This is a genomic window from Dehalococcoidia bacterium (genome assembly GCA_025054935.1).
Lineage (GTDB): Bacteria > Chloroflexota > Dehalococcoidia > SpSt-223 > SpSt-223 > JANWZD01.
This window is the reverse complement of the sequence record JANWZD010000001.1, coordinates 343,288-399,786: the sequence shown is the minus strand read 5'-3', so window position 1 is coordinate 399,786 and position 56,499 is coordinate 343,288. Positions and strand designations below refer to the sequence as shown.

Genomic DNA, 56,499 nt, shown 5'->3' with positions numbered 1-56,499 from the left:
CCCCGACCCGCTCCGTTCGGCGCACTCCGGTCGCGATCGGCTCTTCGATCCCGGCATTGACCGAGCGCCACAGCCGCACGACCGCATTCGGATCAGCGGGGCAGGCAATGCGCTTGCTCCCCTTCTCAAAGAGATAGACACCGACATTCGCTCGCGACGCTTGGGTGACCGGCGCGTTGCCGTGGGGCCAAACGATCTGGATGCGGCTTTCGAGGCCAGCGAACGGCGGCAGGACCCGGAATTCCGCGCCCGGGTCGGCGCTGAAGAGCAGCCGTTCGCCCTGCCGCCGCGCGCTCACCGGCGCGCCGCTGCGCTGGACGACTGCTGCGGGGTCGAGAGGGGCCCCGGTGAAGCGGGAGACCGCGATCTCGAGGTCGGTCGGCGCGGTAACCCGCCCTCGGAGATGGTCGTTCCATGCGAGAAAGACTTGGGTCGTCGACGCTGACTTGGCGGTGAGCCGCTGATCGCCGACTTGCCTGCCGCCGTAGAAGGCGAGGTTCGCCGAGGTATAGCGGTAGCGCAGTCCCGCGCCCTCAGCCTCGAGGAGAAGGTCGCCAGGCTTCCGCTCCCCGCGCAGGAGATAGGCGGCAAGCGCCATGGTCGCGGTGACGATCGGCTTCGGCGTGCCGTCGGTGCGGAAGAAGCCGAAGTGGTCCTCTCTCGGGTTGCCGACCGGCGGGAGGTCATCCAGCATCCATTTCAGTCCCCCAGCATGGCCGGCGTGCCAGAGAGAGAGCCAAGTCGCTGTCTCCAGCACCGCCGAGTCGTGCGGGTCCACCTCCGCGGTGCTCCATCCAAACTCGGTCAGCGCGATGGGACGTCCTGGAAAGGAGCGCCGCATGCTCTCTAGGACGAGGAGGTTTGCCCGAACGCTTTTCAGGGTCGTTGCGGGGTAGCGGTGCATCGAGAGGAGAGTGAGGGGCTCGTTTGCGGGAAGCTTGGCCAGGATCGGGTCGTTATAGCCGACCGTCACGAGGCGGGTCGGGTCGGCTGACCGGATCGCCGCGATCTGCGGCGCGAGCCACGCGGCAAGGGTGGCGGAATAGGCGGCGAGAAACGGCTTCCACTTCCCCGACTCAGGAGAGTCGAGGTAGTCGCCGGTGGAGCGCTCTTCGCCTTTCGCCGTCCACGTCGCGGCGTCGGCGAGGAATTCGAGGTACAGCTTGTAGTTATTGGCCTGCCAGTAGACCTGCTCGCGCGTGAACCGCGCCGGCGAAAGCGCTTTGCCGGCTCCTTCGCGCCACGAGTCGGCCTCGGCCAGTGGCATCCGCTCCCCGTAGTGGGCAATTAATGCTCCGGTCAGGAGCGGCGGCGTGACCCCGGCAGGGTAGCGAGCGAGCACAAGGTTGGCGTACTTGGGCTCGTTTTTCAGGTCGTAGGCGAGGATCTCCGGTCGATTTCGATACCGTTCCGCGATCTTCTGGGCAACGCTCGCCACTTTGGTCAGGTCGTCCTCGTTGTAGTCATACAGCGTGACGATAACGGCAAGCCGGTGCTTTGCCGCGAGGTCGAGAAAGGTGTCGAGCTTCTTGAAGTTGCCTGCCTCGATTTCCCGCGGCAGCGGCGCCTGAATGAACATCCGGACGGTGTTCAGCCCGATCCGCGCCGCGCGGCCGAGATCGGCGTCGATCCGGGCAGGGTCCCAATTGCGGTCTTCCCACATCTTCCAGGCGCGGTCGAGCGGGCCTTCGTAGTTGAAGCCGAGCATGAAAAACGGCTTGCCGTCTGGGCCGACAAGTCGGCCGTCGGGGGTTGCGCTGTAGCGCGCCGCCGCGTGTGCCGAAGGGGGAGAGCCGGGGTCGAAGAGAAGGCTTCCAAGAAGCACGAGGAATGCCGCAGCACTCCGAGCGAGTGCGGGAACGCGTAGAGAGCGAGGCGCCATACTGGTACCCTAGCAACCAAGCGGGCGCGATGCAAGGAGTAAGTGCGGGAGGGCGGAGGCCTGCCGCCGGGACTCCGCCGATTGCGGGAGACAGGTGCGCCGAGGTCACCGCTGGGAGAGCAGCTCCCAGCGGCCGTCGTGATACAGCACATACACGCTGCGGCGGTCGACGAGGAGGACCGAGCCGCGCTCGAAAGGCTGAAGCGTCAATTGGACGGCGCGCGGCTCTGCTGTCGCCCCGCCGAGCAGGTCACGGGCGGCGGCGTTCTGGCGGTAGGCTTGGAGAAGCGGAGGCGCCGGCTCGCCGGGACGAAGCGCTGCTGTTGTCCGCCCTTCTTCTCCTTCGACGAAGGTGGCCCATCGTTCTGGGGCGAGGATGAAGACCCGGCGGGTGTCAGCGCGGCGGAGCATCACGCCGTTCTCGAAGGCGCCCTCATGGCCCGCAACAGTGGCAGCTGCTCCCGTGGGACAGCCGAGCGCTCCCCGAAGCGAGACAGTGGGGGGAGCGGCCTGCTCAAGCTGGCTTTCGATGGGGGGACACCCCGGCGTCGGGGTGACGAGGGGAGCGCGGACCACGTTGCGGCTTGCAGCGTCTGCGGGCTGCGCCGTTGCTGTCGGGCTTCCTCCTGGCGTGACGACCCCGCTGACGATAGCCCGACCGGTCGGTGAGGCAGCGGGAGAGGCAACGGCCGTCGCCGTCGCTGGCGGCGTGGTCGGAAGAGCAGCGGTCGGAGTGGGAGGAGGCGGCGAGGGGATGACAGGAGGAGTGCTCGGCGCCGCTCGCCCCTCGGCTGCTCTCGGGGATTCTGCCGGCGGCGACGGCGTGCGCGTCGGCGGTGGAGGCGCGGACGGCGAGGGCACCATCGGGGCTGGCGAGGCAGTGGGAGTTGCGGTCAACGGCGGCGAGGTCGGCTGCGCGCTCCCGCCGGCGGCCGTATCGGTCGGTGTCGCCGGCAGGAGAGGCTCAAGTGAACTGCTAGGCGGAGCGACCGCTGCAGGGACTGCCTGGCTCTCGCTGAGCCAAGCGCGCCCTGCCCCCACGACAAGGAGCACGACTGCAAGCGCCCCCACAAAGCCAAGGGCGACAGCCCCCCAGACGGGTCTCCCTGCTGTCTTGCGCCCCACCGTTTTCGCCAGTATGCGCCGCCGCAGCTGCGGCGGAGGCGGTACCTCCGGGAGCGAGCGGACCGCAGAGCCGATCCGCTGGTAGAGCGCAAGGGTCCGACAGCAGTCGGCACATTCGGCGAGATGGCGCTCAAACGCGCGCGCGTCGGCCATCGAGAGCATGCCGTCGCGGTAGGCCGAGGCGCGCGCGCGGTCGCACGCCATCTAGACCTCCGACCCTCGGGGCGGCGCGACCGCCTCCCGCTCGAGGGCGGTCCAGACACGGCGGAACTCCTCTCGCGCTCGAAAGAGCAGCGACTTCACCGCAGACCGCGATACGCCGATCACGGCTCCGATCTCCTCACACGACAGGTCGTGATACTCGCGCAGCAGAAGACAGGCCCGGTACTTCGGGGGAAGACGATCGAGCGCCCGCTGCACGAGCGCGCTCTCTTCGCTGCGCAGGGTCTCCCGCTCCGGGTCATCGCTCGCCACCTGCTTCGGATGAAATGCGGCCAGGAAAGTCTCCAGCGGCTGCCATTTGAGAAGTCTGCGCCGCCGGAGCTCGTCGAGGCAGGTGTTGGTCGCAATCCGGTAGAGCCAAGCACTCAGATTGACCTCGCCCGACAGTTTCGGAAGCGCCTGATACGCCTTGAGGAACGCTTCCTGGGTGAGGTCGCTCGCGTCTTCCGGATTGCCCATCATCCGCAAGATATAGTTGTAGATTGGCGTCTGGAACCGTTCGAAGATCGCTTCGAACGATTCCTCGATATGCGCCGCCGGTTCCTCCGGCATCGTCGACCTCGCGCGGCGGCAGTCCGGCGTTTGGTCTGGGGCGCCGAAGCCGCTCCTCGCCGGGCGTCGCCATGCAGGTCTGCTGACCTCTGGGACGGCGCAGCGAGCCGTCCCACCAGTATAACGAGCGGCGATCGCCCGAGTTGCGTCGATATCTTGCTTGCTTAGGAATGGTACGATGCGAATATGAGTGATGGAGGGGCTGACCGGTTCGATGAACTCGTCGCTGCCGTGCAGTCGGGCACGCCTCAAGCCGACCCTACCCGCGCTTCGCTTGGCGCCGCTGTTGTGGCAGTGACGGGCCAGCCGGTGATCGCGACCCCGATCCTCGGCTGCGACATCGTGCCCGCTGCGCTGGAGGCGGCGCTGCGGGAGGCCGGGGGGAACGCTGTCGTCGCTCCCCTAGCAGCGCCCCAGCCCTCTCTCGCGGCCCAGCTCGCGACGACGCGGCGGCTGATCGCCGAGATCGAGGTCGAGCTCGAGCGCCTGCGCACCGAGGCAGAGGAGCTCGAACATCAGCTTGCAGCGCAGGGGAGCGGCGCTGAGCAGCGCGATCCTGCCGCCGAGCGCGACCTCGTGATCGAGAAGGAGACTGCCGACCACGGCTTCAGCGCCATCTTTCGTCGCGACGATCCGGCGCGTCCTTCACGCCTCTATCGCGGCTATGTTGAGATCATCGTGCCGTCGCCCGCGAGCCCCTACGCCATTCGCGACTTAGAGCGCGCGCTCACCGCCCTTCCAGACGCCTCCATCCGCCTTATCTGGGGCACTTCCTTGCACGGCACGACGATCGGGGTCGATCTCCGCCAGCCGGTGGCGCTTGCAGCGTGGCTCAAGACGCACCCCTTTGTCGAGTCGGTGCGCGAGCTTGCGGATCGGGGCGGGGTCGGGCGGGTGCGCGCGCGCCTCCGCGAGCCGTGAGACGCGCGCTGCTCGCGCTGCTCGCTCTTCTCCTCCTCGTCGGCTGCGCGCCGGCGCCGGCCGCTGCGCCGCGCCTCGAGGCTGAGGAGATTGCTGCGCGCGCCGTCTGGGCGCCGGGTGAACTGGAAGAGCATTACCGGAAGCATCCGGATGGGTACCGTTCTGTCGAGGAGTATGATCGGGGAGCACGGGAGACGATCCGGGTCGGCAAGCGGTTTGAGTATCGGGATACTCAGAGCGGCGCTCCCCGGCTCGGCTTTTATGATCCGCAGACAAACCGGTTTACCGGTCTCACTGCCGATGGCCGTCGTATCACCACCCATTTTCGTCCCGACCGCGGAGAGCGCTATGTTCGCGGTCTTCCGGGGTCAACATACCGATGACTGCTGAGCGCGACCAGGTTGCGGCGCTGCTCGACCGCCTGTTCGCCGAGCGGGGGCTGGCCGGCGCAGTGCGGTTCGGCACCCAGCAGGAAGGGCTCTTGTTGCCGGGGATCGGAGGCGGCCCGCCCATTGAAGCGCTTTCAGGATTTGCGCTGGCGCCCGATGGGACAGTGTATCGGTTCTGGCTCGACTGGGATAGCGGCGCTGGCCGCCATCTTCTCCGCCCGCTCGAGCCGATGGCGTCACTCGGCGTGCTGGCGGACGACCCGGAGTATCTCGCTGCGCGCCGCCGGCTGGGGCTTCCATGATGGAAATCGAGACCATCCTCAATGACCGGCAGCTAGCGCAGAACGCGTTCGAGTGGGTTGAGCTCGCTCTGGAGCGCCGCCAAGCGGCGTCGGGCGAGGGGCCGCTGTTCCTCCCGCCGCTCGCGCCGGGCATCATCGTGACTGGGCTCGAGGTATGTGACGACTATGCGTGCCGCTGCGGTTGGACCATCACGATACGCGGGCGCGATCCTCTCCGCCGCGCTCGCCTTGCTGCCCTTGCGGCACGGCCTCCCGACGATCGGTTCGGCGCCTTCAGAATTCTCGCCGTGCGCGATGGCGACACGTTCTGGACTGTTCGCATTGCCGGCACCGGTGACCTCGGCCTTGACGCGGTGGTCCAGGTGCTGCTCGCTCCGACCTCCCTCTAGGACGAGCGGTCCTCAAAGAACCCGATCGCGGACGCAACTCCCGCGCCGATCGCGAAGGCAAGAAGAGCAACTCCCCCGCTAAGGAGCCAGAACTGCGCCGAGCCGGAGGGCGTGTTGAGGGCGGCGATGAAGCAGCCAGCTGCCGCTCCGAGAAAGGCGAGCGCGATCCCGAGGAAGAGTGACGGCAGGTGCATTCTCAGGGCAGATGCCGGTGAGGATACACTATTGCTTGGCGAGACCGAGCGCACGCGCATCGGCATTCTGAGGAAACGATGAGCATTGCGAGCCTACTTACCGATATCGTCGCGGATCCGAAACTGTCGAACTACACGCGCCTGCAAGCGCTCTCGAATCTTCCTGAGGAGCAGCAGCGGGAGTTTGCGGCGACGTGGCCGACCCTTCCCGTTGAGCGCCGGCGATCGATAGCGGCGTGGCTCGAGGAGCTGGCAGAGGAGAACGTCGAGCTGAACTTTGAGCCGATCTTCGTCGTGCTGCTCGATGATCCGGACCCTGAGGTGCGGCAGAGGGCAATTGATGGGCTGTGGGAAAGCCACGACTGGTCGTTGGTGCCGCGGTTCATCGCCCTCCTCCGCCACGACCCCGATCCGGATGTCCGCGCTGCTGCGGCGAGCGCTTTAGCAAAGTACGAACTGGCGGTCGAACTGGACGAACGCAAGAGCCGCTTCGGCCCGGAGATAGACCGTGCCCTCTTGGAATGTCTTGCCAACTCGACCGAAGCCCCCCATGTTCGCCGCCGCGCTTTGGAGGCGATCAGCACGCGCTCGCTGCCCGAAGTTCCGCTCGCCATTATTGAGGCGCGCTCCAGCGATATCCCTGAACTGCGGCTTGGCGCGATCTATGCGATGGGCCGCACCTGTGATGAGCGATGGCTTGATGACCTGCTCGAAGCGCTGGAGAGCAGCGAGCCGGAGGTGCGGTTTGAGGCGCTTGGGGCGCTCGGCGAACTCGAGGCGGAAGCAGCGGTGCCGAACATCGCTCCGCTGCTTGAAGATGAAGACACAGAGGTCCGGCTCGCGGCCATCGACGCTCTCGGCAAGATCGGCGGCGAGGAGGCGAAAGCGATCCTGCGCCGCTATGCGGACCGGCCTTCGCCGCTGCAGGAGGCGGCGATCGAGGCGCTCGCCGAGGCGGAATTTCGAGACAACCCGCTGGGCTGAAGGGCGCGGGAGGGCGTGCCTCGGGATCGCGCTTCTTGCGCGACCTGTCTGACAAGAGGCGCCGCTAGTTGATGATGACGGGCGCTTCTTCGGTCGCGTTCGCGACCGAGATCGCCGCCGCGACCTGACCGGCGACTTCGCGGAAGCTTGCGGCCGTTGCGCTCTCCGGCTCGGCGATGGTGACGGGCTTGCCCTGGTCGCCGCCAATCCGGATCGCTGGGTCGATGGCGATCGCGCCGAGGAATTTCAAGCCCTGCGCCGCAGCAGCCGCAGCGCCGCCGCCGTGGCCGAAGATATCTGTCCGCTCGCCGCAGTGCGGGCAATGGAAATAGCTCATGTTTTCGATGATGCCGAGAACGGGGACATTCAGCCGGCGAAACATCGCGAGCGAGCGGCCGGCATCGAGCAGAGCGACATCTTGGGGCGTTGTGACGATCACGGCGCGCGCGGAGGGGAGAAGCTGGGCAACCGTCAAGGCGGCATCGCCCGTGCCGGGCGGCAGGTCGATCACGAGATAGTCCAACTCGCCCCATTCAACATCGCGCAGAAATTGCTGGATTGCGGAGTGGACCATCGGCCCGCGCCAGATTGCGGGAGTGTCGGGGGTCATGAAGAACGCGATCGACATCACCCGCACGTTGTAGCGGACCGGGGGCAGGATCTTCTCGTTCGGCCCTTTCACTGGCTGGCGGGCGATCCCCATCATCAGGGGGACATTCGGGCCGTGGATATCGGCATCGAGGAGCCCGACGCGCGCTCCTGCCTGCGCCAGCGCGATAGCAAGGTTGACTGCGACAGTGCTCTTCCCGACGCCCCCCTTGCCGGACGCGACCGCGATGACGTTTCGAACGCCGGGGAGGAGCGGCTCTTCGGCGCGAGAGAAGCGGCGCGAGACGTCGGCAGAGAAGTCGATCGTGACGGAGTTCACCCCGGGCAGGGCGGCCACTGCCGCCCGCGCCTCGCGTTCGATGCGCTCGCGGAGGGGGCAGGCGGGGGTGGTGAGGACGACAGTAAAACGAACGTCCCCGCCGTCGATGCGGATGTTCCGCACCATATTGAGAGTGACGAGATCTTTGTGCAGCTCCGGCTCTTGGACAGTGCTCAGCGCGCGGAGCACGTCCGCTTCGCGGAGGGGGTTCTGGGACGTGCCGGACATGGGTCTCCTTATCCCTGCGCAAGACAGGGGTCGGGATGCTCGGATTCGAACCGAGGGCCTCCGCGTCCCAAACGCGGCGCTCTGACCAGGCTGAGCTACATCCCGTTTGGAAAGGAGTATAGGGGCCGACGGCCGAGGCGGGCAAAAGAGACCGTCGCTCCGGTCGGCCGACCGGGCGACGGTGGAGGCAGGAATTGCAGAAAGGCGCGGCCGATTAGCCGGGATTGTCCCGGATCGACTTGTAGATCCGCTCGATGAACTGGTCACGCTTGGCGCGCACCTCGCGCTCGCGCTCCGGCGGTGTCCGGTAGCGTTCGATCTGCTCGGTGGTCAGAATGCCTTTCTGGTCGAGCAGCTCCTCAATGACGCGGAGCCGATCCTTGACCACCCAAAGGGCGGCGCCGAGCTCGAGCGTTATGTTGAACAGATTGTCGATCACCGGCGACTCGAAGTAGACGGGGTTGTCGCGGTCGTCTACTTCGACCCTGAGGTCGGTAATCCCTCCTGCGGTCGGCGGTGGAGGTGGCGCGGTGACCGGACCCTGCACCACCGGCTGCGTTGGCGGCGGGTAGGTCGCCTGCGAGGGGGGGATGAAAGTCGGCTCGCCCGGCGCCGAGGGGGCACTCGGCGGCGACACCGGCACAAACATCGGCGGGGGCGTCGGCGCCGCCGACGCTGCCGGCTGCGAGACCGGCGCAGATGTTGGCTGGCCGCTTGGCTGGGCAGGAGCCGCCGGCGCGCTTGCGCCGTTCGCACCGACGATCGTGATGCCGAGTTCGCGGGCCCGGTCTTTCGCGGCAGGGGTCACGATCTGCCCGCTTCCGAACGTGACGGTTCGCTGCCCGGCTGCTGCTGCCGCCTCGATGTCTTTTGCGCTGATCAGCTTTGCCATCGTTCCTCTCCGCGCAGACGCGGTTTATTTTCCGGCCTGCAACTCACCGGCCGACCGTCCGCTCCCGAGCTCGCCGCTCGCGCCGGAGGGGAACATCCCGCCGTCAGTGAGGATTGGACCGATCTCGCGGCCGGGGCGAGAGATGACGTGGACGGAAACGACCTCGCCAACGCGCGCTGCAGAGGCAGCGCCGGCATCAGTCGCGGCCTTCACCGCTCCCACATCTCCGGCGACGATGACGGTGACTAATCCATTGCCAATCTGTTGCTTGCCGATCAACTCGACGTTTGCCGCTTTCAGCATGGCGTCCGCTGCTTCAATCGCAGCGACAAGCCCGCGCGTTTCGATCATGCCGATAGCGCCACCGCGGTTTGCCGACGTTGTCATTGTGTAGCCTTCCTCCCTCCGCACAGCGGGCCGGACCACTTCAACACGGTCCGGCTCCCGCTCTCGTTGCTGTTGTTGTGGGCGTTCTTCCTCCAGCGTCACGATGCCGACAGCGGCGAACGCGACCCCATGCCGCGTTCGTTGCCCCGGCATACGCTCCGGGGCAGCCTCGGGCGCTTCTTCTCCCGGCGCCGCCGGAGTGTCCGACAGGGGAACCGTCAGCGAATCTGGTTCCTCGGCGCGCTGGGCGGCGCGGACGGCTTCCCGCTCCCCGTGGGGCGAGCTGCCTTCCTCCGCTTTCCGGCGCCGGCGTGGTGTCCGCTCCTCCTCTGCCACGTCGCCTTCCTTTCCTCTCCTCCTGCGGGCTGGCGTTCCAGCGCTTCGGCGGGCCGGGCGACCGTGAGCCGGCTCGCTGCGCGCTGGCTAGCGAGCGCCGATAACTGGAACCGATTCTGCTCCCGCGACATGGGCGTGGAATACCGGCGGAGATGGCGGCTCCAACCCAGTCTCTTCTTTGCACCGCGCCAAGATCTCCTCGAGCGGCGGCCCGAAGTCGAAGGTCGGCAGCGGGCCGCGGGTTGCCCGCATCTCGGCGCGGAGCAGTTCTGTCGCGTCGTAGTCGATCTTCCACCCTTCGTCGTACAGAACGACGCCGTACTCCTCCTGCGCTTTCTGCTCCGAGACGAGCCCGCGGATGACATCGAGGCGAACCGCTTCGGGGTCGCGCTCGAGCGGGTCGCCCCAGCCTCCGCCGCCCCAGGTGATGAAATGCAGCTCATCACCCGGTTCGACGGCGATGTGGTCGGCTTTTGCCGGCAAGGGGATCTGCCGGCCGTCGGGCTTGACGAGGATTTTGCGGCCGCGCGCGCCGGGCTTGCCGCCGAGGACCCCCCATGGGTAAGTCAGCCAGCGGTCGTCGTGGATCGAGATCTCGCCGGCGGCGAGCCAGCGGTACACCTGGTCGATCCCGTTGCCGCCACGATGCTTGCCCGCGCCGCCCGAGTCTTGGACCAGTTCGTACTTCTCGATGACGACCGGGAAGTACGTCTCGAGGTATTCGTTCGGAACGTTGGTGAACTCCGGCCAGAGGCTGTGGCCGTCGAGACCGTCGCCGATCGGGCGGCCGGGAACGCCGCCGAAGCCGATCTGGTAGAGCTGCACCCACTCGCCGTTCTGGTCATACCCGCTGTACATCAGGTGCGGGCTCGTGCTGAACCCGGCTGCAGTCATAAACTCGGGGGCGCTCTTGCCGAGCGCGCCGCCGAAGACATCGAAGACCCGCCCGAGCGCGTGGGTGCGGCCGGAGAGTGCGGCGGGATAGCGCGGCTTCAGCAGCGACCCTTCGGGAATGCGCACTTCAATCAAGTCGTAGTAGCCGTCATTGAAGAGGATCTGCGGGTCGTGCACCATGATCAGGTAGACGCCCACAAACATCTTCAACATTTCGACGTTCAGGTAGAAGTTGATCGCGGCAGGCGACTGGGGATCGGTTCCCGTCCAGTCGAAGATCGCCTTGTCGCCTTCGCGCCAGACAGTGCACTTGATCTTGTAGGGGCCATGCCCCTGCCCGTCGTCGCAGACGTAGTCCTCGAAGCTTTGCGGGGTCTCCGGGATCGTTCGGCGGATCAGTTCGCGCACGGCGCGGTAGTTGCGCTCCAGCAAGGCATCGAGAACCCGGAGGTAGACATCGGGGCCGAAGCGCGCGCACAGTTCGCGGATGCGCCGTTCGGCCATGCGGCAGGCTGCGACGATGCCCATCAAGTCGGAGCGGTTCCACTCCGGCAGGCGCACTTGATCGAGGATCATCTGCAGCCGCTCTTCATCCAGCACGCCGCGCTTGTACAGCTTGAACGGCTTGATGATCACTCCTTCGGAGTGGATTGTCCGGGCGTTGATCGGCATGCTGCTCGGCACTGCACCGCCGACGTCGGTGAGGTGGCCAAACATGCTCGCCCAGCCGACCAGCTGTCCCTCGTAGTAGATCGGCAGCAGGACCAGCCAGTCGTTCAGGTGGCTGATCGCGCCCGCGCACGAATACGGGTCGTTCAGCAGAAAGATATCTCCCTCTTCGATCGTGCCCTTGTATTCGCGCAGGAAGCCGGCGATGAATGAGCCGAACTGGCCGGCAACCATCTTCCCCTCAGGGTTAGCGATCAGCGGGAACTCGTCGTGCTGCTCGCGGATGCCGGGCGACATCGCGGTGCGGAAGAGCACCGCGTCCATCTCGTAGCGGATGTTCCGCAGGGCGTTCTCGATCAAGTCGATCGTCACTGGATCGAGAGGAGGAGGCGATTCGGCGGCTGCCGCCGCCGGGGCGGGCGACTCCGGGGGAGGGGCGCTCGGCTGCGCCAGCGGCACCGTTGGCGCAAGCATCGCCTCAACAAGGTTCTGTCCTTGGGGGACAACCGTTGCCCAGCCGTTCGGCTCCTGCTCCACAATGCGGCCGGGGGCGGTCGGGACGGCAGCCCCGCCGTTGGGAGAAGGCGCTTGGGGCTGGGGAGCGGCGGCAGGCGCTGGCCGGTTCGTGAAAATCCCCGAACGATCTTCCGCGGAGCCGGCCTGGTGGGCAGGGGAGATCTGCGGCTGAGCGACAGGAGCGTCAGGTGGGGTGCGGAAGAGGGTGGAGGGATAGTTCTCCGGCTTGCGCTCTGGGATCGGCGCGGACTTAATCGGGATCTGACGCACGCGTACTGTCGAGCGCGGCGCGCGCGCCGCCGGCTGGGGGGCCGGCGCAGGCGTCATCGGCTCGGGCGCCGTTCGCTGGGGGGTCATCTGCGCCGGCTCGGGGGGCGCCTTCATCGTCTCGATGACGATGCCGTGGGAACGCGCGTAGGTGCGAGCGGGCAGGGTGACGGTTGTTCCCTCGCGGACGTAGATGTGCCGGTAGCCCGATGCTGCCGCGCGGATCACAGCGCTCGTGTCGAGCACTTCGCCCTGATATTGAACTGCCGTGACCGACCCGTTGCCGCCGTTTGTAGCCATCTCCGCCCTCGGAATGCTGATGCACGCTTGAATACTCGCCGTTCCGCACGGGAACGGCGCTGAGCTGCTTTTGGTGAGGGGTCGCCAGGCTTAGACGCCCGGCCTCCCGCGGATTGCGCCAATCGATTGTATCACCGCATCGCGCGCAGTTTGAACCTGCGACTCGGTGCCGGAGACGATGATACGGCCGGCGGGCCCGATCGAGCTGATCGAGACCAGCTTGATATCGGCGGCCTTCTCTGCCTCATTCGCCGCGATGCAGGCATAGCCTGCCGGCGCAATCTCCATGACCAGCATCGCCTCGCCCGGCACGATCATCGAGCCCCGCCGCATCTGGTTGACCAGCTGCGCTTGGTAGGGGTCGACGTTGCTGATCACTTGGGAGGAGACGATCTGCGCCGCCAAGCGGTCTTCTTCGGTCAGGCCGAGGTCCTGAAGCATCGCCGCCGCCGCCGATCGGATTGCCTCTTGGCTGCGGGCGTGCAGCTCGAGGATGCCGAACTGCCGCTCCACGAGCTGCATCCCCGGCCGCACATCCGCTGATTTGAGGGCGATGTCGGCGATCCGGTAGATCGCGTTGCCGGGGGCGACTTCGACGTACAGTTCGGCCTGCCCCGCCGTTGGCATGTCGCCGTTCATCATCGTCCCCATGAACGCCGCATACTGCGGCTGCATGCGGTCGATGAACGCGAAGGTGCGAAGCTGGAAACCGGACCGTTCTTGCATCGGTTAGTCGATGCCGTCGCGGCCAACCGACGTGAGCAGGCTGGCAAGCTCAGGATGGGGACGCGGGATGACGTGAACCGAGACCACTTCGCCGACCCGCTCGGCCGCCATTGCGCCCGCGTCGGTGGCGGCCTTGACGGCGCCGACATCGCCGCGCACGATGACCGTAATCAAGCCTGCGCCGACCTGCGCACGACCGACTAGTTCGACATTCGCTGCTTTGACCATAGCGTCAGCAGCCTCGATCGCCGCCACTAGCCCGCGTGTCTCGATCAGTCCAAGGGAACCGCCCATGCCTTCCTCCTGTTCTCTTTCTCCTCCGTGCTGAGGACGGATGTATCAGTTGCGTGAACTCGATGGCGCTATGGTATCGCGTTGCTGCCAGCGCACCTCACGGCTGCTGCCGGCATCCCGGAGCGCGCTCTCCCTCTTGATCGATGATGTCACCCCCTCGCGTTGGCCTCGCTCCCCACGAGCTGAGCGCCCAGTTTAGCGTTTATCGATCAGGAGGCGTCGCCCGCCGCGTCCCTCATCGGTCTCGACACTATCGACGATCCCGACGATTGACGCATCGGTCGGCGCATCGCGTGTCTGCTCGGTTGCGCGCGCCGATGCGCCGGTCACCACGAGCACCACCTCGCCTGCCCCCGCGCCGACGGTGTCGGTGGCGACGAACACCTCTCCGGTCAGGCGCCCGTCGGTGTCCCGCCGCTGGACGAGGAGCAGTTTTGCGCCGCGAAAGCCAGGATCCTTCGCCGTCGCGACAACGGTTCCCAACACCTCACAGACTATCATGTCCCACCTGCTGGACGAATGAGCAGGTTACCAAACGTATCGACCTCAGCGCTATAGCCGGGCAAGATGAGCGTGGTGGAGTCCATCTCCGTGACGATAGCGGGCCCGGGGATCCGATTGCCGGCGAGGAGACGCTCACGATCGTACACCACGGCAGTGTGGAACTGCCCTTGGTAGTAGATCTGCTGCTCTCCTGTTCGGGCTGCCGACGGGTCCGGACCGCCCATTGCAAGCCGCGGCACCTCAGGGGGGCGCGAGCGGCTCTGGCCGATCGCCCGAAGATTGACCATCTCTTTCACCGTCGCAAGCCGGAAGCTGTACAGCCGGTCGTGCGCCTCGTCGAAACGGCGGCCGACCACCTCGAGCCCCTCCCGCGCTAGCGCGTCAAGGTCGACATCGATCGGCAACTCAAACCCTTGCCGGTGATAGCGGATGTCCATCTGATAACGGATCTGCTGCTGCTCTGGCGGGACCCCTTGCTCGCTCAGCCACGCCCGTGCGCTGTTCCCCAGTTCCACAAGCTGGCGCAGCACCTCTTCCGCTGTCGTCTGGTCGAAGGTCCGGATGTAGGTTCGGGCAAATTCGTTGCGGAAGTCGGTCACCAAGTCGCCGAGGGCGCAGAGGAGCCCAGGTCCCTTGGGGATGATAACCGGCCAGGAGCCAAGCACTTTCGCGATGGCATTCGCGTGCAGAGGGCCGGCGCCGCCGAACGCCACGAGGGCGAAGTCGCGCGGGTCGTAGCCGCGCTGGACGGAGACCAGCCGGAGCGCGCCAAGCATATTCTCATTGACGACGTTGAAGATCCCCTCGGCGGCGCGGTACAAGTCCAGCCCCAGCGCGTCCGCGATCTTCTGGACCGCCCGTCGCGCCGCGTTGATGTCGAGGATGATCTCGCCGCCGATCAGTTTCGGCGTCAGGTAGCCGAGGACGAGGTTGGCGTCGGTCACTGTAGGCTCGGTTCCACCCTTGAGGTAGCAAGCCGGCCCTGGGTCGGCGCCGGCGCTCTGCGGTCCGACGCGCAGAGCGCGCGTCAGCTCCGGAACGTGAGCGATCGAGCCCCCTCCTGCGCCGACGGTGCGCACCTCCATGGCAGGGATCCGCACGGTGAACTGCCCGACCACCGTCTGACGGCCAATGTCGGGCTCGCCGTTGATGCACAGCGCTACGTCGGTCGACGTTCCTCCGACATCGATGGTCAGGATGTTGTGGTAGCCCGCCATCCGGCAAACGAACAGCGCGCCCGCGACGCCGCCGACCGGTCCCGAGACCAGCGCGTTCACTGGCCGCTCCTTCGCTGCCTCGAGGGTCATCAGCCCGCCATCGGAGCGGAGCAGGCTGACCCGGGCCGGCACACCCCGCTGCCGCAATCGCGTCTGCAGCGAGTCGAGGTAGCGGCCGACTTGGGGAGCGACATACGCGTTGAGCGATGCCGTCAGCGTCCGCTCGTACTCGCGAAACTCCGGCAGGATCTCAGACGACAGCGTGACCGGGAGGTCAGGGGCAAGGTCGCGAATGATGTCGCGGATGCGAAGCTCGTGCGCAGGATTGGCGTAGGAGTTGATGAGCGAGACGGTGATCGCTTCGATCTTTGAACGCTTGAGCAGCCGTTGGAGGTCTTCCCATAGCTGCGTTTCGTTGAGCGGCCGGATCACTTCGCCTTTGGCGCTCATCCGCTCATCAGCCTCGATGGTGTTTTCCACCAAGGCGGGCGGATCTTGCGGGATCATGGTGATCCAGCCCGCAAGCGGCCCGGGGGTGCGGGAGCGGGCAATCCGCAGGATATGACGGAACCCTTTCGTCGTGATCAGGCCGACCGTCGCCCCCGTCCCCGTCAGAACGGTATTCAGTCCGACGGTCGTGCCGTGGCGGATCTCCGCAATCTGGCTCGGGCTGATCCCGGCAATACGACAGACTTTTTCGATCCCCTCCAGCACGCCCAGCGACTGGTCGGCGGGAGTGGAGGAGGTCTTCGCCCGATACAACCTTCCGCTCGCGTCGTCTGTCAGCACGAGATCGGTAAACGTGCCGCCTACGTCGACACCCAGTCGATATGGCATCTTCCCGTCCAGTAGCTTGCTTCCCTCGCTCGAACCGAGCTTGCGTCGCTCTCTCGCGCGCGCAACACTCATCGACGGCGGTAGTTTCTATCAGCTTTTTGGAATGTGTGTCAATGTTGGTCATGAGGGTGAGAAGCGCGGCGCGAGAACGTGCTCGTCACTCGCGGGCGCCAGACGCGCCGCCGCGATCAGCTGCTCGCTGTCCTCGCTGCTTCTTTCGCCCTCACCAGCCCGCCGCGGCGGCCTCCTTGCGCCTGGGGCGTGCTGTCGGCGCCGATGGGACCGCGGAGCGGCTGTGCTGCAGGAGCGGCTGGGTGAGCAGGGTCGGCGGCACGCTCCCGCCGTTCTGCTACGCTTTCTGCAGGCAGGCGCCGCCGTGGTCTGACCGCCTCGCGCAGCAAGGAAGCGCCGCGAGAAGACGGCCGCATCCCGGCGGTCGGTGCCTGCTCGCAAAGACCCACGCACGACGTGGTGGAGTGGTGTCTGGAGGATCCAACGGTGGCCCTGCCCCTTCGCGCCCCTTCGGTGCTTGCCCCCGCACTGCGCCGTCCGTTCGGCCTTTTCCTCAATCTGAACGGGACAATCGCGCCGATTGCTCCTCATCCCGACGCGGCGGTTGTGCTTGAGCCAGCACGGCGAGTGCTGGACCAGCTCGTGAAGGAGCTGGACCTCATCGTCGTCGTCACGGGATCCCCGGTGGCGCAGGCGCGGCGGATGGTGGGGGTGCCGGGGATTATCTACGTCGGCAATCATGGGAGCGAGGGTCTTGGGGAAGAAGAGAGCGGGGCGTCGCCGGCAGATTCTCGTCTCTGGCGGGCGGCGGAAGAGGCGGCGCGTCGTCTTGCCGACCCCGAGGTGTTTCTCGAAGCCAAAGGGCAGGCGGTCGCCATTCACTTTCGGGGCGTGCGCAATCGACGGGCGACCCGGAAGCTCCTCTTGGCCGCGCTGCATGCCGGTGCGCAGCGCCGTCAGTATCGGCTGATCGAAGGGCGCTGCCTGATTGAGCTCCGGCCGGCAGAAAGCCGCGATAAGGGAGATGCGGTTGCGGCCCTCCTGACCGAGCGTGGGATCAAAGGCGGCCTCTACATCGGGGATGATGCCAGCGATGTGCCCGCCTTTCGTGCCGTGCAGCGCCTCTGCGCTGCCGGAGGGTTCGGCATCGCTGTCGGAGTGGCGAGCGACGAAGCGCCGACGGCGGTTGCCGATGCCGCTGATTTTCTCGTGGAGGATGTCGAGGGGGTCGTCCGCATCTTAGAGTGGCTCTGCGGCAAGATAGCCCGGGTCTCTCGCGGTCGTTGACACCTCGCGCAGGCGCTGCTACAACGATTTCCGTCCGTTCGGCCCTGCTGAGACTGGCTGATCGGTTCTCGCTCGCTGCGCGCTCCCTCCCTAGGGATCGGCGGGAGTTGCTACTGAGGAGGAAGAGATGCCCCACCTGATTGTCGTTGGCGCAGGAACAGCCGGTTTGCCCGCCGCAATCGAGGCGGCCGACCGCGGCGCGACGGTGACCCTGCTTGAGAAGAGCGACCGCGTGGGCGGCACGCTCTGGTGGTCAAGCGCGATCATGAGCGGCGCCGGGACGCGCATGCAGAAGGCGAAGGGCTACGAAGACAGTCCGCAGCAGCATTTTGACGACTGTTTTGCCATCGGCCGCGGCCAGAACGACCCGGTTCTCCTCCGGCTCGCCACGGAGGTCGCTGCCGAAACGATCGACTGGCTGGAGGCGATCGGCGTTCCTTTCACCGCCGACTCTCCTCGCTTCGCTCCCGAGCACGAACTTTACACGCGGCCGCGGAGCCACTATCTGCAGCCGATCCCAGGCACGCCGGCAGCAGGGCGCGGCGCGATCCCTCCCCTCGAGCGCGAACTGCAGCGCCGGATCGAGGCGGGAAAGGTAACCCTCCTCCTGCGTACCGCAGCTGTCGGCCTGATCCAAGATGACGGGGGCGCTGTCGTCGGAGTTCGGGCCGCGGGACCTGAAGGCGAGACGGTGATCCGGGGCGACGCGGTTATCCTCGCGACCGGCGGCTACGGTGGGAACATCGAACTCGTCCGCAAGCTTCATCCCCAGTTTGATCATGTGATCACGCTCTGTCCGCACGAAGCGGACGGTTCGGGCCTGCGCCTTGCGCAGGAAGTGGGCGGCGCGACCGCGTTCATGGACGCCCTTATTCCTCTGCCGGGCGGAGTGCCCAACCCGAACAGTCCGGGCGACTGTCTCTATTGGGTGATGCTGCCGAACCAGCGCCCGCCGGCAGAAGCTGGCGATATTTACGTCAATAAACTGGGGAAGCGCTACATCCGTGAGGATGAAAAGCACCCGGATGCGCGCGAACGGGCGATGATGCAGCAGCCCGAGACTGCCATGATCGCCGTCTTCGACGAGCCGATGCGGCAAGGGCTGACCCCGCGCGTCGCGGAATATACGCGGCGCGAACTCGAGGGAGGACGCGGCAATCCCAACGTCATCATCTCGGCGCCGACCATCGAGGCCTTGGCAGAGAAGCTAGGAATCGACCCTCCCACGCTCCGTGCCACGGTCGAGCGGTATAACGGCTTTGTCGAGCGCGGCGTCGACGAGGACTTCGGGCGAGAGGCGATGCCGAAGAAGATCGACACCCCGCCGTTCCATGCGGTCGTCACCTACGGGGTTATTCTCGGGACGATGGGCGGGGTGAAGGTGAACGGACAGCTGCAAGTCGTCCGCGCCGACGGCTCTCCCATCAGCGGTCTGTACGCTGCCGGCGAAATCCTCGGCAAAGGGCAGATCATGGGAGACGGTATCTGCAGCGGTTTGGCCGCGGGGCCGGCCTTCTCCTTCGGGCGAGTGGCGGCGCGCAACGCTCTCGCGGCGGTTGCCGGCGCGCCAGCCTAAAGCCGGGGAGGCGCCCAGCTTCCTCAAGGCGGTGCAAGCCAGCCCACCGCATGCGCTGCGGCCCTAAGCGAGAGTTAGGTGTTCTCTGCCTCATCGAAGCGCCGCGACAGCACCATCACGTGATTACGCATTAGCTGTTCGGCGTCTTCGCCGCGGCCTTCGCGCAGCGCCTTCAGGATCGCGATGTGGTCCTCGAGGGTCTCCCGCTGCCGCTGAGGGGTGTCGGAGCGGGTCAAAAATCGATAGCGCAGGGTCTGGTCGAACACCCGGTCGAGCAAGGTAATGAGATGCCGGTTGCCTGAGGCGCGATAGACGATCCGATGGAAATCGCCGACGGCACGCTCAGGCCACTCTGCGCCGGGAGAAAGATCGATCGCGTCGATTGTGCGTTGCAGCGCTTGGGCGGTCTCCTCGGTGAAATGGTGGGCGGCCTCTCGGGCGGCTAAGCCTTCGAGAACGGCCCGGATCGCGAACAGTTCGCGGCCCGATTGATAGTCGACCGGCGCGACGCGGAAGGCGTGGCGCGCCTCCTGCTGGAGATACCCTTCTGCGAGCAGTCGCTGGAGCGCTTCCCGTACCGGTGTCCGACTGACGCCGATGACGCTGGCGAGGCGGTCGGGTTGGATGCGCTCGCCTGCGGCAAGGTCGCCGGAGAGCACAGCGCGCCGCAGCCGGCGATAGATCTCCTCGGCGAGCGTCGAGCGATCGATCGCGGCGACCCGGCCAAGGATGTCGTTTTGCTGCGCTTCGCCTGCCATGGCGTGCCTCTCCTCCCTCAGATCGCGTACCGCTTCAGCAAGTTGCGGGCGATCACGAGGCTTTGAATTTCGTTGGTCCCTTCGCCAATGATCATCAGCGGCGCGTCGCGAAAATAGCGCTCGATATCGAGGTCTTTCGCGTAGCCCGTGCCGCCGTGAATGCGCATCGAGTCCATGGCGACCTGCAGGCAGATCTCGCTGGCAAACAGCTTTGCCATCCCTGCCTCGAGGTCGACACGCTGCCCACGGTCCTTCAGCGCCGCGGCCTGATACGTCAAGAGCCGCGCCGCCTCGATCTTGGTCGCCATGTCGGCCAGTTTCAACTGGATCGCTTGATGCTCCGCGATCGGCTTCCCGAAGCTCTCCCGGCGCTGGGCATACTTGATTGCGGCTTCGAACGCGGCCTGCGCGACGCCGACCGCGCGCGCCGCGACGTTGATCCGTCCTCCCTCGAGGGCGCTCATCACTTGGTGAAAGCCCCGGCCCTCGACCCCCCCGATCAACCGGTCCGCCGGGATCTCGTAGTCCTCAAAGAGCAGCTCGCACGTGTCGATTGAGCGGTAGCCGAGTTTGTCCAGCTTCTGGACCACCTTGAAGCCGGGATGATCCTTGAGCGCGATGAAGGCGCTCATGCCCTTATACGGTGGCTGGGCGGTGGGGTCCGTCTTGGCGATGAGGGCGAAGGCGGACCCGTAGTAGGCGTTAGTGATCCACATTTTGCTGCCGTTGACGATGTAGCGGTCTCCCTCGCGCCGAGCGACGGTTCGCATCGCCCCTTGGACATCCGAGCCGCCTCCGGGCTCGGTCAAGGCGAGCCCGCCCCGCAGTTCGCCGGCAGCGAGTTTCGGCAGGTATTCGCGCTTCTGCTCTTCGGTCCCGCCGTGGACGATCATGTGGACAAGGATGTGATGGGTGCCGATAACCCCGCTCAAGCTCATCCAGCCGCGGCACAGCTCTTCCATGATGAGCGCGAAGGTCGTGTAGTCGAGGCCGAGACCGCCGTACTCCTCGGGCACAAGCACGCCGAACAGCCCCATCTCGCGCATTCGCTCGACGAGTTCATGCGGGTAGATATCGGCGTTATCCAGCTTGTTCGCAACGGGCTTGACCTCGTTTTCAACGAACTCGCGAATGACGGCGACGATATGGCGCTGGGCGTCAGTGAGTTCCAAGAGCATCGCGCTCCTCCGGTCGTTCTGTTCCAAGGGTGAGCGCAGGGTCGGCGTCGAGCGAAAAGTCCGCCCGCACCCCCGCGCGCGAAGCGAAGTAGCCGGCCGCGGCGATCATCGCCCCGTTGTCGGTGCACCAGCGTACCGGCGGCCAGCGCACCGGCACCGGCGACCGCGCTCCAAGCTGACGCCGCAACTCGAGGTTGGCCGCCACGCCGCCACAGACGAGCAGCTCTGCAACGTCATGCTCGGCTGCGGCGCGGAGCGCGTTGGTTGTCAGCACCTCGGCTACTGCCGCCTGAAAGCTCGCCGCGAGGTCAGCGACGGGCGCTTCGCCCGCCGGGTAGCGCGCAATCAGCCGCCGCATCGCGGTCTTCAGCCCGCTGAAGCTGACATCATACCTGCCGGGGACTGACGAGCGGGGAAAGGGGATCGCGTCAGGACTCCCAGCCGCTGCTGCCCGCTGGATCGCCGGCCCGCCAGGATAGCCCAAGCCGAGCAATCGCGCTACCTTGTCGAACGCTTCGCCCGCAGCATCGTCGCGCGTCCGGCCGATGCGCTGAAACTGCCAGTGGCCGCTCATAAGAACGAGGTCCGAGTGCGCGCCCGAAACGATCAGACAGAGAAGCGGGAAGCGCGGTTCAGGCGTCGGCACCTCGTCGTACAACCAGCCGGCATAGATATGGCCCGCCAAATGATTGACAGGGATAAGCGGCAGCTTCTGCGCCAGCGCTAGCGCTTTGGCGACATTGACTCCAACCAGCAGCGAGCCCGCTAGCCCCGGTCCGGCGGTTACCGCGATCGCACTGAGATCGCTCCAGTCCACAGCAGCCTGCCGCATCACTTCCTCGATCACAGGGATCAGCAGCTGAATGTGCTGTCGTGATGCAACTTCGGGGACAACGCCGCCAAACTGCGCATGTACGGCTGCTTGACTTGCCACAATCTCGGCAATAACACGACGGCCGTCTTCAACAATAGCGGCCGCCGTTTCATCGCATGAAGTCTCGATTCCGAGTATCAACACAGTTTTAGCCTAGCATGAATCGTCCAGCTTGACCAATCGACTGTTAGAAGGAGAGGGAGACCCGATCGTTCCTTGAGAGAGTGCGCGTTCACGCTGCCGTTCGACCTGCAATCGGGGAACAGCATCGCGTGACCTCGGCGCTTATGACGAACAGCGGGCCGAGCGCTCTGAAGGCTTCCCTGCGTGCTGGGGGAAGCGGAGCTCCCGCCGGGCAGCAACGCGATCAGGGGGGAGAGGTGCTCTCCTCCCTGCTTCGAGAACCGGCCGAGGGCAGGTCGAGGCGATCAGGTGAGAGGCCAGCCCCGCCATTCGATATCGGCGCAGTGCGCAAACCGGCGCTCCATCACGCGCAGAGCGTCAGGATTGTTATCGATCAGGAAAAAGCGCCGGCCAAGGGCGAGACACGCTGCGCCAACGGTGCCGCTGCCTGCAAATGGGTCAAGAACAAGCGCCCCCGGCGCCGAGGAGGCAGCGATCATGCGCCGAACGATCGCGAGCGGCTTCTGCGTGGGGTAGCCCGTGCGCTCTTTCCCGCTTGTCGGCACGATGGTGTGCCACCAGGTATCTGTCAGGCGCTTCCCGAGCGCCGCTTTCTCCGGTCCGACCAGGCTGGGCGCAAGGTAGGGGATCCGGTCGACCGCATCGGCGTCGAAGAAGTAGCGTTCCGGGTCGCGCACGTAGACGAGGATCGTATCGTGCTTCGCTGGCCAGCGGCGCCGCGAGCGGCCTCCGTAGTCGTACGCCCAGATGATTTCATTCAGAAAACAGTTTCGTCCAAAGATGGTGTCAAGCAGCACCTTGCAGTAGTGCGCCTCGCGCGGGTCGAGATGGAGGTAGAGCGTTCCGTGCGGAGCGAGAACCCGGTGGATCTCGCGGAGGCGCGGCTCGAGAAAGGCAAGGTAGTCGTCGAAGCAGTCAGCGAAACTGGCGCTTCCAATGCGAACTGCGGCATAGCGCCGGCCGGCGAACCCGACCCGTTCCCCGTCGGGGGAGTGGTGAACGCGGAGACGGGTGTGACGGCGCCGGCTGCCGGTGTTGAACGGCGGGTCGGTCACAACGAGGTCGACCGAGCCCGCAGCGAACTCGCGAAGGACCGGCAAATTGTCGCCAAAGACGATGGTGTTCATCCCTGACCGAGAGCAGGTTCCGGGGGATTTCGCGCACGAGCGGCGCCGCGCGGTCATCATTGCTCTGCCGCTTTAGTGGGCGGCAGGCGTCGCGCTGCCGAGCGAATGCTGCCACACGCTCGGCATTTCCTCAAGCAGGAACCCGACCGCCATCAGGAAGGGGTTGGCCGAGGAGCTCCAAGCAAGAGGACAGCGCCGGGCAGCTTGGCGCTGGGGTGCAAAGCGAAGCGGTGCCGCCCGGGCGGCCCAAGACCGCCGGCGAGAGCGCCGCTGCCAGGGGAGGGACGGCTAGCGGCGCGCTCGTCCGGACGGCGTCACGCTGCTGAGAGGACGCTGCGGCCGCTGGCGCCGCGGGGGGGCCAGCACGCCAGCAAAAGTCTGCCGCTGCGATGGTGGGGACGGCGCGACCAGAGGGCATCCCGCTGCGAGCGGCCTCTCTCCCTACGCTGCTTCGCTCGGCCACCGCTCGGCATGCTCGCGTCGGCGCAGCGCACGCGACGTCAGCCGCTCGCGCACATGCCAGCCGAGCCCAATCCCGATACTCGCCGCCGAGTACAGGTAGTACAGGAGGTGAAGGGGGACAGCGCGCAGGGCGAAGATGACGCCCCGCCGCGCAGCGAAGAACTGGTAGAGCCTGCGGCTGCGGAAGACGGTCGCAGCGAGCAAGGCAATCCCGATGATGGCGGCGGGCCACCAAAGCGGTCCCAGCACCAGGCCGGCAGTGCCTGCAGTGGCGCAGAGGGCGTTTATCCGCTCGGCGGGCCGAAGATTGAGGTCTGCCGGGAGACGGCGCGTGCGGAGGATGAGCGCCGTCCACGGCGCCCCGCGGTCGAAGATCTCCGTTCGCAGCAGGCCGAAGAAGGTCCACCGCTTCAGGTGACGGACGCGCAGAGCGGGATCGAGCCGAATCCGGCCGCCCTGGGCACAGAGCCGGACGCCAAACTCGATGTCTTCAACCGAGGGACGGCGATAGCGCGCGGCGTCGAACCCCCCAAGGGCGAGGAAGACCGCGCGGCGGACCCCGCCGCAGCCAGTCCAGAAGGTGGCGGCTTCACGCTTCGCCTGTTGGTGAACCCAATGATGGAACAGATTTTTGTACTGAGAGAGAAAGCGCGGGTCGGCAGGGGCGTCGTCGTAGGAACCGATGACGGCGTCGACGGTCGGGTCTGCGAGCGTTGCCACCACGCGCTGAACGGCGTCAGGATGGACCTCGCAGTCGGCGTCGGTGAAGAAGAGGATCTCGCCCTGCGCTGCACGCGCGCCCCTATTCCGCGCAGCTGCTGGTCCATACGGGCCGCCCTCGAGGCGCACCAAGCGCGCGCCGAATTCGTCTGCCAGCGGCGCGATCGGCTCGGTCGAGGAGTCATCGACGAGGAGAAGCTCGATGCGGGGGTAGGTCGACGCTCGAAGCGCCGTCAGGCAGCGGCGGAGGGTCGCCGCGCCGTTGTGAACCGGGATAATCACGCTCACGAGAGGGGAGGTCAAACGCGCTCCTGAAGCGGCCGGAGGCAACGATAGCATCGGCGCCGCTCAGCGTCAACGCACCTGCAGCGCAGGAGGACGCGCTCTGCCAGGGGGCTCCTTGTGCTCCCTCGCGTGCGCTTCGGAACAATGGACGGCTTCACCGCAGGACGGCGCAGTCGACACCCTGCGCCGATGTCCCCACCGCTGAAGGGGAGGCAACTGGGCCATTCGTTTTGTCGCCTGTATACTGATGGCAGAGTTCGGTGGTCGCTACAATCCGCCCGCCACCTCAGCAGCATTCATCACCCTCGGGGGAAGCATGAACACGATCGAGCTGGTGCGCATCCCAGCGATGACGGTGCCGGACAAGGAGTGTCTTGTCTTTGAAGATCGCCGCTTTACCTATCGCCAATTGCTGGACCGCATTCTGCGGCTTGCGGCGGCGCTGCACGCGCGCGGAATTCGGCGCGGGGACAAGGTCGCGATCCTCCACACCAACAGCAACGAATATGTCGAGGCGTATTACGCCGTGGCGATGCTGGGCGCGATTTTCGTCCCGCTCAACTATCGTGCCCGCGCTGATGAGCTGGTTCATCTCGTAAACGACTCCGAGTCCTCGACCCTCTTCGTCGGCGACCGCTATGTTGAGCAAGTTCGGTCGCTGGCATCGCAATTCCCAAATGTCACGCGCTACATCGCGGTTGAGAGCCCCCAAGAGGGAATGGAGTTCTTCGGCGACCTTCTTGCCAGTGCTTCTCCCGACGATGCCCCGGAGATTGAGGTCGATGACTCCGATTGCACGATCTTGATGTACACCTCGGGCACAACCGCGTTGCCGAAGGGGGTTATTCTCACCTACGGCGGGTTCAGCGAGTACATCTTGACGACAACAGAACCGGCAAGCGAGGAGTCAACCGGAGCGACGCTGCTTGCGGTGCCGATCTATCACGTCGCTGGCGCAAGCGCAATCATGACCGCGCTCTATGGCGGGCGCAAACTGGTCCTGATGCGGCAGTTCGATCCTAAAGAGTGGCTTCGGCTTGTCGAGCGCGAGCGCATTACCAACGTCTTCCTCGTTCCGACGATGATGAAGCGCATTATCGACGACCCGGATTTCGACAAGTATGATCTGTCAAGCCTTCAATTCATCTCCTATGGTGCTGCGCCGATGCCGGTTCCGGTAATTCTGAAAGCGATCGCGAAATTCCCGAAGCATGTCGGGTTCATGAACGCTTTCGGGCAGACAGAAACCACTTCGACTGTAACTATTCTCGGGCCTGAGGATCATCGTCTTGAAGGAACGCCGGAAGAGATTGAACGGAAGATCGGGCGGCTGCACTCGATCGGCCGGCCGGTCGACGACGTGGAGCTCGCTATCCTCGACGAAGAGGGCAATCCGCTGCCTGTTGGCGTGGTTGGCGAGATCGCCATCCGGACCCCTCGAGAGATGGCTGGCTATTGGAAGCAGGAGGAAGCGACGGCCAAGACCAAGGTCGGCGGCTGGATCCGCACCCGCGACCAGGGCTATATCGACGAGGACGGGTACGTCTTCCTTGCCGGGCGCAAGAGCGACATGATCATCCGTGGGGGCGAGAATATTGCTCCGGAAGAGGTGGAGCGGATTTTGCATGGGCATCCTGCGATCGAGGAAGTGGCCGTGATCGGCGTGCCGGACGAAGAGTGGGGCGAACGGGTCAAGGCGGTGGTCGTGCTGCGGGAGGGCGCCCACTGCACCCACGAAGAGATCATCGCTTATGCAAAGACGCGGCTCGCCTCCTTCAAAGTGCCGGAGATTATCGAATTTGTCGAGACCTTGCCGCGCAATGCAATGGGCAAGGTGCTGAAGAATGTTCTCCGCGAACAGCACCGGCTCTATGAGTCAGAGCCATCCCATCCCGAGAATGTTTCGGCGTGAGCGGCGCTAGGGAAGGATGAGGCGTCCGCTGGCAAGAGCGTGGCGGATAGCGTCGAGCACGCGGGCGCTCTTTACGCCGTCATCGGGCGCAAGCAGGGGCGGCTCCTCCCCCCACGCTGCGGCGGCAAACTGCTCAACCATCAGTTGATAGGGGTCGGCAGGCGGAAAGGAGACGACCGTCTCGCCGCGCTGCGTGCGCAGCTGCAGGGTCGTGGGGTCGTGGCGCCAAGCGGTGAACGCGAGGGAGGCCGAGAGCGTGCCGTCGGTTCCGACGATCGTGAGCCGCTGATACTCGTAGGCGTCAAATGCTGCAAGAACGTGCGCCGTTATTCCGCCGGGAAAGCCGAGGATCGCGTCGGTGCGCCAATCGACCGGCGAACCTTTGGAGAGGGCGACGACGCGATCCGGCTCGCCTCCGGCGATCCAGCGGGCAGCGTTAACGCCGTAGCAGCCGACATCGAGGAGCGCGCCGCCTCCGCGGTCGGGTTCAAGCCGGTAGCCTGCTGAAGCCCGCAGCGGGAACGTGAATGCGGCTTCGATAGCACGCGGCTCGCCGAGCGTGCCCGCTCCGATAATCGCGTCGATGTGGCGGCTGCGCGGGTGGAAGCGATACATCACCGCCTCCATCAGGAGGACGCCGGCCTGAGCGCAGGCTGCGGCGATAGCTGAGGCGTCGTGCGCTGATGGGGCGAGCGGCTTCTCGCACAGCACGTGCTTTCCTGCTTCCGCTGCCCGGATTGCCCAATGCGCGTGGAGGTCGTTGGGAAGCGCAATATACACGCCGTCGACCTCTGGGTCCGCCAGCGCAGCCTCGTATGAGCCGTAGGCACGGGCGGCGTCAAACGGGCGGGCGGCGGCCGCCGCCCGCGCTTGGTCGCGGCTGGCGACAGCGTAGAGCGTCCCGTTGCGTGAGCGGGCAATGGCTGGCATGACCGCGCGCGTTGCCACGAAGCCGGGACCCAGCACTGCCCACCGGAATCGACCCCTAGATGGCGCGGTCATCGATCGCGACCGGCGTCGCATCGTGGGCAGCGGACCACATTGCTGCCTCCATCACGGCGATGGTGCGCCGTGCCTGCTGCGGCAGCACTGCAAGCGGCTCGCTATCCAGCAGATGGTCGGCGAGGTTGCGATGGAACGGCCAGCGCGGCGGCGAGGGGAGCTCAAGATGTTCGTGATGGATCGCGCCGCCGCGATCGCGCCGGGAGACCACCACCGTTGCCGGCGCGTCAGCCGGCTGGAAGAACTGTTCGATCAGCTCGCCAGTAGGAGCGCGAGAGACAACCCGCTCGTTTCGCCAGCTGGCGACAACCGCTCCTTTGGTGCCGAGGATGTACCACTTCGGTTTCGGCGCCGCCGCGATATCGGCATGAATGAATTCCGCTTCGACGCCGCCATCGAACCGCAGGAGAATGCGCGCCATATCCGCATTGGTGACGTCATGCCAGACGCGCTTCTGACTGCTGGCGGAGACACTCCGCACTGGGGCAGGGACCAGCGTCAAGATCCAGTCGAGATAGTGCGCCCCCCAGTCGTAGAACAGCCCCCCTGAGATTGGTTCATGGGAGTGCCAGAAGTCGCAGGGATGGCGGAACCCGCCGATGAAAGTCTCAATGTGAAACAGCTCCCCGATCGTGCCGCTCGTGATCGCTTGGTGGATCGCGAGGAAATCGGCATCCCACCGCCGATTCTGATACACGGTGAGCGTCCGCTGGCGGCGGTCAGCAAGGTCAATCAGGCGGTCGGCCTCCGCGGTGGTGAGACAGAACGGTTTCTCGACGACGACGTGTTTGCCGGCCTCGAGGAAGCGGGCGGCGATGGGGGCGTGGCTGTTCGGCGGGGTGGAGACGACGGCGAGCTCCACCTCGCTGTCGCCCAGGACTGCCTCCAACTGCGCGTAGGTGCGCGCGGAGGGAACGTCGCGGCGTGCTTCCTCAAGACGTTGGGGATTGGTATCGCAGACCGCGATGAGACGAAGACCGGGGGTTTCCTGCAGGGCCTGGGCATGGATGCTGCCGATTGCTCCCCATCCGATAAGGGCGGCTCCGATCGTGCGCGACGCTGCCTCGCCTGCCGCGAAGCGGACAGCGCGGTAGAGCAGCCGTTGGACGATGCGGTCGGTCAAGGCGGGCGGACGGCCTTCGAGCGCAAACGTCACGAGGCGACCGCGCCCGAGGCGAGTGACGATGGCGAGCGGCAGGCGACGGTAGTGCCAACTGAAGCGGAGAATCACCTCGCCGTCGACGTGGTCGGGCAGCAGCGCGCTCGCGTCCACGATCGTGAGCCGCTGATCGAGGCGGTCGCTGATCGGGTGCGTTCCCTCGACGCTTACGATCAGCTCGCACTGCGGGGTCACGGGGGCCTCGCTGATGCCGAGCAGCGCGCCTCGGTCGCCGAGGACCACAAGCCCGCCACCGCTGGCGACAAAATCAAGCAGCGCGGCGCGCTCTGCCGGCGCAAGGGGCGTTCCGGTGAGCAGCGCGACGACAACTCCGGTGCCGGTCAAGGACGGCAGGCCGTCGGCGAGCGACGCTTGCCGAAGGACGAGCTGCGGGTGGAAGCGGCGCAACGCAAGGCTCAAGGCGTCGCTGTCCGCGCTGGGAGCAGTTAGGGCGAGCGTGGAGATCGGAGGCATCGCGGTGACATACCGAGCCGACAAGAGCGAGATGGGGGGAGCCGATGGCTGCGCATTTGCAACTGCAGTGTAGAAGAATCTGACGACGCTGCCAAGCCCCGACGCGCAGCGGGCAAACAAAAACGGGCGCCCAGAGGACGCCCGTTCGCATTAGGGTGCTTCTCGCTAGCGCACGATCAATTTCCCGACCATGCCCGCAGCTTCATGGCCCGGGAGCGAGCAGTAGGTCTGGAACTCGCCGGCGGTGGGGAAGACGAACGTTTTCGTCTCCTGCTTCCCAGGGTCGGCGTAGAGCACGGGCTCTTCCGGCAGCCCGGTTCCGCGCACGCGCCAGTCGTGCGCTTGACTGTCGGGGTTCCTGAACGTGATCGTCACAGGCTGGTTGACGGGGACGGTGATCGTGCTCGGCTCGAAGGCGAAGCCGCCCCGTTTGGCCGAAATCGTCGTTCCTCCCCCGCCACCGCCGCCTCCAGTGCAGGCCGCAAGAAGCAGCGCGGCGCCGGCAACTACGCCGATCATCCCTCGCCTGACATTGCGGGAAACCACTCGCATCGTTCCTCCTCGGCCGTCCTGCGCGGGACGGCCGTTCTCAGATGCGGCGCGATCGTCCCACGGCCTCGGGCCGCGCCGGGTATCCGCCCGAGACATCATGATGCTCCGCCGGAGCCCTCATCAGCTCCTCGTGCGCGCATTTCGCTGTCGCGACACGGCGCGGGCGCACTTGTGCTGGATTTCACGAGACGACAAAATTGTATTCTGTTTCCGGCACGACCGTCAAAGACCTGCGCTCCTTTCCCTGCGGGACGTATCATCCGCGCGTTGCGTCGATCGCGTCGGCTTCGGTTGCGCCGTCAGCGCAGACGCCCGCTCGGTGCGCGGTCGGCGTCCTAACAATCTTGGAGTAGAGCGGTGAAGCTGGCTCGCGATCTCGAACGCGCTCCGGGCGGCAGTGATGCAGACGGCACGGTGACGCTTCGCCGCCGTTCCTCTCTTCGCGTCGCTCTGCCGTCTTGGCAGCCCGGCCGGCGGGGCGATGCAGCAGCAGGCGACAGCTGTGCCGCCGACGCTTTTCTTGCGCGCTCAGCCTGGGCAGCGCTGTCTCTCGCTCGGTCTCGCATCGACCAAGCGCCCCTCCCGCTCTTGTATCGCGAGGCAGCGCGCCGACGGCAGGGAATTCCCTGCGGCGATGCGCGCGCTCGGCCGGCACGAGGACGAACGAAGCGCGATGCGCGGCGACAGCGGAACGCAGCAGCGCCGCAACGCCACCACCCTTCCTCTCCGCTCTCAGGGCAGCTACCAGAGCCGCAGGAGGAGCACGCAATGCTGGCATGCCAAGGTGAGGGGGCTTGTGCCGGCTGTCGGCGATGGCAGGGCGGCAGGAAAGGCGCTGCGCGCCAATGAGGACAGTAAGCGTGCGGCGTCATGTCTTCGCCAACCGAACGTTTGCCCTCCTCGCGGTCGGCCAGACCTGCTCGAATACGGGGATGTGGATCAGCCTGTTCGCGGTCTCCTTCGCCATCAAGACGATCACCGAATCGGACTTGCAGCTCGGTCTCGTCGCCTTGGTGCGGGCGGCGCCGCTCATCGGGTTCTCGCTCGTTGGCGGGGGACTGGCCGACCGCGTCGACCGCCGCCGGCTGTTGCTGCTGACCCAGCCCGCTGCTGCGGTGATGCTCGCCGTGCTCGCGCTCGCTTTTCTCTTCGGCGCGCCGGAGGGAGCCCTCGTCGCGCTGCTCTACCTCGTCACCTTCGGGATCGGGGCGCTTGGCGCCTTTGATGTGCCTGCCGTGCAGGCCTCGGTGCCGACCATCGTCGGCCGCGCCGACCTTGTCCAAGCGCTCGGGGTCCTCGTCCTCGCTCGGCAGGTGAGCAGCATCGTCGCGCCGGCGGTGGCAGGGGTGGTCATCGGACAGGCAGGCTACAGCGCGGTGTTCGGGCTGGCGGCCGCGATGTATCTCGTCTTTATCATGCTGCTCCGCGTCATTCGCTGGCGGAGCCTTCCGGAGTCACGCCAGCGCCGCTCCCTCGCTGGCGCAATTGCCGAGGGGCTGCGGTATGCCTGGTCGACGCCGGTCGTCCTCGGGCTGCTTCTGATGGATTTTGTGGCGACGACATTCGCGCAGCCGAGCGCCTTTGTCATCATCATTGGGCGCGATGTTCTCAATCTGGAGCCTGCTCAGATCGGGGTGCTCGCGAGCGGATTTCCCCTCGGCGCGATCGTGGGCGGCGCTGCGCTGGGGCTGCTCTCCTCCCGGCTCCTTCCGACGCTGCGCGCCATTGTCATTGCGACGGTGATCTATGGGATGGGGGTCATTCTTCTCGGGCTGGCGCCAAGCTTCGGCGTCGCCATTGTCGCCTTGGTGCTGATGGGCATCGCCGACGTGGTCAGCGAAACCCTCCGCAACGGCCTCTTACAGCTGTCGGTGCCGGATGAGCTGCGTGGCCGGGTCTCGTCGGTGATGCTGATCTTTGTTCGCGGCGGGCCGAACCTCGGGCAGTTCCGTGCCGGAGCAGTTGCCAGCGTGGTCGGCCCGGTCGCCTCGGCGGTGAGCGGCGGCATCCTCTGCGTCGCCGGCACGCTCCTGCTCGGCGCTTGGCTCGCGCGGCGGCTGCGGCAGTCCCCGCCGCCGTTCGCTGCCTCGGCGCGGGATCAGCGCTAGGCCCGGCGCGTCCCGCTCTCAACCAGACAAAAAGGCGCCCGTCTCGAAGGCGGGCGCCGGGCCGGCATTCCTTGCGATATGGCGCTTCCGAGACGAGGCTTCTCGCTAGGAGATGCTGGTTGCCACCCGAGGCACGAATTGGAAGAAGAGCGCCATCAAGGTCAGGATGATGACGGTCGCGATGAGGAGCGGCCCAGTAAAGAGCGCGGTCATCAGCCTGCCGTCGTAGCGGAGATGCATGTAGAACGCGACAACGAGAAAGAACTTGCCGGCTGAAAGGAGCAGCAGAAGGGGCGACACGATAAGCGGGCCGAGCGTCGGCTCAAGGTAGTAGAGCGACACCTCGAGAGCGGTCAGCGCTGCGAGCACGAGCGCGACCTTGATGTACGTGCCGACCGTCGGATGGACATGCTGCTCTTCGGCGAGTACCGGTTCAGCGAAGGCGCCGGGCGCCCATCGTTCGACGTCAACAGGCGGGGTCTCTGTCGCGTGGGTGTCGCTCAATAGCCACCTCCGTGCGGCGCAAGGAGATATACGAGAACGAAGATGACGATCCAAACGATATCGACAAAGTGCCAGTAGAGTCCAGCGATCTCGACATCGAGGCTTGCGCGCTGGTGAAGCTTGCCGCGGAATGACAGGAGCACGAGCGAGAGAAGCCAGAGGACGCCGACGGTGACGTGAGCGCCGTGAAAGCCCGTCAGGACATAGAACGACGAGCCGAAGATGTTCGTGTCGATGCCGAGCCCCTTCTCCACGAAGAAGGTCGTGAATTCGTAGAACTGGCCGCCGAGAAAGAGCATCCCCAGCCCCGCGGTGGCGAGGAGCCAAATGCGGGTGCTGCGGATATCCCCCCGCTGAATTGCCGACACCGCCAGCACCATCGCGAGGCTGCTGATCAGGAGCACCGTGGCGCTCACCGTCGTAAACGGAATGTCGAAACTGAACTGGTTGCCAGGGTAGGGAGGATTGAGGCTTCGCCCGCGGAGCGACATGTAGGTGGCGATCAGCGACCCGAAGAACATGCACTCCGAGCCGAGAAAGACCCACATCACCGTCTTGCGGTTGATCAGCCCCATCCGGTGATGGTCGTCGAAGACGGTCGCGTGGTGAGTTGGATGCGCCGTCGTAGTCATCCCTTCCTCACGCTCAGGACGCCGGCTCGAGCGCCCAGCTGTAGATACTCGCGAGCAGAACGAGAACGCCGATACCGGTGAGGACGTACCCGAAGATGATCCCCGCAGCCGCCAGCGTGAGACCGAACGCTGTCACGATCGGCCAGTAGGACGGCTTCGGCAGGTGGACATGGACGTCTGCCGGAGCAGCCGCCGGTTGCGTGGACGAGAGGCGGCTGTCATTCGGCCCTCCCCACAGCGGGTAGAGGCTGCGAACCACCGGAACGGTGGCGAAGTTGTACACCGGCGGGGGCGAGGGAAGCGACCATTCGAGCGTGCCTGCCCCCCACGGGTTCGCGCCGGCCGGCTCGCCCGACCGCACCGACTTGATCACGTTGTAGATGAAGAAGAGGAAGGAGATGGCGATGATAAAGGCGCCGATCGTCTCAAGCTGGTTCATCAGCTCCCACCCGAAGCCGGCGGGGTAGGTATAGGTGCGGCGCGGCATGCCGTTCAGCCCGACAAAGTGCATCGGGAAGAACGACAGGTTGAACCCGATCAGCATCAGCCAGAAGTGGATCTTCCCCAGCCGCTCGTCGAGCAGCCGGCCCGTTACCTTCGGCAGCCAGTAGTAGGCCCCCGCCATGATCCCGAAGATGGCGCCGCCGAACAGCACGTAGTGGAAGTGCGCGACGATGAAGTACGAGTCGGTCTGCTGAAGGTCGGCCGGCGGCGAGGCGTGCATCACCCCGGACAGCCCGCCGATGATGAACATGGCGATGAAAGCAACAGCGAACAGCGCCGGCGTCTTGTAGACGGTCTGCCCCATCCACAGCGTGCCGATCCAGTTGAAGATCTTCACGCCGGTGGGAATTGCGATCAGCATCGTCGCAATTGCAAACGCCGAGTCGGCGACAGGCCCCATTCCGGTGGCAAACATGTGATGCGCCCAGACAATGAAGCCGAGAAAGCCGATTGCGATGCCGGAGTAGACGACAAAGGTGTAGCCGAACAGCGGCTTCCGGGCAAAGGTAGGCAGAATGTCCGAGATCATGCCGAACGCGGGCAGAATCAGGATATAGACCTCAGGATGGCCGAAGATCCAGAAAAGATGCTGCCAAAGGATCGGGTCGCCGCCCCACTGGGCGAGGTAGAAGTTTGTGCTGAAGTGACGATCGAACGTCAGGAGGATCAGCGCCACTGCGATCGGGGGCAGCGCGAGCGCAAGAAGCCACTGCGTGACAAATTGCATCCAGACGAACGGCGGCATCCGCATCAAGGTCATGCCGGGCGCCCGCATGTTGATGATCGTGACGATGAAATTGAATGCCGCCGCCAGTGAAGCGACGCCAAGCACCTGGAGGCCCATTGCCCAGAAATCAGCGCGCAGTTCGGGGGAGAACTGACGATCTGTCAGCGGGGCATAACCGAACCACCCGAAGTCCGGCGCCCCTCCGATGAAGAAGGAGAGATTCATCAGGATGCCGCCGAAGAGGAAACACCAGTAGCTGAATGCATTCAGGCGGGGAAAGGCGACGTCGCGGGCGCCAATCATGAGCGGGACGAAGTAGTTGAGGAAGGCGGCGTTGAGCGGCATGACCGCCAAGAAAATCATGGTCGTGCCGTGCATCGTGAACAGCTGGTTGTACTGGTCGGGAGTGAGCAACGTTGCGCCCGGCACAAACAGTTGGAGCCGGATCAGCAGCGCTTCAATCCCGCCGATGAGAAAGAAGATGAACGCCGTCACCCCGTAAAGAATGCCGATGCGCTTATGGTCGACAGTGGTGACCCAACTCCAGATCCCTGTCGGCCTGACGGCGACTGCCTGTCCAAGCTGTCCAACGTTGACCGTCATGCTCTCCCCCTACTTCGCAGGACCCGAACGTCTCGCGGAGGCAACAGCGGTGCCTCAGCGCAAAGTCTGCAGATAGGCGATGATCGCCTGGCGCTCTTGCGGATTGGTAACGACCACATTCATCAGGTTCCCCGGCTTGATCGCTTGGGGATTCTCCAGCCATCGATCGAGGTTCTCCGGCGTGTTCGGCAAGATCCCGCCGCCGATCGTGCTCCGGCTGGCGAAATGAGTGAGGTCGGGGCCGACGCGGCCGCGGGCGTTCGTGCCGTTGATGGCATGGCAGCCGGCGCACGTCCCTTGAAGAACGAGCTGCGCGCCGCGCTGGGCTTCTGGGGTCGTCGGCTCGGGCGCAGGCTGGGCATTGCGCCGGAGCCACTGTTCGAACTCTGCCGGCTCTTGGACGAACACGCGCAGCCGCATGTTCGCGTGCTGAAGCCCGCAAAACTCGGCGCACTGCCCTTCGTACACCCCCGTCTCCTTCGCCGTGAACCAGAGCGTGTTGACGTGGCCGGGGATGGCGTCTCGTTTCGCGGCCAGCTTCGGCACCCAATAGCTGTGGATCACGTTGTCGCTCGTGATCCGGAGAACGACGCGCCGTCCGACCGGCACGTGCAGGTCGGTCGCCGTGACGACGTTGTTGCCCGGGTAGCGGTATTCCCACCAGAACTGACGGCCGATCACTTCGATGGTCAGGACATCCGGGCCGGTCGGCACTTCGTAGGTGCGGAAGATTGTCTGGACTGTCGGCACTGCAATCCACGCCAGAACGAGCGCCGGCGCGATCGTCCAAGCGATCTCAAGCGGGGTATTCCCGTGCACCTGCGGCGGAAGCCCTTGGTTCGCCCGGCGACGGTAGCGAATGATGGCGTAAATGAGCGCGCCTTGGACAAGCACAAAGACCACGATCGCAGCCCAGATGATCTGCCAGAACAGGTCGGCGATCATCTGAGTGAAGTCGGACCGTGCGTCAAAAACGTTCTGGGGATCGGTGGAGCACGCCGAGAGGAGAAGGGCGGCGGGGATCAGGATCAGGCCTACCCGCACGGCCCCATTGCGAAACGATGTCATCTGCACCTTCCGGACATCCACGGGCGCGCGTGTGGTCCGCTCCCGTGTTCGAATGGCGGAGCCGAACGTTTCGCCGTTGCTGGCGCCCGCGGGGCCGAGCGCTAGCCTTCATGACGACACCTGCATTGTAGATCTATCGTCTGGGTGCTGCAAATCAGTCCCCGCAGTACGCGATGAAGACACTCGTCCAAACGAGGTCGTCCCCGCGCCGACATACCAACAACGGGTATTTCCTTCATAGTGTGGTCGTGTCATTGCGATGGCCGCTCGCCGGCGTTGCGGAGAAGCGGCAGGGCATCCCCTCTCGAAAAGGCCTGCGATTTGCCCGGGGCGCCAAATGTCGCAGTTGAACGGCCGCGCAATCGTCGCGTACAATGTTGACCATCTCAATCAACTACGCGCCACGAGCGGAGAGCGATGCTGCGCGTCTCGATGCGGACGGATTATGGCATGCGTGCTGCGATCGAGTTAGCTGCCCGCTTTGGGCAGCCGCCGATCTCGAGCGCCGAGGTGGCGTCACGTCAGGAGATCCCTGAGCCGTACCTCGATCAGCTGCTCGTGGCGCTCCGCAAGGCGGGGCTCGTGCGCAGCACGCGCGGCCCGCTCGGCGGACACGTCCTTGCGCGCGACCCGCGCGAAGTGAGCGTGGCCGACGTCGTCGCCGCGCTCGAGGGGCGCACTCCTCCTTCCGCCTGCTTCGATGAGCGCGGGCAGTGTCAGCTCGGGCCAAGCTGTGCTCAGCGGGAGGTCTGGGTCGAGGTCGACCGCTTGCTGTGGGACTATCTCAAGAGTGTCACGCTGGCCGACCTGGTCGCGCGCCAAGCTCGGCTCGAATCGCGTGCGATGTACTACATCTGATGGGTATGAACCGCCCTTCCGTTGCTCACTCCGTTCTCGACCTTATCGGCCGAACGCCCCTCGTCCGGCTCGGCCGGCTGTCGCCTTCGGACGGCGCGACGATCTACGGCAAGCTGGAGTCGGCAAACCCGGCAGGGAGCGTCAAGGACCGGATTGCGCTGGCGATGATCGAGGCAGCCGAAGCGTGCGGAGCGCTGAAGCCGGGCGACACTATTGTTGAGCCAACGAGCGGCAATACCGGCATCGGGCTGGCAATGGTCGCTGCGGTGAAGGGCTATCGTCTCATCCTGACGATGCCCGAGGATATGAGCCTTGAGCGCCGGCGCTTACTGGCGCGCTTCGGCGCCGAACTTGTCCTTACCCCGGCGATCGAGGGCATGACGGGTGCAGTGTACGCGGCCGAGGAGATTTGCCGCCGCGGCTCGGGCTATTTCATGCCGCAGCAGTTTGTCAATGCCGCCAATCCCGAGATCCACTACCGGACCACTGGCCCGGAGCTGGCCGCTGCCCTCGACCGGATCGATGCCTTCGTTGCCGGCGTCGGGACAGGAGGCACGATCACGGGCGTGGCGCGCTATTTCCGAGAGCAGGGGATCAAGGCGCGGATTATCGCTGTCGAGCCGGCCCGCTCGCCGGTGCTGCAAGGCGGACGTTTCCGTCCCCACGCCATTCAAGGCATCGGCGCAAGCTTCGTTCCTGGGGTCCTCGACCGAACGCTCATCGACGAGATCATCGGCGTTCGCGACGAGGACGCAATCGAGATGACGAGCCAGTTGACTCGTTACGAGGGGCTGCTCGTCGGGATTTCCTCCGGAGCGAATGTCTGGGCCGCGCGGCAGGTAGCGCGTCGTCTGCCTGCCGGCGCCTGCGTGGTGACCATCCTCTGCGATACCGGCGAACGGTACCTCACCGTCCCCTTCACCGACGAGGAACGGATCCGCCCTGACCAGAGCAAGACGGCCGCCGACGCGAGCGGCCAGGAGAAGGTGAAATGACCGTCCATGTCTATATTCCCACGAGTTTGCGGCCGCTGACGGGCAACTGCTCGACGATCGATGCGCCGGCCGGCCGCGTTGCCGACGTGCTCGCGGGGCTGACCACCCGCTTCCCCGCCATCCGCGAGCGGCTCTACGACGAGCAGGGGCGGCTGCACCGCCATGTCTCCATCTTTGTCAACGACGCCGAGATCGGGCAGCTGCAGGGAATTGAGACGCCTGTGCGCGACGGTGACCATGTCGCTGTCATTCCCGCGATCGCCGGCGGCGCGGTCGACCTCGGCATCGACTTCAGCCAGCGCCCCTTGACCTGGGGGCCGGAGCAGGTGCAGCGCTACAGCCGCCATCTCATCTTGCCTGAAATTGGGGGGGTCGGCCAGAAGAAACTGCTCCGCTCGAGGGTGCTGCTGGTCGGCGCGGGCGGTCTCGGCTCGCCGATCGCGCTCTATCTCGCCGCAGCAGGCGTCGGCACGATCGGCCTCATCGACTTCGACGACGTCGATATGTCGAACCTCCAGCGCCAGATCCTGCACCGAACAAGCACGGTCGGCATTCCCAAGGTCGAATCCGGCAAGCGCGCCATCAATGACCTGAACCCCGATGTCAATGTCATCACGCATCGCGTCCCGATCAATTCCGAGAACGCGATGGAGGTGATCCCGCAGTACGATATCGTCGTCAACGGCTGCGACAATTTCCCCACCCGCTATCTAGTCAACGACGCGTGTTACCTCCTCAACAAGCCGCTCGTTGATGGCAGCATCTTCCGCTTTGAAGGCCAGGCGACCGTCTATCTTCCCGGGCGCGGCTGCTACCGCTGCGTCTTCCCTGCTCCGCCGCCGGCGGGCGCCGTGCCCAGCTGCGCCGAAGCCGGTGTCCTCGGCGTGCTGCCGGGGATCATTGGCGTCATTCAAGCGATCGAAACCATCAAGCTGATCGTCGGCATCGGCGAGCCGCTCGTGAATCGCCTTCTCCTCTTCGACGCGTTGGAGATGAGCTTCCGCCAAGTGAAACTGCGCCGCAATCCGAACTGCCCGCTCTGCGGCGACAATCCGACGATCCACCAGCTAATTGATTACGAAGATTTCTGCGGCGTTGCTATTCCGTCGGCGCCGGCACCTGCCAGCGCATGAGGGTCCCTCCCGCGCCTGCTGAACGGCGGCTCCGCTTGCCGAGCGACATCTTCTGGGAGATGGCGCGCCACGCTCGGGAAGAAAGTCCGAAAGAGGCGTGCGGGCTCGTCGCGGGGAAAGACGGCCGACCGGTGCGGGTCTTTCGCGGGCGCAACATCGACCCGAACCCCGTCGTTCGCTATCAGATTGCGCCGCAGGACATCATCGCCTTTGACAAGGCGCTGGAGGAGCAGGGATGGGAGTGGCTCGGTATCTACCACTCCCACACCTTCTCCGAGGCGTATCCGTCGCCGACGGATATCGCCAACGCGATCACTGCCCTCAGCCCCGGCATTCTCTACCTTATCCTCTCGCTCAAGGAAGAGAATGCGGAGCAGCGGCTCGTCACGGTATCGCTCGATGACCGGATGATCCTGAGCGTGGCGGCCCGCAGGCTGGTGCCGCCGACGATTCGGGCGTTTGTCATCGACAATGGCGCGGTTGAGGAAGTGCCGATCGTCATCGAGTGACCGGGGTCGCCCGCTGCTCACTGCCACCGCAACCGTGTGGAATGACGCCTCTCCGCCGGCAGGCCGCGCCCTCCGCGTGAGCGCGACCCGCTGCGGCGCTGAGCGAAGGAGACCTGATGACGATCCCCCTTTCGCCCCAGACCCTCGTCTATGGGCTGACCCCCGCCGCCGACCCGCAGCTCGCCCCTGACGGCGCGCGCCTCCTCTACACCGTGACAACCACCGTGCCGGGGGCGCCGCCGCTGACCCAGATCTGGATGGCGACGGTCGACGGCGCTTCCCCGCGCCAGCTCACCCGGGCTGAGAAGTCGAGCGTGCTTCCCCGCTGGTCCCCCGATGGCCGCTGCATCGCGTTCGTCTCGAGCCGCGGCGACGGCAGCGCGATCTTCCTGATGGACGCTGACCATCCGGGCGAGCCGCGAGAACTGACCCGCCATCGCGTTCCCATCGCCGGGCTTACCTGGTCGCCCGACGGCACGCGCCTCGCGTATGTGGCGCCTGTGGACCCCGCCAATCCAAAGGAGGAGCCGTCCGCGGCCGACCTGCCCCCGGTTCGGGTTGTCCGTCGGATTGACTACAAGCAGGATGATCGGGGGGTGATCAACGACGTTCGCTACCAGCTGTTCCTCGTTGACGCCGCAACCGGCGAACGCCGTCAGCTTACGCGCGACCCGTTTGACCACTTCTGGCCGGCGTGGTCGCCGGACGGACAGACTATCGCGGTGCTGCAGCCCAGCCGGAACGAGATGTCCTCGCAGCTTGCTCTCGTCGCGCTCGACGGATCGGTGACGCTCGTTGGCGCAACGGTCGGCTTCGTTTCAACGTTCGCCTGGTCATTGGATGGGCGGTCGCTTCTGTTCACCGGCGACGAAACCCAGACGTGGCAGTCCGATTTCTTCCTCTACGACGTGAGCAGTGGCGCTCTTCGCCGTCTCACGCATGACCTGCGGGTGCTGCCGGATGGCGGATTTCGGACGATCGTGCCGCCAGCGCAGCCCATCTGGCTCGATGAGCGCACGGTCCTGTTCAGCGCGATCGCAGGCGGAGCGAGCGGGCTCTATACGCTCGATCTCTCAAGCGGAACCGTGCAGTGCCTTTACCAGTGGGGAGCGGCGACGGTCGGCCTGTCTGCAGATGCCGCTCGTCGGCGGCTGGCGTTCGGCTACAGCAGCTTCGAGCGGGTCGGCGAGATCGCCCTCTACGACCGAGAGAGCGGGCAGGGGAGAGTGCTCACCGACTATTCCGGTCCGGTCTTCGCCGAGGCGCCGCCCGCTCGCCATGAGCGACTGCTGGTCGAGCGGGGCGGCGTACCGATCGAAGGCTGGCTCCTCCTGCCTCCGTCGTTCGACCCCGCCCGGCGCTATCCTGTTGTGCTCGATGTGCACGGCGGACCCAACGGCTACTACGGCCCTTCGTTCAACCCTATCCAGCAGCTATTGGCGACAAACGGTTTCCTTGTCGTCATCGTCAATCCCCGCGGCTCGGCAAGCTATGGCCGCGATTTCACGATGCGGGTACTCCGCGATTGGGGAGGCGAGGATTATCTCGATCTGATGGCGGTGCTCGATCACGTTCTCGCTCGGCCATACGCCGACTCGCAGCGAGTGGGCATCTGGGGATACAGCTACGGTGGCTATATGACGGCGTGGGCGATCGGCCAGTCTGACCGCTTCAAGGCGGCAGTGTGCGGCGCTCCCTGCTTCGATCTCCGCTCGATGTACGGCACGAGCGACATCGGCCACGCGTTCGGCGACCTCCACTGGGGCGGCCCGCCGAGCGACCATGAGGCGTGGTATGCTGCCCGGTCGCCCTCCACGTTCATCCACCGCGCCACGACCCCGACGCTCATCATTCATGGCGAAGCAGACGAGCGCTGTCCTATCGGCCAGGGGGAGCAGATGTTTGTTGCGCTGAAGAAGGCGGGCTGCGAGGTCGAGTTTGTCCGCTACCCCAACTGCTCTCACGTCTTTCTGCGCACCGGGCCGCCCGCCTACCGGGCCGACCTCTACCAGCGCATCCTCGACTGGTTTCGCCGTCACCTCGGCAGCCCGGAATAGCCGCGTTCTAAAAAAGAGGAGCGACCCGCTTGGGGCCGCTCCTCACTGCAGCAGTGCGGCCTAGGATTAGGCTGCGCGCCGGACCGCTCGGTCGGGGCGGGGGCGGAAGGCGGCAACCGGCTCCGCTGCTGGCCGCTCGCGCAGCACTTCGACTTCATCGAGATAGACCGCGCCGTTGCAGCGCGCGCATCGGAGCGGCTGTCCGGGCGTCGGCCACCCTGCCGGCGCGAGCGCGCTCGGGAGGATCCGTTCGTCAATGATCCGCGCGTGGCGCGGGCTGGTCAGCCCATTCGGCGCAAACCCGATCACTTCGCCGGAAACGAATCCGCAGACATGGCATTTGATATCAGCTCGAACTTTCATCACACACCTCGCGTATCTCTCACCACTCTCCCACTCATTTCATCTAGAGCAACGTCTCAGTCGACGGTGCGGTTCCCCCTCATCCTAAGGAGGCGCGTGGAATGCGGCGGCAGCGGTCTGCCCGCGAGCGCTCGACGGCGGCAGGGTTAGGAGACGGCGGGGAGAAGGAAGTTGAGGAGGTAGGTTGCGACCTCCGCTGGCTTCTGGTCGACGATAAGGGTTTCGCCGGGAAGGAGCACGAGCGTCGCCGTCGGCAGAAGCGCTGCCGCTGCCGGCTGCTTGTCGGCCATGAAGTCATTTGCGCCGCAGAGGAAGAGCGTCGGGCAGCGGATTGCCGGCAAGAAGCGGCGGATATCGGTGTCGCTCACCGCGGCTGAGGCCCACCACGCGCGGGGGCCCGCGAGCAGCCGGTCGGTCAGTTCCCGATGGCGGACCCACGGGTCGGGGTAGGTAGAGATCCGCCAAAGGCGCCGGAGATACTCTCCGGCGAGGTCCGGCTCCCAGCCTCGGCGTGCTGCGCGCGCCCGCCGGGTGTTTTCGTCCTCAGGGTCGAAAATCGGCGCGCCCATCAGCACAAGGCGGCTCACCCGGTGCGGCGCGCGGGCTGCTATTCCCGCGGCGAAGCCGGCTCCGGTATGAAATCCGAGAAGCGCAGCGCGAGGCAGGTGAAGCGCGTCAAGCGCCTCGAGGAAAGCATCGCAGTACTCTTCGAAGCGCGGGGGAGCAGGCGGCGGGTCAGACATCCCGAAGCCGGGCGTGTCGAGCGCATAGAGGCGCAGCCGCGGAGCGAGCAACGGCGCGAGCGGCAACCACATCCGACTGGAATTGGCGGTCTGGTGCAAGAGAACGAGCGCCGGTCCCTCTTCGCCAGCGCGCCAGTAGTGCAGCTGCCCCCAGCGGATTCTGATGTAGCCCTTCTCGACCAACGCCGCCATCGCTTTTCCATGTCATTGTCGCATGATCGCGCGCGACCGCCCGCTCACCCGCTCTAGTTGCATGTCGCGCCTCGGGGCGGTGAAGCGGCTGGAAGCACGCTCTGCCGTACCGTCGTGCTGCAAGGAGAAGCGCGAGCCGCTCCGCGGGAAGACGGGCCAAGCGGAGCGGCGGCCGTGCCGGCCGCGGCAGCGGCGGCTACTTGGAGCGGGCGGACTCCGGGCGGTCGAGCGGCACGTCGGCCCACGAGAGGGGATCTTCAACCGGCTCGACGTGGGTCAAAACGTTGCAGCGGGGAATGACATTGCGGATATCGGCTTCGACTCGCTCCGCCAAGTCGTGGCCTTGCTGCACAGTCCAGCTCCCGGGGACGAGGAGGTGGACTTGGACGAACCGCCGAGAACCGGATTGCCGCGTCCGCAGCGCGTGCCATTGGACGTTCTCGGAGCGGAACCGGTCGAGCACGGCGGCGATCTTCACCCGGTCATGGGAGGGGAGGACGGTGTCCATCAGGCCGCACACCGACTGCCAAATGAGCCGGGCGCCTGTCCAAAGAATGTTTGCGGCGACAACGAGCGCGATGAGCGGGTCGATCAGGAGCCAGCCCGTGACCGCGACAGCGCCGACAGCAAGGATGACGCCGACCGAAGTGATGACATCCGTCAGCAGATGTTTTCCGTCGGCCTCGAGGGCGATCGAACTGTAGCGCTTGGCAGCCCGAAGCAGAATGACCGCTGTTCCCAAGTTGATGACGGCGGCAAGGGCTGAGATGGCGAGGCCAATCCCGAGGTCGTCAAGAGGAACGGGGTTAACGATCCGCTCGACGGCGGCCACGATGATCGAGCACGCGGCGACGACGATAAGGAGGCCTTCGAACCCGCTCGCGAAATATTCCGCTTTGTCGTGACCATGTTCGTGATCCTCGTCGGGCGGCCGCGCCGCAATTGTGAGCGCGATAAGCGCCACGACCGCGGCGACAAGGTTGACAACAGACTCGAGCGCGTCGGAGAGGAGGCCGACTGAGCCTGTGACAAGATATGCCGCGGCTTTCAAGGCGATCGTGGCCACGGCGACCACGATCGACAGGATCGCGAAACGCGCGACCGACTGGCCCATGATGCGCTACGCCTGCGCCGGGATGAGCATCGGAAGGGAGACCTGCGCTTCGAAGTCGCGGTAGCGCTCCCACACGGCGCGCGCCTCATCGAACACGAGATCAGCGCGGCCGTTCGCGAAGAGCGTTTCGGCAACGCGGAAGAGAATGTACTCGCGCATTGCCGGATGAGGGAGCAGCGGAGTTGAGTTCCATCGGTAGCTGCCTTCAGGCAGCTGCGCGAGCTGGCTGGGAATGTACGACTCGGTGAACTCGCTCCGCTCGGTGAACCCATGGGTGAAGAGCAGGGTCTTGCCCGTTTGGAGCAGTTCGCGGGCGAGCGGCAGCGTCTCATCCTTCGGGTTGATTGAAGCGCGCCGAACGTCGAAGAAGATGCCCCGCTTGCGGATGATACTCAGCATCTCGTCGGCCGAGCCGTCATGGAGACGGCGCCCGCTGGGGGTGAACTCACCGTGGGTGACGTAGATCCCGATTTCGTTCGCGGGGTCTTGGCTGATCTCGAGCAGCCGCGACTGCGTGACATCGGCGAGCAGCGGGTGCGCCTCCATCAGCTTCGAAGGGTAGATCGTCGCCTCGGTTGTCACGGGGTAGAACTCGTACTTCAGCCGCCCCGGCTTCAGCCCCATCTCGACATACGCTTTGCCGACTTCCTTGTTGTTCGAGAGGGGATAGAGGATGACCGCGACAATGACCGTCACCTTCTGCTGGTTGAGCCATTCAACGGCAGGCTGGAGATGTCGGCCAGCCTGGATGAAGCCATGGCGGGTCGGGACAGGAAACTGCATCTCCTCGATATAGCGCTGAACGTCCAAATTGCTCGGCGAGTCCTCTTCTCCTGTGCCGTGCGTCATTGTCAAGATACCAAGGCGATCCACCATCTCTCCGCTCTCGTTTCCTTCCGCCGCGAGACGTGTCACTTCTCGCTCATGCTGCAACCCCATCATCTCGCTATTGAGAAATTTCGTCAAGCCTTGTGGGAAAAGTTGCTCGCTTCTATCGATAGATTCATGCCTTCTCGCTTCCCGCTTTAGATGCCTCAAAATTGCCGCGCACGAAGCCTCTCCTCCTAGCGCCTTGGGCTACCTTGACCGTCTTCGACGCGCGTCGTGATCCTGGACTGTCCAGCCGCTTCAGCCGCGGCGACGGACGTCCGCTGGGACTGAAGCGTTTCGCTCTTCCGGCGCACCCCGTGACGGGCGCGAAAGCTCCCGCAGGGGCGCAGAAATTCAGCCCGGCCCACACGCTGCGCAGCCTGGGTGTCCTCCCGAGAAGGCCGGGCGGCGTGCGCGCTTTCCCGTCGTCAGGCGCGCGTTCGCCGGTGCTGCCCCTGGTGCGTGAAGGCCGTCTTCGCGCCGGCAGACCGCCGTGCGTTGCGGCGAGGCGCCGGCGCTCGGATCGCGCCTCCCCGTCGCGATGAGGTCATGCAATCACTCGTTCAGCGATCAGCTGAGCGATGCGCGCCCGGTCGAGGCCGAGCAGCGCTCCGAGCACCCACTCCGTATCTGCTCCTAAGCGGGGAGCGGGCGCGCCGATGCGGCGCGGCAGCGAGCCGAACACCCAAGGCAGGCCGGCCATCTGGCGGGGACCGGTTTCAGGATGGTGATCGATCCCGAAGAAGGCGCGGGCATGAAGGTGGGGGTCGCTTGCGAGGTCGGCACAGGTCGCCGCCGGCGCGGCAGGAACGCCGTGGGTCTGCAGCCAGTGGAAGGCCTCCTCAGGCGAGCGCTGCCGTGTCCACCGCTCGACGATGCGGTCGAGGTCAGCGCGCCGTTCCCAGCGCTGGAAGGGGTCGGCAAACGCGTCGTCCTCCAGATCAGGGTCGCGCAGCGCGGCGCGAAGACCGTGCCACGCGGTCTCATCGGTCACGGCGATCGCAATCCAGCGGTCTTGCCCGGCGCAGGGGTAGATCCCGTGCGGCGCTGCGCCGACCTCCTCGTTGCCGCGGCGAGGCGGCTGGCGGCCGTTCATCGTCGTCTCGGCGATCTGATCCCCGAGGAACGCGATCGCCGCCTCCGCTTGGGCAAGGTCGATGAACTGCCCTTCTCCAGTTTCAGCGCGATGCAGGAGCGCAGCGAGGATGGCAAGTGCAGCGGTATACCCCGCGACCGGGTCTGGCCAGGCGAGGTTCATCGACTGCGGTTCGCCGCCCGGGTAGCCGTGCAGCATGACGAGGCCGCTGAAGGCGGTGAGCGGCGTTCCATAGGCGACGTAGTGACGGTCCGGACCAGTCGCTCCGTAGCCGGAAATTGAGACGAGGATGATGTCTGGCCGGACCTCGCGGAGAGAGGCGTAGCCGAGACCGAGCCGGTCGAGGACGCCGGGGCTGAAGTTTTCGACAACGACGTCGCTGACCCGGATCAGGTCGCAGGCGAGCGCGCGTCCGGCAGCCGTCTGCAGGTCGAGCGTGCAGGACCGCTTGCCCCGGTTGACGGCATTGAAATAGCCGGAACGGTTGATCCCGCCGACCCGGTCTGCCATCGGGGGCAGCTGGCGAACGATGTCGAGCCGTTTGCTCGTCTCGATCTTGATCACCTCCGCACCCATCTCGGCCAAGATCATCGTTGCGAAAGGTCCAGCATGCACCCACGAGAAATCCGCGATGCGCACGCCTTCGAGCGGCAGCGCGCTCATACGACGACGCCTCCCGCGGCGAGCGCCGCAATCTCGGCCGGCTGGTAGCCGAGCGCCGCAAGCACCTCGCCGGTGTGCTCGCCGAGAAGCGGCGGCCGCCGCAGGACGGGCGGCGTCGCCGCCATCTGGATCGGCGACCGCGGAAGGCGGACCTCCCCCGCCACCGGGTGCGCCACCCGCGGAAACGCCGCGCGAGCGAGGAGGTGGGTGTTGCGCAGCACCTCTTCGAAGGTGTAGGCCGGGGCGTGGGGAATACGGCGCGCTTGGGCCTCGCGAAAGATCGTTTCCTTATCGTGCTGGAGGGTCCATTCCAGCAGGAGCGGCTCGAGCGCATCCCAGTTTGCCCCGCGCGTGAAGCGGTCGCGAAAGAGGTCGAACTGCGCCCAGTCCGGCGAGCCCATCATCTCGACAAACGCTTGCCAGTGATGCTCCTCCGAGCATTGCAGCCACACCCAGCCGTCGCGGCAGCGCATAAGGCAGATCGGGGCACTGTCCGGCAGCGCCGGCTGTCCCACAACGTGACCTTGATACGTCCAATGAGCGAAGCTGGGGCCGAGCGCCGCGAGCACGGCTTCCTGCATCGAGACATCCACGGTATCGCCTGCGCCGCTTCTGGCGCGATGAAAGACGGCGAGCAGAGCGCCGAGCGCAGCGACGAGGCCAGTGAGGAAGGCAGCTTGGTTGCCGGGGGGACGAAGAGGCGGAAGAGTGCGGTGGACATCGGCGAAGGCGCGCGGCCGCGCGATATATGCCAGCCCCGACGCTGCCGCGCCGATCAGGTCGTCCCCTCGATAGGCGCGGTTCGGCCCCGTGCGGCCGAAGGGTGTCACCGAGACGATGATCAAGCGAGGGAAGCGGCGCCGCAGCTCGGCCGAACTGAGGCCCCGCGCTGCAAGCCATCCCTCCGCGGTGTCCTCAATCAGGATGTCGGCCTCGGCGACGAGCCGCTCGAAGAGGAGGCAGCCGGTTTCTGTCTCAAGGTTGAGAACGACGCTCCGCTTGCCCGTGTTGAGGTAGATGAACGGGCCGCTTCGCTCTGTCCCCGGCCGGTCGCCGGCGAAGGGCGGCTGGCGCCGCAGCCGGTCGCCGCCGGGAGGCTCGACCTTCAGCACGTCGGCGCCGAGGTCGGCGAGCAGCTTGCCGGCAAAGGGCGCGGCGATCCCTTGGCCATACTCCACAATGCGGAGCGCAGCGAGTGACCCGCTCATTGGCGGAAGCCTAGCGGATCGTCGGCAACGGTGAACGGATATTCAGCATCATGGCGGGAGGGAGACGATGCAGCGCGCGACGGTCGAAGACCTGGGAAGGGGAGTGCACCTCTTCCGCTGGCCGATTGGGTTTTATGCCAGCCTCTTTCTCGTCACCAGCGAAGGAGTGGTCGCTGTCGACCCGATCAATCCGACGGCTGCTCAGGCGTTCCGCGCCGCGATCCGCAGCGTGACGACTGCGCCCATCATCGCCGTCATCTACAGTCATGACCATCGCGATCATATCGGCGGCGCATCGGCGCTCGCGCCCGGCGCAGCGATCATCGCACACCCGAACGCCGCGAAGCGGATCGCCTCTCGCGGCGACCGGGATATCGTTGCGCCAACGCGACTCGTTCAGGATGAGGAAGAGCTGCGCTTCGGCACCCATCGGATTGGCGTCCGGTACTTCGGCCCCAATCACTCGGCCTCGAATATCGGGCTGATCCTCGAGACAGACGGCGGGCGGCTGCTGCTGTTCAGCGACCTCGTTGAGCCTGGTCTCGCCCCTTACCGAAATCTGCCGGACACCGATTTCGCCGGGCTCCTCCATACGCTTGACTGCTGCATCGCCCTGAACGCCGACCTCGTTCTCGGCGGTCACGCGGGTCCAGACCGCGCCGAGTGGATTGGCTGGAACCGCAGCTTCTATGCCGACCTGCTCGCAGCAACGGCGCGGCTCTACGCCGCGGTCGATGGTCAGACCCCGCTCCCAGGCGAGGACGGCGTCGCGATGACCGAACGCATCTGGAGGTCGGTCTGCATGGGCGCGGCCGACGCGCTCCGCCCGAAGTACGGACGGTGGCGCGGGTTCGACGCGTGGGCACCCCACACCGCCGACCGCGTCCTGAGTTATCTCATCACGGGCAACTGACTGGGGGTTTCGCCACGGGGCGGAGCGGCCGAAGAGTGCGCCCGCGCGGCGGGGAGCGCCCAGCTGGAGAACGCGCGCCCGCCCTCCAGTCGCCCGCACGGGCGCGCGGTGCCGGCGTCGCCCTACGCCGGAACGGGCTCGCGCTTGGCGCTGAAGAGGGCGTCCGGCCGCCGCAGATACTGACCGTCCGGCTTCCCAACTACTTTGCCGCGGTCGAACATCACCTTGCCGGCGCGGATTGTCTGAACGGGCCACCCCTTGAGGTGATAGCCCTCGAACGGGGTGTGGTCTTGCGCCGAAAGGAGCAGTTCGGTGTGCACGGTCTGCTCCAACTCGGGGTCGACGACCGCGAAGTCTGCATCCGAGCCGATTGCGATCGTGCCTTTGCGCGGGTAGAGGCCGTAGTTCCGTGCCGGCTGAGCGCTCACCAGTTCCGCGACGCGCGCGAGCGGCAGTCCGCGCTTGTGGTAGCCTTCGGAGACCATCACCGGGTAGATCAAGCTCGTGCCGCCGAAGCCCGGCTGGGCCTCCCAGACCCCTCCTTGCTTCATCTCAAACATGCAGCAGGCATGGTCCGACACCACTTGGTCGATATCCCCGCGCAGAACGCCGGCCCAGAGCGCCTCGTTGTCTTCCTTTGTTCGGATGGGCGGATTCACCTTGGCGCTCTCGATCCCGCCGTGCGCCGTTTCAAAGGTCAAGCAGAGATGATGGAGGGTGGTCTCAAGTTGAATGTCGAGCGAGGGATAGTCCAGCCGCGCCTTCATCCCGCCCTGCAGTGCCTCGGCGCTCGAGAGGTGGAGCAGGTTGATCGGACACTGGGTCACATCGGCAAGCAGCGCCGCCTCGGCGATCGCCAGCCGCTCTTGGAACGGCGGCCGCGCCCGGTGATACGCTTCGAGCCCTTGAAGGCCGAGTTCCTTCACCTCATCGATCATCGTCCGGATGATCTCAGCATGCTCGGCGTGGAGAGAGAGGCTGATCCGCTGCTTGTATTTCAGCTTGGCGCGAACGACCGCCTGCATGTAGCGGTAGAGATGACCGAGGTCATAGACATCGCTCATGGTGTACGACAGCCCAGCTGTCGATGAGGCAGAGAGGTTAAGCCCCTTGTAGAACATGAAGTACTTGAACGAGGCGACCCCCATCTCGCCCACGAGCCAGTCGATCTCCTCGATCTGGGCGCTCGTCATGATACCGATGTGATACCCGTAATCGGTGTAGGCGTGTCCCGCGGTCGCCTCGAGCACCTCAGGATAGATCTCGCGATAGGGCCCGGTCTTGTCGAGGTAGTGGTGACCCGTGCGGAAGTAGCTGAGGATTGAAGTCACCCCACCGACCAGCGCGGACATCGTCTCGCTCTCCGCATCGACCGAGATCGGCCGGTAGATCCCGATATGGAAGTGCGAGTCGACGGCGCCTGGGAAGACGAGCTTCCCTTTCGCATCGACGACTTGGTCCGCTTCGGAAGGAGCGATGGCGTCATGGATAGCGACGATCTTCCCGTCGCGCGCTGCGACATCGGCTCGAACCGGCCCGACAAAGGGGATGACGAGGGTACCGTTCAAGATCGCGAGATCGTACTTCGCCATGGTCTCTTCCTCTACCGAACGCTTGCCGCTTTTCCCGGCGGCATCCCATTGTACTCTACGGCGCGATCCGACTGAAACGGTCAGCGTGCAGCTGCCTCATCGACGCGCGCGCCGGCACGGCGAAATTCCTCCACGACGAGTTCCGTCAGCGGGCTGACGGCCATTTCTTCCAGCAGCGACAGCGGCAAGGTCAGGTGGCGGGCGCCGGCGCGCCGGGCGCGAACCGCCTCATCCACCGACTTGAGGCTAGCGACAAGCAGGTCTGCTTCTCCTGCTACCGCTGCCATCTGCTCGATTACGGCGGCGCCGTTCCCCGCCGCTCGGTTCAGACGGCTCAGATACGGAATGATGTAGCGCGCGCCGACCGCGGCCGCGACGATCGCCTGCGCTGGCGTGAACACTGCCGTGACGCTGAAGATCGCGTGGTTGCGCAGCGCTGCCCCCGCAGCAAGGCCTGCCGGGGTGCAGGGGAGCTTGAGGACGACGCGGTCGGGAGCGAGAGCGAGGATGTGGCGACCCTCCGCCACCATCGCGTCGACGCGGTCGGCAACTGGCTGGTAGAACACGGGGCCGGGCAGCGCAGCGAGCAGCGCTTCGATCACCGCCCGGCCGGACATGCCGCTGCGCGCGATGAGGAGCGGGTTGGTTGTGGCGCCGTGAACATAGCCCAGCGTTGCGGCGCGACGCGCCTCTTCCGGGTTGGCCGAGTCAAGCAGCAGCATCGGTCCCTCGCCTCCCGCGTGGATGGCGGCGGAAGCGCACATCGTGCGGGCAAACGGTGGTGCGCCTGATGCCGGAACAGTAGCGGATCCGGCTGGGGCAGCGCGCCGAAGAAAATGGGCAGAGCGGCGGCAGCGATCGCCCGCGCCTAGGAAGGACGGCGATTGACCACGAGATAGACCAGACGGTCGCCGTCGGCGCGGATCTGGCGGCGCGTTCCTTTCGGGAGATAAGCGACTTCACCGGCATGGAGGGGATAGCGCTCGCCGGCGATCTCAAGCACCCCCTCGCCCTCGAGGACCACGACCAGCTGATCAAACTCAGGGTTGACATGCGAGCTGGAGCCGCGGTTGTCGCGGTAGGAGACCACCGTCAGGTGAAAATCAGGGGTGGTCGCATTCCAGACGGGGCCGTCGTGGCCGGCCGTTGCGGCGGCGCGGAGGACATCGGCAACCCGGCTATTCTCGTCGAGAGGCGCTCGCGTAGCGCCGCGGGTCGTCTCGAGGCGTTTGATGATGGCGTCGGTCATCGCCGTAGTCGTCGCCTCGCCGCCGAGATCCCGTGTAACGGCCCATCCTTCCGCGAGAACTGCCTCTACGGCGGCGGTGATCCGGGCGGCGGCATCGAATTCGCCCAGATGTTCGAGCATCATCACCGCCGAAAGGATCATCGCGGTCGGGTTGGCGAGGTTCTTGCCCGCGATATCGGGGGCGGTGCCGTGAACCGCCTCGAAGATTGCGCCGTGCTCTCCGATGTTGGCGCCGGGCGCGACCCCGAGGCCGCCGACGAGCCCGGCGCAGAGGTCTGAATAGATGTCGCCATACAGGTTCGGTAGGAGCAGGACATCGAAATCGCGGGGACGCCGGATCATCTGCACGGCGAGGTTATCAACCAGCCGTTCCTGATACTCGATTTCGGGATAGCTCCCGGCAATGCGGCGGCAGGAGGCGAGAAAGAGGCCGTCGCTGGCATGGAAAATGTTCGCCTTGTGCACGGCGGTGACGGTTCGGCGGCCAAAGCGTTTTGCGTACTCGAATGCAAAGCGCGCGATCCGTTCTGAGCCTTTGCGGGTGGTGATCTTGAACCCGACTGCGCCGAGGTCATCGACCTGATGCTCGATCCCGACGTAGAGGTCCTCGGTGTTTTCGCGGATGATGACGAGATCGACATCCTCGAACGGGGAGCGGATCCCGCGGTACGACCGCACGGGACGGACATTTGCGTAGAGCTCAAGCGCTTGACGGAGGGCCACATTGATGCTTCGGAAGCCCGCGCCGATCGGGGTGGCAGTCGGCCCTTTCAGCGCGACTTTCGTCTGCCGGATCGACTCGAGCGTATCGGGAGGCAGCGGGTCGCCGCCGGCGTCCACCGCTGCCTGTCCTGCCAGCTTCTCCTGCCAGCGGATCGACACGCCGCTTGCGTCGATGACGCGCCGGGCTGCGGCGGTCACTTCCGGCCCAATCCCATCGCCGGGGATCAGCGTGACCTCATGGCTCATGCGCGAACTCCCAGAAGCGCAAGCAGAGGAGCATGCGTCCATGCAGAGATATGCTGCGCCCGAGGAGCACTCTGCCAAATACTAAAGGAGAGGCGGGGGATTGACCCCGCCTCTCCTTTGCCGACGCCGTCTGGTGTAGGCGCTACACACTCGCACTCGAGTTTACCTCACCGCTCCGCTCGTCGCGGGATCCCATCCGGCGTCTCCCGACGCCCAGCCTCGCGCCTACCCTTCGTCGCGACCACACTATATCGCGCCCTTTTGGGCGTGTCAAGACCCCAAATCCATGCGCGGAGCGCCTTCAAGGCTGGAGAACGAGGCGATGATGCGGCGACGAAACGAATGTCCAGCGCAGTCGTCGCGCTCTGAACCTGGTGCCCGGCGCGCTGCCCGTTCGTCCGCGGGAACGGGCTGGCCCCCGGGAGGGCGCTGCCTTGTCCAGCGGGGGCGCCCCGCACCGGCGGAGGAGAGGGCCGCGGCGCAGAAGCTGCGAAGAGGAACTGTCGGCAGACGCCGCACCCTTGCCCGCCGGCAGCGCTTTGCGGGGTGGGCCTTGCGCGCGCTGCTGGCTGGGGGCGCCAGTTCCAGAAGTTGTGCCGTATCATTCAGCGAGCGACCCGCCCCGTTCCCCCTCCTCAATGAGGAGCAGCAAGCACGGGCACGGTTGCCCGGCACCGGCGCCTCGAGTATACTCGCCGCCGCCAAGGAATAATCGAGGCGAGCCGTGGGCGGTTCCAGCGACGTCGCGCGTCGAGGACGGAGAAGATCATGGAGCCACTCCACTGGCCACGTTGTCAACAGTGCAAGACCGGGGATCTCCTACCTCTTTCCGATTTTGGCAGTCAAGGAGCTCCGATCCACTACAAAGCATGGGTGTGCACAAACCCGGCTTGCGGCTTCAACATCAAGATCCGTAACGGCGATGTGTTCATCAACGAGCCGATCAACTCGGGCGCCGCGTTTTCCCCGCGCAGCCGCTAGCTGCGGGGGGCGCGAGTGAGCGGGCAGCGGGAAGCGCTCGAGCGCTGGACCGTTCTCAAGATCGCGCCCACCTCCTTCTTCGCTGATTACGGCTGTCACGTTCGGATCCTGGAAGAGAGCGAGGCGCTTCGCCGGCTCGGCCACCGCGTCACCATCGTCACCTACCCGTCCGGCGACGACCCGCCCGCGCTCGATGTGCGTCGAGCATTCCCGCTGCCGATCCTCCAGTCGATCAAGGCCGGGCCGTCGAAACGGAAGCCCCTGTTCGACCTGCTCCTTGCGGTGCGGACCCTTCACGTCGCGCTTCGGCTGCGGCCCACAGTGATCCATGCCCACCTTCATGAGGGCGCGCTAATCGGGGCGTTGGTCGCCCGCCCGCTCCGGATCCCCCTGATCTTCGACTTTCAGGGAAGCCTCACCAGCGAGATGATCGACCATGGCTGGCTCTCGCGCGGGAGCCCGTGGTATCGCCCCCTGCTGCGGCTGGAGCGGCTGATCACGCGCCTGCCCGACGCGATCATCACCAGTTCCCAGAACGCGGCGACGATCTTGGCAGAGCAGTTCGATGTTCCTCCCTCGCGCATTGCGACCGTTCCCGACTCGGTGGACCCGCATCGATTCATCCCGCGCTGGGAGCACCCCGACCTGCAGCGGATCGCCGCCCTGCGCGCTCGGCTCGGCATCCCGGAAGGCCGGCCGGTGGTCGTCTACCTCGGCTTGCTCTCCGAGTATCAGGGCACGAGCAAGCTGCTCGAAGCGGCCACGCTGCTCACTCGGCGCGGGGTCGATGCCCACTACCTCGTGATGGGTTTCCCCGGCGAAGACACCTACAGCCGCATCGCCGCCGAACTCGGCATCGCAAGCCGGGTTACGTTTACGGGACGGATCCCGTACCGCGAAGCGCCGGACTACCTTCTCATTGGCGACATTGCCGTCTCGCCCAAGCTTTCCGAGACGGAGGGGAACGGCAAGCTTCTCAATTACCAAGCGGCCGGCTTGCCGACCGTCGCCTTTGATACGCCGGTTGCCCGCGAGATCCTCGGCGACCTCGGGGTGTATGCCCGGCAGGGCGATCCCCACTCGTTGGCGGACCGGCTCGGCGAACTGATCGCCGACCCCGTCCGGCGCGAGCAGCTCGGCCGTGCCCTGCGCTCCCACGTCGTCGCTCGTCAGTCGTGGGACACCACAGTGCATCTCATCCTCAAGGTGTATCGGACAACCGCTGCGCGATGACCGTTCCTGCCATTGTTCTCGCTGCAGGGGAGGGCACTCGGCTCCGTCCCTTCACCCTCGACCGGCCGAAGCCGATGGTGCCGCTCGCCGGACGTCCCGCTCTCGAATGGCTGCTTCGCTGGCTGCGGTGGCATGGCGTTCAGGAGGTGTACATCAATCTCTACGCGCACCCGAGCGCGATCCGTGGGTATTTCGGCGATGGCGCGGCGCTGGGGCTGCGCATCGTCTACAGCGAAGAGCGCCAGCTTCTCGGCACGGCGGGTGGGGCCGCCCAGTTTCGGGATCGCCTCGCGGGCACGGTTCTCGTCTGCTACGGCGATGTGCTGTCGGACCTCGATCTGAGCAGTCTCCTGCGCCGGCATCTCGAGCGGCGCGCAGCAGCAACGTTGGCGCTGTACCGCGTTCCCGACCCGTGGACCCGCGGCGTCGTCGATCTTGCGCCCGACGGCCGCGTGATCGCTTTCCGGGAGAAGCCACCCCGGGACCAGTGTCCTCCCTCAGCTCTGGTGAATGCGGGGATCTTCGCGCTCGACGCCGGCGTTCTCCGTTCGGTTCCGGACGATCGTCCGAGCGACTTTGGGCACGACCTCTTCCCTGCGCTCCTTGCTGCCGGCGCTCCTCTCTATGGCTGGGAAGCTGACGCCTACGTGCTCGACTTCGGCACGCTCGAACTCTACCGCCAAGCGGAAGAGGATGTCCGTGCCGGCCGTGTCCGGCTGTACTGAGGAGGAAGGAGCGATGGCAGGCCGTCGCCTCCCAATCAGTGCGCCGACCGTCGCGATCGTGCTGGGGACGATTGTGCTCGCATTTGGCGTCAACGCCGTGGCGCACCTCATCCTGCTGCTGCGGCGCTCGCGCCTCGTTCAGGAGTACCGCGGAACGTTGCAGTTTCTCTCGGCGTGGGTGGGCGACGGGGTGCTCCTGCCGGCACTGAACGTCATCGCTGCGCGGCTCCTCCAGCGCACGGGCGGCCCCCCGAACCGCGCTGAGCTGGCAGCGGCGCTTGCGGTCGGCGGAGGGATCACGGCGGCGCTGCACGGCTACCAGGGCGCGCGAGGGCTGGTCAACTGGTCGATGCCGCGGCCGTGGCGCTGGAACCTGCTGGGCTGGTATCACGCCCTCTTCATGACCGGGCAGCTCTCCTATCTCGCGCTCGCGCTGCTCCGTCTCAGAAGGTGGCGGAGAACCCCGCTCGCGCTGCGGGATGGGGCGCTGATCGGCGCCGGGCTGCTCCTCTTCGCCTTGCTTCTCCGATGGGATTACCGCTCGGCGTGACAGTCGCCGCAGCAACGAGGCTGCCTGCGGTACGTCGTCTCGTCGACCGCGTGACTGTCGCGACGGTGGCCTCTCTTGTTGGGGTCACTGCTTTTGCCAGCGTCCAGCCATCTCCGGCGGGACCGCTCGCCGTCGCGCTCATCTTTTTGCCCCACCTCTTCATCCCGCTCCTTGTGCTCGTCCCCCTCGCCCTTGCGCTCGGCGGGCGCGTCGCCAAGGCGGCTGCCGCGGTGGGAGGGCTGCTCTGGGCGTTCCTCTTCCTGCCCGGTCTGCTCGCGCTGCCCGCGTCTCCGACACCGGGGGCGCTTCGCTTCAGCGTCGCGACTTGGAATCTTTTGGAGGAGAACACCGATGCGGCGGCACTACGTCGGACGGTGGCCGAGGCCGATGCGAGTGTCGTTGCGCTCCAAGAACTCTCCTTCCGTCAGCGGGACCTTCTTCTCGCTGACCCTGTGCTCGCCGACCGCTACCGATCTCGCGCTCTTTTCCCGAACGACCGGTACCGCGGGATGGGGCTGCTCTCGGTTTTCCCCATCCTTGAAGAAGGCTATCGCGAGGCGCCGCCCGTGATGTGGGCGCGGCTCGATGCCGGCGGCCGCCGCCTTCTTATCGTCAACGCGCACCCTCTGCCCGGCCAGATCGCGTGGCTCCGTTTCGGCACCCAAGCACTGCCTGTCGGCTTCGACGGCACCACGCGAGATGAGCAGATCGCGGCGATCCTCAGCCTTACCCAAACTCTCCGCCGTCCCGATGAGCCGGTTCTGCTCGTCGGCGATTTCAATGTCACTGAGCGCGAGCCCGCCTACCGCCGAATCACCGCGCAGTTCGGCGACGCCAAGCGGGCAGCGGGGTTCGGGGCGCAG

At 65.8% G+C, this 56,499-nt stretch carries 50 protein-coding genes, 1 tRNA gene and 3 pseudogenes (2 of these 54 cut by a window edge); 19 read left to right on the top strand and 35 right to left on the bottom strand.

Features of this window, described 5'->3' with window-relative positions; translation table 11 throughout:
- The 3 genes and pseudogenes from NZ773_01775 to NZ773_01765 all read right to left on the bottom strand — a co-directional run.
- On the bottom strand, positions 1-1,882 hold the 5' portion of the coding sequence (locus NZ773_01775) for a cellulase family glycosylhydrolase (protein MCS6800657.1). Its footprint begins 596 nt before the window's first position; the window shows 1,882 of its 2,478 coding nt (coding positions 1-1,882); it begins with the start codon at positions 1,880-1,882; its stop codon lies off the left edge, out of view.
- 1,239 nt (positions 1,883-3,121) lie between these two features.
- Positions 3,122-3,211: pseudogene (locus NZ773_01770) on the bottom strand (zf-HC2 domain-containing protein).
- Positions 3,212-3,781, bottom strand: a complete 570-nt coding sequence (locus tag NZ773_01765) for an RNA polymerase sigma factor (GenBank protein MCS6800656.1) — start codon at positions 3,779-3,781, stop codon at positions 3,212-3,214.
- A 186-nt stretch (positions 3,782-3,967) separates the two neighbouring features.
- On the opposite strand from NZ773_01765, the gene NZ773_01760 reads away from it, so the two are divergent.
- Genes NZ773_01760 through NZ773_01745 form a run of 4 tightly spaced genes read left to right on the top strand, consistent with a single transcriptional unit; the run spans position 3,968 to position 5,782 of the window.
- Positions 3,968-4,702, top strand: a complete 735-nt coding sequence (locus NZ773_01760; protein ID MCS6800655.1) for a hypothetical protein — start codon at positions 3,968-3,970, stop codon at positions 4,700-4,702.
- Positions 4,699-5,085, top strand: a complete 387-nt coding sequence (locus NZ773_01755; GenBank protein MCS6800654.1) for a hypothetical protein — start codon at positions 4,699-4,701, stop codon at positions 5,083-5,085. Before NZ773_01760 ends, NZ773_01755 begins: the two co-directional genes overlap by 4 nt.
- Positions 5,082-5,393: a hypothetical protein gene (locus NZ773_01750; GenBank protein MCS6800653.1), complete on the top strand. Its 312-nt coding sequence runs from the start codon at positions 5,082-5,084 to the stop codon at positions 5,391-5,393. Before NZ773_01755 ends, NZ773_01750 begins: the two co-directional genes overlap by 4 nt.
- The gene (locus NZ773_01745; GenBank protein MCS6800652.1) at positions 5,390-5,782 is read left to right on the top strand and encodes a hypothetical protein; all 393 of its coding nucleotides are present in this window, start codon (positions 5,390-5,392) and stop codon (positions 5,780-5,782) included. The genes NZ773_01750 and NZ773_01745 overlap by 4 nt, the downstream gene beginning before the upstream one ends.
- Here NZ773_01745 and NZ773_01740 read toward each other — a convergent pair.
- Positions 5,779-5,976 (bottom strand): hypothetical protein, encoded by a 198-nt coding sequence (locus NZ773_01740; protein MCS6800651.1) that lies wholly within the window; start codon positions 5,974-5,976, stop codon positions 5,779-5,781. The genes NZ773_01745 and NZ773_01740 overlap by 4 nt on opposite strands.
- A 78-nt stretch (positions 5,977-6,054) precedes the next feature.
- Between NZ773_01740 and NZ773_01735 the strand changes: the two genes are divergently transcribed.
- Positions 6,055-6,960: a HEAT repeat domain-containing protein gene (locus NZ773_01735; protein ID MCS6800650.1), complete on the top strand. Its 906-nt coding sequence runs from the start codon at positions 6,055-6,057 to the stop codon at positions 6,958-6,960.
- A gap of 64 nt (positions 6,961-7,024) precedes the next feature.
- On the opposite strand, the gene NZ773_01730 is transcribed toward NZ773_01735, so the two are convergent.
- From NZ773_01730 to NZ773_01690, 9 genes and pseudogenes are all read right to left on the bottom strand, one after another.
- Positions 7,025-8,116 (bottom strand): Mrp/NBP35 family ATP-binding protein, encoded by a 1,092-nt coding sequence (locus NZ773_01730; GenBank protein ID MCS6800649.1) that lies wholly within the window; start codon positions 8,114-8,116, stop codon positions 7,025-7,027.
- Between the two features lie 30 nt (positions 8,117-8,146).
- Positions 8,147-8,221, bottom strand: a tRNA-Pro gene (locus tag NZ773_01725).
- Between the two features lie 109 nt (positions 8,222-8,330).
- Positions 8,331-9,008, bottom strand: a complete 678-nt coding sequence (locus tag NZ773_01720; protein ID MCS6800648.1) for a hypothetical protein — start codon at positions 9,006-9,008, stop codon at positions 8,331-8,333.
- Between the two features lie 108 nt (positions 9,009-9,116).
- Positions 9,117-9,395, bottom strand: a pseudogene (locus NZ773_01715) (BMC domain-containing protein).
- A 423-nt stretch (positions 9,396-9,818) separates the two neighbouring features.
- On the bottom strand, positions 9,819-11,666 hold the full coding sequence (locus NZ773_01710; protein MCS6800647.1) for a hydantoinase B/oxoprolinase family protein: 1,848 nt from the start codon (positions 11,664-11,666) through the stop codon (positions 9,819-9,821).
- 801 nt (positions 11,667-12,467) lie between these two features.
- Positions 12,468-13,103 (bottom strand): BMC domain-containing protein, encoded by a 636-nt coding sequence (locus NZ773_01705; GenBank protein ID MCS6800646.1) that lies wholly within the window; start codon positions 13,101-13,103, stop codon positions 12,468-12,470.
- A gap of 3 nt (positions 13,104-13,106) precedes the next feature.
- Positions 13,107-13,397 (bottom strand): BMC domain-containing protein, encoded by a 291-nt coding sequence (locus NZ773_01700; protein MCS6800645.1) that lies wholly within the window; start codon positions 13,395-13,397, stop codon positions 13,107-13,109.
- Positions 13,398-13,592: 195 nt separating this feature from the next.
- Entirely contained in the window at positions 13,593-13,898 is a 306-nt protein-coding gene (locus NZ773_01695) for a EutN/CcmL family microcompartment protein (GenBank protein ID MCS6800644.1), read from the bottom strand.
- Complete coding sequence (locus NZ773_01690) at positions 13,895-15,955, bottom strand: hydantoinase/oxoprolinase family protein (protein MCS6800643.1); 2,061 nt, start codon at positions 15,953-15,955, stop codon at positions 13,895-13,897. Before NZ773_01690 ends, NZ773_01695 begins: the two co-directional genes overlap by 4 nt.
- Positions 15,956-16,453: 498 nt before the next feature.
- Between NZ773_01690 and otsB the strand changes: the two genes are divergently transcribed.
- Positions 16,454-17,254: a trehalose-phosphatase gene (gene otsB / locus NZ773_01685; GenBank protein ID MCS6800642.1), complete on the top strand. Its 801-nt coding sequence runs from the start codon at positions 16,454-16,456 to the stop codon at positions 17,252-17,254.
- Between the two features lie 127 nt (positions 17,255-17,381).
- Entirely contained in the window at positions 17,382-18,830 is a 1,449-nt protein-coding gene (locus NZ773_01680; protein ID MCS6800641.1) for an FAD-dependent oxidoreductase, read from the top strand.
- A 74-nt stretch (positions 18,831-18,904) separates the two neighbouring features.
- Here the strand turns inward: NZ773_01680 and NZ773_01675 are convergent, their stop codons facing one another.
- The 5 genes from NZ773_01675 to NZ773_01655 form a co-directional block, all read right to left on the bottom strand.
- Positions 18,905-19,588, bottom strand: a complete 684-nt coding sequence (locus NZ773_01675) for a GntR family transcriptional regulator (GenBank protein MCS6800640.1) — start codon at positions 19,586-19,588, stop codon at positions 18,905-18,907.
- 17 nt (positions 19,589-19,605) lie between these two features.
- A complete protein-coding gene (locus tag NZ773_01670) occupies positions 19,606-20,766 on the bottom strand; it encodes an acyl-CoA dehydrogenase family protein (protein ID MCS6800639.1) in 1,161 nt (386 codons plus the stop codon).
- A complete protein-coding gene (gene tsaD, locus NZ773_01665) occupies positions 20,747-21,784 on the bottom strand; it encodes a tRNA (adenosine(37)-N6)-threonylcarbamoyltransferase complex transferase subunit TsaD (GenBank protein ID MCS6800638.1) in 1,038 nt (345 codons plus the stop codon). The genes NZ773_01670 and tsaD overlap by 20 nt, the downstream gene beginning before the upstream one ends.
- Before the next feature lie 284 nt (positions 21,785-22,068).
- On the bottom strand, positions 22,069-22,911 hold the full coding sequence (locus NZ773_01660) for a site-specific DNA-methyltransferase (protein MCS6800637.1): 843 nt from the start codon (positions 22,909-22,911) through the stop codon (positions 22,069-22,071).
- A gap of 441 nt (positions 22,912-23,352) precedes the next feature.
- Positions 23,353-24,396 carry a glycosyltransferase gene (locus NZ773_01655; protein MCS6800636.1) on the bottom strand — a complete coding sequence of 348 codons (1,044 nt, stop codon included), beginning with the start codon at positions 24,394-24,396 and terminating at the stop codon, positions 23,353-23,355.
- A gap of 229 nt (positions 24,397-24,625) precedes the next feature.
- On the opposite strand from NZ773_01655, the gene NZ773_01650 reads away from it, so the two are divergent.
- Positions 24,626-26,290 (top strand): long-chain-fatty-acid--CoA ligase, encoded by a 1,665-nt coding sequence (locus tag NZ773_01650; GenBank protein MCS6800635.1) that lies wholly within the window; start codon positions 24,626-24,628, stop codon positions 26,288-26,290.
- Positions 26,291-26,296: 6 nt separating this feature from the next.
- On the opposite strand, the gene NZ773_01645 is transcribed toward NZ773_01650, so the two are convergent.
- The 3 genes from NZ773_01645 to NZ773_01635 all read right to left on the bottom strand — a co-directional run bounded on the left by NZ773_01645 (position 26,297) and on the right by NZ773_01635 (position 29,477).
- Positions 26,297-27,292, bottom strand: coding sequence for a Gfo/Idh/MocA family oxidoreductase (locus NZ773_01645; protein MCS6800634.1), 996 nt, complete (start codon positions 27,290-27,292; stop codon positions 26,297-26,299).
- Positions 27,276-28,925, bottom strand: a complete 1,650-nt coding sequence (locus NZ773_01640) for a Gfo/Idh/MocA family oxidoreductase (GenBank protein MCS6800633.1) — start codon at positions 28,923-28,925, stop codon at positions 27,276-27,278. The genes NZ773_01645 and NZ773_01640 overlap by 17 nt, the downstream gene beginning before the upstream one ends.
- 165 nt (positions 28,926-29,090) lie before the next feature.
- Positions 29,091-29,477: a cupredoxin domain-containing protein gene (locus tag NZ773_01635; GenBank protein MCS6800632.1), complete on the bottom strand. Its 387-nt coding sequence runs from the start codon at positions 29,475-29,477 to the stop codon at positions 29,091-29,093.
- An 845-nt stretch (positions 29,478-30,322) separates the two neighbouring features.
- On the opposite strand from NZ773_01635, the gene NZ773_01630 reads away from it, so the two are divergent.
- The gene (locus NZ773_01630) at positions 30,323-31,585 is read left to right on the top strand and encodes an MFS transporter (GenBank protein MCS6800631.1); all 1,263 of its coding nucleotides are present in this window, start codon (positions 30,323-30,325) and stop codon (positions 31,583-31,585) included.
- A gap of 105 nt (positions 31,586-31,690) precedes the next feature.
- Here the strand turns inward: NZ773_01630 and NZ773_01625 are convergent, their stop codons facing one another.
- Genes NZ773_01625 through coxB form a run of 4 tightly spaced genes read right to left on the bottom strand, consistent with a single transcriptional unit; the run spans position 31,691 to position 35,623 of the window.
- Positions 31,691-32,089: a cytochrome C oxidase subunit IV family protein gene (locus tag NZ773_01625; protein MCS6800630.1), complete on the bottom strand. Its 399-nt coding sequence runs from the start codon at positions 32,087-32,089 to the stop codon at positions 31,691-31,693.
- Entirely contained in the window at positions 32,086-32,721 is a 636-nt protein-coding gene (locus NZ773_01620) for a heme-copper oxidase subunit III (protein MCS6800629.1), read from the bottom strand. The genes NZ773_01625 and NZ773_01620 overlap by 4 nt, the downstream gene beginning before the upstream one ends.
- Before the next feature lie 13 nt (positions 32,722-32,734).
- Positions 32,735-34,555 carry a cytochrome c oxidase subunit I gene (gene ctaD, locus NZ773_01615; protein MCS6800628.1) on the bottom strand — a complete coding sequence of 607 codons (1,821 nt, stop codon included), beginning with the start codon at positions 34,553-34,555 and terminating at the stop codon, positions 32,735-32,737.
- A gap of 54 nt (positions 34,556-34,609) precedes the next feature.
- On the bottom strand, positions 34,610-35,623 hold the full coding sequence (gene coxB, locus NZ773_01610) for a cytochrome c oxidase subunit II (GenBank protein ID MCS6800627.1): 1,014 nt from the start codon (positions 35,621-35,623) through the stop codon (positions 34,610-34,612).
- A gap of 417 nt (positions 35,624-36,040) precedes the next feature.
- Here coxB and NZ773_01605 point away from each other — a divergent pair, with 417 nt between their 5' ends.
- The 5 genes from NZ773_01605 to NZ773_01585 all read left to right on the top strand — a co-directional run bounded on the left by NZ773_01605 (position 36,041) and on the right by NZ773_01585 (position 41,175).
- Positions 36,041-36,481, top strand: a complete 441-nt coding sequence (locus NZ773_01605; GenBank protein ID MCS6800626.1) for an Rrf2 family transcriptional regulator — start codon at positions 36,041-36,043, stop codon at positions 36,479-36,481.
- Between the two features lie 5 nt (positions 36,482-36,486).
- A complete protein-coding gene (gene cysK / locus NZ773_01600) occupies positions 36,487-37,476 on the top strand; it encodes a cysteine synthase A (GenBank protein MCS6800625.1) in 990 nt (329 codons plus the stop codon).
- Entirely contained in the window at positions 37,473-38,609 is a 1,137-nt protein-coding gene (moeB, locus tag NZ773_01595; protein ID MCS6800624.1) for a molybdopterin-synthase adenylyltransferase MoeB, read from the top strand. The genes cysK and moeB overlap by 4 nt, the downstream gene beginning before the upstream one ends.
- Positions 38,606-39,118 carry a M67 family metallopeptidase gene (locus tag NZ773_01590; protein MCS6800623.1) on the top strand — a complete coding sequence of 171 codons (513 nt, stop codon included), beginning with the start codon at positions 38,606-38,608 and terminating at the stop codon, positions 39,116-39,118. The genes moeB and NZ773_01590 overlap by 4 nt, the downstream gene beginning before the upstream one ends.
- Positions 39,119-39,234: 116 nt before the next feature.
- Entirely contained in the window at positions 39,235-41,175 is a 1,941-nt protein-coding gene (locus NZ773_01585; GenBank protein MCS6800622.1) for a S9 family peptidase, read from the top strand.
- A 66-nt stretch (positions 41,176-41,241) separates the two neighbouring features.
- Here the strand turns inward: NZ773_01585 and NZ773_01580 are convergent, their stop codons facing one another.
- The 6 genes from NZ773_01580 to NZ773_01555 form a co-directional block, all read right to left on the bottom strand.
- Positions 41,242-41,538, bottom strand: coding sequence for a hypothetical protein (locus NZ773_01580; protein MCS6800621.1), 297 nt, complete (start codon positions 41,536-41,538; stop codon positions 41,242-41,244).
- Between the two features lie 146 nt (positions 41,539-41,684).
- Positions 41,685-42,473, bottom strand: a complete 789-nt coding sequence (locus NZ773_01575; GenBank protein ID MCS6800620.1) for an alpha/beta hydrolase — start codon at positions 42,471-42,473, stop codon at positions 41,685-41,687.
- A 196-nt stretch (positions 42,474-42,669) separates the two neighbouring features.
- Positions 42,670-43,587 carry a cation diffusion facilitator family transporter gene (locus tag NZ773_01570; GenBank protein ID MCS6800619.1) on the bottom strand — a complete coding sequence of 306 codons (918 nt, stop codon included), beginning with the start codon at positions 43,585-43,587 and terminating at the stop codon, positions 42,670-42,672.
- 6 nt (positions 43,588-43,593) lie between these two features.
- On the bottom strand, positions 43,594-44,502 hold the full coding sequence (locus NZ773_01565) for a hypothetical protein (protein MCS6800618.1): 909 nt from the start codon (positions 44,500-44,502) through the stop codon (positions 43,594-43,596).
- A 502-nt stretch (positions 44,503-45,004) separates the two neighbouring features.
- Positions 45,005-46,216 (bottom strand): CoA transferase, encoded by a 1,212-nt coding sequence (locus NZ773_01560; GenBank protein MCS6800617.1) that lies wholly within the window; start codon positions 46,214-46,216, stop codon positions 45,005-45,007.
- Positions 46,213-47,424 carry a CoA transferase gene (locus tag NZ773_01555; protein ID MCS6800616.1) on the bottom strand — a complete coding sequence of 404 codons (1,212 nt, stop codon included), beginning with the start codon at positions 47,422-47,424 and terminating at the stop codon, positions 46,213-46,215. Before NZ773_01555 ends, NZ773_01560 begins: the two co-directional genes overlap by 4 nt.
- A 67-nt stretch (positions 47,425-47,491) precedes the next feature.
- Between NZ773_01555 and NZ773_01550 the strand changes: the two genes are divergently transcribed.
- Positions 47,492-48,337, top strand: coding sequence for an MBL fold metallo-hydrolase (locus NZ773_01550; GenBank protein ID MCS6800615.1), 846 nt, complete (start codon positions 47,492-47,494; stop codon positions 48,335-48,337).
- 122 nt (positions 48,338-48,459) lie between these two features.
- Here NZ773_01550 and NZ773_01545 read toward each other — a convergent pair whose 3' ends face one another.
- The 4 genes and pseudogenes from NZ773_01545 to NZ773_01530 form a co-directional block, all read right to left on the bottom strand.
- The gene (locus NZ773_01545; GenBank protein MCS6800614.1) at positions 48,460-49,929 is read right to left on the bottom strand and encodes a dihydroorotase family protein; all 1,470 of its coding nucleotides are present in this window, start codon (positions 49,927-49,929) and stop codon (positions 48,460-48,462) included.
- 80 nt (positions 49,930-50,009) lie between these two features.
- Positions 50,010-50,651, bottom strand: a complete 642-nt coding sequence (locus tag NZ773_01540) for a transaldolase (GenBank protein ID MCS6800613.1) — start codon at positions 50,649-50,651, stop codon at positions 50,010-50,012.
- A gap of 146 nt (positions 50,652-50,797) precedes the next feature.
- The gene (locus tag NZ773_01535) at positions 50,798-51,019 is read right to left on the bottom strand and encodes a cupin domain-containing protein (protein MCS6800612.1); all 222 of its coding nucleotides are present in this window, start codon (positions 51,017-51,019) and stop codon (positions 50,798-50,800) included.
- Positions 51,020-51,148: 129 nt separating this feature from the next.
- A pseudogene (locus NZ773_01530) lies at positions 51,149-52,147 on the bottom strand (isocitrate/isopropylmalate dehydrogenase family protein).
- Positions 52,148-53,143: 996 nt separating this feature from the next.
- On the opposite strand from NZ773_01530, the gene NZ773_01525 reads away from it, so the two are divergent.
- The 4 genes in view from NZ773_01525 to NZ773_01510 are tightly spaced (at most 13 nt apart) and all read left to right on the top strand, a layout consistent with a single transcriptional unit that may run on beyond the window.
- On the top strand, positions 53,144-54,361 hold the full coding sequence (locus tag NZ773_01525) for a glycosyltransferase family 4 protein (protein ID MCS6800611.1): 1,218 nt from the start codon (positions 53,144-53,146) through the stop codon (positions 54,359-54,361).
- The gene (locus tag NZ773_01520) at positions 54,358-55,086 is read left to right on the top strand and encodes an NDP-sugar synthase (GenBank protein MCS6800610.1); all 729 of its coding nucleotides are present in this window, start codon (positions 54,358-54,360) and stop codon (positions 55,084-55,086) included. Before NZ773_01525 ends, NZ773_01520 begins: the two co-directional genes overlap by 4 nt.
- A 13-nt stretch (positions 55,087-55,099) precedes the next feature.
- Complete coding sequence (locus NZ773_01515) at positions 55,100-55,636, top strand: hypothetical protein (protein MCS6800609.1); 537 nt, start codon at positions 55,100-55,102, stop codon at positions 55,634-55,636.
- Positions 55,615-56,499, top strand: partial view of an endonuclease/exonuclease/phosphatase family protein gene (locus tag NZ773_01510; protein ID MCS6800608.1) — the 5' portion only. The gene runs 177 nt beyond the window's last position; the window shows 885 of its 1,062 coding nt (coding positions 1-885); the start codon lies at positions 55,615-55,617; its stop codon lies beyond the right edge, outside the window. Before NZ773_01515 ends, NZ773_01510 begins: the two co-directional genes overlap by 22 nt.

What these genes read in the sequence shown, in the direction of transcription:
- NZ773_01765 (MCS6800656.1), bottom strand. Translation starts at nt 3,781, where the DNA reads ATGCCGGAGGAACCGGCGGCGCATATCGAGGAATCGTTCGAAGCGATC.
- NZ773_01760 (MCS6800655.1), top strand. Translation starts at nt 3,968, where the DNA reads ATGAGTGATGGAGGGGCTGACCGGTTCGATGAACTCGTCGCTGCCGTG.
- NZ773_01750 (MCS6800653.1), top strand. Translation starts at nt 5,082, where the DNA reads ATGACTGCTGAGCGCGACCAGGTTGCGGCGCTGCTCGACCGCCTGTTC.
- NZ773_01745 (MCS6800652.1), top strand. Translation starts at nt 5,390, where the DNA reads ATGATGGAAATCGAGACCATCCTCAATGACCGGCAGCTAGCGCAGAAC.
- NZ773_01740 (MCS6800651.1), bottom strand. Translation starts at nt 5,976, where the DNA reads ATGCACCTGCCGTCACTCTTCCTCGGGATCGCGCTCGCCTTTCTCGGA.
- NZ773_01735 (MCS6800650.1), top strand. Translation starts at nt 6,055, where the DNA reads ATGAGCATTGCGAGCCTACTTACCGATATCGTCGCGGATCCGAAACTG.
- NZ773_01730 (MCS6800649.1), bottom strand. Translation starts at nt 8,116, where the DNA reads ATGTCCGGCACGTCCCAGAACCCCCTCCGCGAAGCGGACGTGCTCCGC.
- NZ773_01720 (MCS6800648.1), bottom strand. Translation starts at nt 9,008, where the DNA reads ATGGCAAAGCTGATCAGCGCAAAAGACATCGAGGCGGCAGCAGCAGCC.
- NZ773_01705 (MCS6800646.1), bottom strand. Translation starts at nt 13,103, where the DNA reads ATGCAAGAACGGTCCGGTTTCCAGCTTCGCACCTTCGCGTTCATCGAC.
- NZ773_01700 (MCS6800645.1), bottom strand. Translation starts at nt 13,397, where the DNA reads ATGGGCGGTTCCCTTGGACTGATCGAGACACGCGGGCTAGTGGCGGCG.
- NZ773_01695 (MCS6800644.1), bottom strand. Translation starts at nt 13,898, where the DNA reads ATGATAGTCTGTGAGGTGTTGGGAACCGTTGTCGCGACGGCGAAGGAT.
- NZ773_01690 (MCS6800643.1), bottom strand. Translation starts at nt 15,955, where the DNA reads ATGCCATATCGACTGGGTGTCGACGTAGGCGGCACGTTTACCGATCTC.
- NZ773_01680 (MCS6800641.1), top strand. Translation starts at nt 17,382, where the DNA reads ATGCCCCACCTGATTGTCGTTGGCGCAGGAACAGCCGGTTTGCCCGCC.
- NZ773_01675 (MCS6800640.1), bottom strand. Translation starts at nt 19,588, where the DNA reads ATGGCAGGCGAAGCGCAGCAAAACGACATCCTTGGCCGGGTCGCCGCG.
- NZ773_01670 (MCS6800639.1), bottom strand. Translation starts at nt 20,766, where the DNA reads ATGCTCTTGGAACTCACTGACGCCCAGCGCCATATCGTCGCCGTCATT.
- NZ773_01660 (MCS6800637.1), bottom strand. Translation starts at nt 22,911, where the DNA reads ATGAACACCATCGTCTTTGGCGACAATTTGCCGGTCCTTCGCGAGTTC.
- NZ773_01650 (MCS6800635.1), top strand. Translation starts at nt 24,626, where the DNA reads ATGGCAGAGTTCGGTGGTCGCTACAATCCGCCCGCCACCTCAGCAGCA.
- NZ773_01645 (MCS6800634.1), bottom strand. Translation starts at nt 27,292, where the DNA reads ATGACCGCGCCATCTAGGGGTCGATTCCGGTGGGCAGTGCTGGGTCCC.
- NZ773_01640 (MCS6800633.1), bottom strand. Translation starts at nt 28,925, where the DNA reads ATGCCTCCGATCTCCACGCTCGCCCTAACTGCTCCCAGCGCGGACAGC.
- NZ773_01635 (MCS6800632.1), bottom strand. Translation starts at nt 29,477, where the DNA reads ATGCGAGTGGTTTCCCGCAATGTCAGGCGAGGGATGATCGGCGTAGTT.
- NZ773_01630 (MCS6800631.1), top strand. Translation starts at nt 30,323, where the DNA reads ATGAGGACAGTAAGCGTGCGGCGTCATGTCTTCGCCAACCGAACGTTT.
- NZ773_01620 (MCS6800629.1), bottom strand. Translation starts at nt 32,721, where the DNA reads ATGACTACGACGGCGCATCCAACTCACCACGCGACCGTCTTCGACGAC.
- ctaD (MCS6800628.1), bottom strand. Translation starts at nt 34,555, where the DNA reads ATGACGGTCAACGTTGGACAGCTTGGACAGGCAGTCGCCGTCAGGCCG.
- coxB (MCS6800627.1), bottom strand. Translation starts at nt 35,623, where the DNA reads ATGACATCGTTTCGCAATGGGGCCGTGCGGGTAGGCCTGATCCTGATC.
- NZ773_01605 (MCS6800626.1), top strand. Translation starts at nt 36,041, where the DNA reads ATGCTGCGCGTCTCGATGCGGACGGATTATGGCATGCGTGCTGCGATC.
- cysK (MCS6800625.1), top strand. Translation starts at nt 36,487, where the DNA reads ATGAACCGCCCTTCCGTTGCTCACTCCGTTCTCGACCTTATCGGCCGA.
- moeB (MCS6800624.1), top strand. Translation starts at nt 37,473, where the DNA reads ATGACCGTCCATGTCTATATTCCCACGAGTTTGCGGCCGCTGACGGGC.
- NZ773_01590 (MCS6800623.1), top strand. Translation starts at nt 38,606, where the DNA reads ATGAGGGTCCCTCCCGCGCCTGCTGAACGGCGGCTCCGCTTGCCGAGC.
- NZ773_01585 (MCS6800622.1), top strand. Translation starts at nt 39,235, where the DNA reads ATGACGATCCCCCTTTCGCCCCAGACCCTCGTCTATGGGCTGACCCCC.
- NZ773_01580 (MCS6800621.1), bottom strand. Translation starts at nt 41,538, where the DNA reads ATGAAAGTTCGAGCTGATATCAAATGCCATGTCTGCGGATTCGTTTCC.
- NZ773_01575 (MCS6800620.1), bottom strand. Translation starts at nt 42,473, where the DNA reads ATGGCGGCGTTGGTCGAGAAGGGCTACATCAGAATCCGCTGGGGGCAG.
- NZ773_01570 (MCS6800619.1), bottom strand. Translation starts at nt 43,587, where the DNA reads ATGGGCCAGTCGGTCGCGCGTTTCGCGATCCTGTCGATCGTGGTCGCC.
- NZ773_01560 (MCS6800617.1), bottom strand. Translation starts at nt 46,216, where the DNA reads ATGAGCGCGCTGCCGCTCGAAGGCGTGCGCATCGCGGATTTCTCGTGG.
- NZ773_01555 (MCS6800616.1), bottom strand. Translation starts at nt 47,424, where the DNA reads ATGAGCGGGTCACTCGCTGCGCTCCGCATTGTGGAGTATGGCCAAGGG.
- NZ773_01550 (MCS6800615.1), top strand. Translation starts at nt 47,492, where the DNA reads ATGCAGCGCGCGACGGTCGAAGACCTGGGAAGGGGAGTGCACCTCTTC.
- NZ773_01545 (MCS6800614.1), bottom strand. Translation starts at nt 49,929, where the DNA reads ATGGCGAAGTACGATCTCGCGATCTTGAACGGTACCCTCGTCATCCCC.
- NZ773_01540 (MCS6800613.1), bottom strand. Translation starts at nt 50,651, where the DNA reads ATGCTGCTGCTTGACTCGGCCAACCCGGAAGAGGCGCGTCGCGCCGCA.
- NZ773_01520 (MCS6800610.1), top strand. Translation starts at nt 54,358, where the DNA reads ATGACCGTTCCTGCCATTGTTCTCGCTGCAGGGGAGGGCACTCGGCTC.
- NZ773_01515 (MCS6800609.1), top strand. Translation starts at nt 55,100, where the DNA reads ATGGCAGGCCGTCGCCTCCCAATCAGTGCGCCGACCGTCGCGATCGTG.